The sequence below is a fragment of the Stutzerimonas sp. FeSN7 genome (assembly GCF_030263795.1).
Taxonomy (GTDB): Bacteria; Pseudomonadota; Gammaproteobacteria; order Pseudomonadales; family Pseudomonadaceae; genus Stutzerimonas; species Stutzerimonas stutzeri.
In genome coordinates this window covers 1,148,678-1,204,951 of record NZ_JARPMN010000001.1, presented here as the reverse complement: position 1 = coordinate 1,204,951, position 56,274 = coordinate 1,148,678, and the positions used below count along the sequence as shown (strand labels likewise).

The window sequence follows — 56,274 nt, the reverse complement described above, 5'->3', positions numbered from 1 at the left end:
CTCCAGCAACGCCTGCACCACCTCGGGCGGAACCGCCTCGTAGCGATACAGCGCACCGCTGCTGAATTCCACCTCCAGTATCTGCTGCTCGGGGTCGTAGCCCAGCGAGCGCAGGCTGCTCGACTGCAAGGCGACGCGCTTCATGGCCCGCTTGCGGTATCACGGTTGAAGCCCTCGGCCTGCATGCGCCAGAGCGCATCGAACTCGCCGCCGCGGCGGCGCAGCTCCTGTGGCGGGCCGTCCTCGACGATGCGACCGTCGCGCAGCACGATGATGCGGTCGAAGCTCGACAGCGTCGACAGGCGATGTGCCACGGCCACCACCGTCCGGTTGTGCACCAGGTTGTCCAGCGCGGCCTGGATCTCGGCCTCGGACTGAGTATCGAGCGCCGAAGTGGCCTCGTCGAGGATGAGAATCGGCGCATCCTTGAGGAAGGCCCGAGCGATACCCAAGCGCTGGCGCTGGCCGCCCGAGAGCATCACCCCACGCTCGCCGACCAGGGTGTCGTAACCCTGCGGCAGCTCACGGATGAAGCTGTCGCAGAATGCCCGGCGGGCGGCCTGGACCACTTCTTCGTCCGAGGCGTCAGGGCGGCCGTAGCGGATGTTCTCGCGGATGCTGCGATTGAACAGCGCGGTTTCCTGCGGCACCACGGCGATCTTCTCGCGCAGGCTGTCCTGGCTGACGCTGCGGATGTCCTGGCCGTCGAGCAGGATGCGGCCGTGCTGCACATCGTCCAGCCGCTGGATGAGATGGATCAGGGTCGATTTACCCGCCCCCGAGGAGCCCACCACGCCTACCTTCTGCCCGGCCGGGATATGCAGATCGAGCTGCTCGAACACCATGCCGCGCTCGGGATAACCGAAGCCGACCCCCTCGAAGGTGATGTCGCCTTCGGCGAGCATCAGCTGGGTATCGGTGTCCTCCAGACCGTGGGGCTGGACGATGATGCGCAGGGTGTCGTCGATGGCGCCGAGCTGCTGGGTGGCATCCACCAAAGCCAGCGCCAGGTCACGCGAGCCGTGCAGGATACGGAAGGTCAACGCGCTGACCAGCACGACGTCACCGGCGGTCACCGAACCGCCGATCCACAGCTGGATCGCCCAGATCAGCATGCCGCCGGCCATCACAGACAGGCAGATGTCATGCATCACACGGGCCTTTTCCAGGTACATCCAGCTGCGTCGCTGGGCACGGGCCTCGTAACCGATCTCATGGGCCAGGCGTTCGGCCTCGCGATCCCGGGCGGAAAAGGCCTTGATCGTCCAGACATTCGACACCGCGTCCACCAGCTCGCCGCCGACCCGCGCCGATTGCGCCGCGAAACGCTGATGCTTGCTGCGTCCGCGGATACCGAAGCCGGTGATCAGCGCCGCGACGATGGCGACGAAGACGATCAGCGCCACCGCCATCTGCCAGCCGACGGTGAACAGCACCACCACGGCGCCGAGGAAGTCGACGATCGGCGGCACGATCTTCCACGCCAGCCCGCCATAGATCGAACCGGCCGCGGCCCCGAGGGCGGAGATGCGATTGCCCAGCGAGCCGGCGAAATGCTCGGTGAAATAGCGCATCGGGTGGCCGGTCAGGTGCTTGAACAGGTCGACGCGGATGTCCACCACGCTGGCCACCACGGTACGGCAACCAAGCCAGCCGCCTAGGCGCCAGAACACGTTCTCGGTGACGATCAGGCCGATGAACAGCCCCAACGGCCACCAGACGTTGGCCGAACCGCGATCCGAGGTGCCCTGCGCCATCGCATCGACCAGCAGCTTCATGCCGTACTGCACGGCCACCGCGCAGCTCGCCGCGCCGACGATCAGTGCCAGCAGGCCGCCGAAATGCCAGGGCCGCGCGCAGATGTAATGCCAGAGAAACGCCACCGGACGACTGGGCAACGGCAGCTCGTCGGCCTTTGCTTGGGGCACGGCGGCCGCCTGGTTCATGTCATCACTGCGGCGAGTTGCGGGGCCGGATTCGACTGGCTGAAGCGCGCCTGTTGCAGGCGCAGCTCATCGGCCAGCCCCTGGTGTACGCAGCGCCGGCCGCTTTCGTCGGCAAAACCGAGCAGGCCAACCGGACAGTGTCGCTCGTCCGCCCAGCCCGGATAGTCCAGCACCGGATACAGGCAGATGCCCTCCACCGGCACACCGGCCTGCATCGCCAGGCCCGCCTGCTCGCTGACATAGCGCAGCCAGTCGCCGCGCAGGTCGCCCTCGGCGCCGGTCTCGGCAATCAGCAGGGGGCGCTGGTAGCGCTGATGGATCTCGCGCAGGATGCCCTTGAACGGTCGGTAATCCGGGCTGTCCCGCTCGATGGTGCGGCCATCGCCGTGGTACCACTGGTTATCCGAGTAGTAGTTGACGCCGATGATGTCGAGGTACTCCGGCGCACCGCCGAGCCCCGGCCATTGTTCGCCGCAGAGCATGTCCCAGGCCTCGAACTGCGCCTGGCGAAAGCGCTCGGCGTCGCGCTGCGGGCCTGGCCGGTCGTTGCCAGCAACCACATGAATGGCCGGATCGACCTGGACGAAGCGCGCCCGTGGCTCGACAGCGCGGATTGCCTGCATCGCCGCGATGGTGGCGCGCACCAGCTGGTGCTTGAGTTCGAAGCCACGGCCGCGAGCCATGGGATTGAAATAGGCCTCGTCGCCACCGGCCCAGGCCCAGAAGGAAATCTCGTTGAGCGGCGCATAGAACGGCACCTCGTTAGTCTCGTCCTTGATCAGCTGCGCTGCCGCCGCGGCGTAGCGGGCAAAGCGCTCGACGAACTGCGGGCGCCAGATGTCAATGTCGTCCGGCCAGCCGTAATGGCACAGATCCCAGATTACCTGGGTGCCCTGGCGCTGCGCCGCCTGCAGCATGGGCAGGAAGCTGGACCAGTCGTACTGCCCCGGCTGGCGCTCGATCAGGTGCCAGCGCAGACCGTCGCGCACGCTGTGCAGGCCATAACGATGCAGCTCGGCATAGTCGTGTGCGGCCCAGCGGTCATGGCCGGTCGCAGCGATCAGGTCGAGCCGGCGGCCGTCGCTGCGGCGATGGTTCGAGCACTCGAAACCACCGAGAAAGAAACTCTTGAATACAGAGGGGTGGTGCATCGTTTACCTCTTGGATGACGCCAGCGACCGCAGCGTTAACCGCGCGGCCCGTGCCCGAGCGCACGCGCCTCGGGCTCTTGCATAACGACCGTTGCGCTTCAACCAAGTTGCTCGGCGACCGCCTGCGGCTGGCTGGCGTGCTCGGCTTCCTCGATGCGCTTGTACAGCGCCAGCGCCTGCCCGACTACCTGATCCATGTTGTAGTACTTGTAGGTGCCGAGGCGGCCGACAAAGGTCACGCCGGGCGTCTGGTCCGCCAGCTGCTGATAGCGCTTGTACAGCTCGGCGTTCTCCGGCCGCGGGATCGGGTAGTAGGGATCGCCCTCGGCGGAGGGGTACTCGTAGGTGATGCTGGTCTTCGGGTGGACCTGCCCGGTGAGGTGCTTGTACTCGCTGATGCGCGTGTAGGGCACATCCTCGCTGGGGTAGTTGACCGTCCCCACGGCCTGGAACTGTTCCTGGTCGAGTTGCTTGTGCTCGAACTTCAGCGAGCGGTACGGCAGCTTGCCGAAGCGGTAGTCGAAGTATTCGTCGATCGGGCCGCAGAAGATCAGGTGGTCGTACTGCACCTCGTCGCGGATCTCGCGGTAGTCGGTGTTGAGCATGACCTTGATGTTGGGGTGCGCCAGCATCTTCTCGAACATCTTGGTATAGCCATGCTTGGGCATCTGCTGGAAGGTGTCGGTGAAGTAGCGGTCGTCGGTGTTGGTGCGCGTGGGGATGCGCGAGGTCACCGACTTGTCCAGCTGCGACGGGTCCAGCCCCCACTGCTTACGGGTGTAGCCGCGGAAGAACTTCTGGTACAGCTCACGGCCAATGCCGTTGATCACCACGTCCTCGCTGGTCTGAATGTTCTCCACCGGCTCGGCGCGGCTGGCGAGAAAGTCGGCCGCTTCCTGTTCGGTGGTCATGTTCAGGCCATAGAGCCTGTTCAGCGTGGTCATGTTGATCGGGATCGGCACTTCCTGGCCATCCACCTGCGCCAGCACGCGATGTTCGTAGGGGTGCCACTCGGTGAACTGCGAGAGGTAATCGACGATGCGCTGGGCGTTGGTGTGGAAGATGTGCGGGCCGTAGCGGTGGATCAGCACGCCGGACTCGTCGTGGTAGTCGTAGGCATTGCCGGCGATATGCGGGCGCCGGTCGACCACCAGCACGCGCTTGTTCAGCCCCGAGGCAAGGCGCTCGGCGAGCACGCTGCCGGCAAAGCCGGCGCCGACGATGAGGTAGTCGAAGCCGCGTCTGCGCGCCTGTGGCTGGTCGCCCGCGCCTGCGCCGAGACGTTCCGGGTTGCTGTCCTGCGGGCTCATATCGCGCATTGCATCTTCTCCTTCATCAGGCTCCAGGTGTGATCCCAGGACATGTCGCCCAGGATCTCGTCGGCCTTGGCCAAGAGACCGTCGCGGTCTTCGGCATCGGCCAGGGCGGCTTCGGTGGCGGCGACGAACGCCTCGGCGCTGTTGGCGATGCGCACGATCCCGGTGTCACCGTAGGTGCGCACCACATCGGTGATCGGCGTGGACACCACCGGGCAACCGCCGGCGAGGTATTCGGGGGTTTTGGTCGGGCTGATGAAACGGGTCGACTCGTTCAGTGCGAACGGCATGATCGCCACGTCCCAGCCGGACAGGTATTGCGGCAGCTCGTCGTAGGTCTTGCCGCCCAGGTAGTGGATGTTGTCGCGCTGCGGCAGCTCGGCCGGGTCGATCTTCACCACCGGGCCGACCAGCACGATCTGCCAGTCCGGCCGCATGCGCGCGACCTGCTCGACCAGGGCGATGTCCAGACGCTCGTCGATCACGCCGTAGAAGCCCAGGCGCGGATGCGGGATCTCTGCCTGATCGTCCGGATCGTGCTGCGGGCGGCGCGCGGCGGCGAAGTGCTCGACATCGACGCTGCTGGGGAACGGGTGAGCGTTGTCGTGGCGCTGGCGCTTGGCTTCATAGAGGCTGTAGCCGCCGGTGAACACCAGATTGGCCCGGCACATCAGTTCCACCTCGCGCTCCACCAGTTCCGGCGGCGCGCCGCGGAACGCCGAGAGCTCGTCCATGCAGTCGTAGACGATCAGGCCGGGCGCCAGGTGATCGGAGAACGCCAGGCTCATCGGCGTGTAGTACCAGAGCAGCAGGTCGCTGACGCCGAGTTTTTCCAGGTAGCCATCGAGCAACTGGCGCTGCACGCGGGTCGCATCCTCCCCCTCGCAGCCGGCCGGCAGGCGCGGGATCAGCACCTGCACGCCATTCTCCTCGGGACGCACTTCAAGCCAGGGCTCGGCATCCTCGGTGGGGATCGGTTCCTCATGGAAGAGCACGTTGTAGTCGCGGGCAAAACGCGACATCAGGTGTTGCGGGCGCTGGTAGACGAAGCTCCAGCGCAGATGCGACAGACACAGCAGGGTCGGAACCTGATCGTCGAAGACCACTTCGGCCGGTACCTGTTGCGCGTTGCGGGATTTGCCGATGTCGTATTGGAACGGGCCGGCCCAGCTCATCTAGCACCTCGTTTTCGGTGGCGGCGGCCAGGCCTCCCATGCCCGTTCAACCGTCACTTGAAAAGCCAGCGCTGCCCTGCGTAAGGCGTATCGATTCGAGGCGACAGCGAGGCTCGCAAAACCCTGCAACCCGCGCCGCCTGCCGGGTAGTGGACGGCAATCAGCGGTACGGGTTCCCGCCAATCATCAGATTGCACAGGCCGTCGACCGGCTGGCGGGTGAATTGAACTCGCTCGGACGTTGCCCCGTCCCTATCAGCAGGACGCCTGATTTAAACCGGCATCGGAACCCCTCGCGCGCAGCTCGCCGTCGCCGTCCCGTTCCGCTTCGCCGAACCCAAATTACGGAGACTCATGCAGCGCCAGCCATGGCCAGCCGCAGTGTCCCGAGCGTGTCGAAAGACTGCGAACTTCGGAGGTAGACAGATGATTCTGGTGACAGGAGGGGCCGGTTACATCGGCTCACACGCGGTGCTCGAACTGCTGCAGGCCGGGCATGAGGTGCTGGTACTGGACAACCTGTGCAACAGCTCGCAGCTGGCTCTGGACCGTGTGGAGCAACTGGCCGGCCGGCCACTGCACTTCGTCAAGGGCGACGTGCGCAATCGCTCGCTGCTCAAGGCGCTCTTCGCTGCCTACCCGATCACTGCGGTGATGCACTTCGCCGGCCTGAAGGCGGTTGGCGAGAGCGTGCGCGAGCCGCTGCGCTACTACGAAACCAATGTCGGCGGCAGCATCGCGCTGTGCCAGGCCATGGCCGAAGCCGGAGTGTTCAAGCTGGTGTTCAGCTCCTCGGCCACCGTCTATGGCGAGTCGCCGGTGATGCCCATCACCGAGGATCGTCCCACTGGCGTGCCGACCAACCCCTACGGCCAGTCCAAACTGATGGCCGAGAACGTGCTTAAGGGCCTGGCCGACTCCGACCCGCGCTGGTCCATCGCGCTGCTGCGCTACTTCAACCCTATCGGCGCCCATGAGTCGGGGCTGATCGGCGAAGACCCCAACGGCGTGCCGAACAACCTGCTGCCGTACATGCTGCAGGTGGCGGTGGGTCGGCGAAAGCAGCTCAGCGTCTACGGCGACGACTATCCGACGCCAGATGGCACCGGCATCCGCGATTACATCCATGTGGTGGACCTGGTCAAAGGCCATTTGAAGGCGCTGGAGCGTCTTAATCTCGTGCACGGCGCGCAGGTGTGGAACCTCGGCGCCGGCAAGGGCCATTCGGTGCGCGAAATGATCACAGCTTTCGAGGAAGTCACCGGGCGCCCGTTGCCCCACGTGATCAAGCCACGCCGTGCCGGCGACATCGCCCAGTGCTGGTCCGACCCGAGCAAGGCCGAGCGCGAGCTTGGCTGGCGCGCCGAAAAGGACCTGATCACCATGCTCGCCGACGCCTGGCGCTGGCAGAGCCGCAATCCGCGCGGCTACGCCGAGGAACGCAAGGCGCCGGCGGCACTGGCCAGCTGAACCGCCTCGGCGCAGCGGCAGCCGGCTAGAGGCCGCAGACGCTGCCGTCGCTGCGCGGATCGGCAGCGCCTTCGAGTACGCCAGTGGGGTGGCGCAGCAATGCTCCGGCATGGCCCATGGTGTCGCTGAAGGCCTCGTCCAGCACCTCGACCACGTGCCCGGCCGCGCGCAGTTGCTCGATCAGCTCCGGCGCGAAGCGATTTTCCAGCTTCAGGCTGGTGCTGACGTCGCCCCAGGTGCGGCCCAGCAGCCAGCGCGGCGCCGTGACCGCCGCCTGCAGATCGCTGCCCAGACGGTATCGGCTGAACACCGCGGCCTGGGTCTGCGGCTGGCCTTCGCCGCCCATGGTGCCGTAGCTCAGCACCCTTCCATCGTCGAACAGCGCCAGCGCCGGATTGAGGGTGTGGAAGGGCTTGCGGCCCGGTTCCAGCGCCTGCAGCGCCTTGGGATCGAGGGAGAAGCTGATGCCGCGGTTCTGCCAGGCCACGCCCGTGGAGGGCAGCACGACGCCGGAACCGAATTCCCAGTACACGCTCTGGATGAAGCTCACCGCGCGACCTTGCTGGTCGATGCAACCCATCCAGATGGTATCGCCCGGGGCAGCGGGGCGAGGCCATTCCAAGGCTTTGTCTCGATCGACCGCTGCCACCAGGGCATCCAGGCTCGCAGGCGAGAGGAATTCCTGAGGATCGGCCGGCAGCCTGCGCGGGTCGGTGACCACGCGATCGCGGATCATGAATGCCTGCTTGGTCGACTCCACCAGCCCATGCACATGGGCGAAGCCTTCGGCCTCGGCCACCTTGAGGCGTTCGAACACGCCAAGGATCAGCAGCGAGGCCAGCCCCTGGGTCGGCGGCGGCATGTTGTACAGCGTCGCGTCACCCAGACGTACCTGCAGCGGGGTAACCAGCTGCGCTCGGTAGGCCTGCAGATCGGCCAGACGCAACGGGCTGCCAAACCGCTCCAGTTCGGCGGCCATGCTGGCCGCCAGCTCGCCCCGGTAGAAGTCATCCAGGCCCCTTTCTGCCAACTGCTCCAGGGTGCTGGCGAGGGCAGCCTGCTTCATCAGGCTACCTTCGCTCGGCACCTGCCCGTCGTCGGTCAGGTAGACGTCGGCGAAGCCGGGTACATCCTTGAGTTCGTCGAACTTCACCCGCGTGAGGTGCGCCTGGCTGCGGCTGACCACGATGCCGCCGCGTGCCTGGCCGATGGCCTCGCCCAGCAGGTCGCGCAACGGCAACGGGTTCCCCCAGCCGGCGGCCACCTCCAGAGCCTTGGCCCAACCGCCGATGGTGCCGGCCACGGTCAGCGCCGCCTTGGGCCCACGGCTGGGAATCTGCTCGCAGCCGGCATAGAAGTCGCGGCTGGCCAGGGCCGCGCTGCTACCGCAAGCATCGATGGCCACAGGCGCCTTGCCCGGTTCATGGATCAGCCAGAAGCCGTCGCCGCCGATGGCGTTCATGTGCGGATAGACCACGGCGATGCTGGCAGCCGCGGCGACCATGGCTTCGACGGCATTGCCACCGGCCTTGAGCACATCGCGGCCGGCCTGGGCGGCCAGGTGATGGGGCGCGACGAAGATGCCGCGGGTGGCGTGGGTACTTTTCAGCATGAGCGATCCTTAGAGCGAGAAAGCGCCGAACAGCATGCGGACAGCCGTCAGGGCGAGGAACAGGGCGAACAGGCGGCGCAGCAGGCTCGCGTTGATGGCATGGGCGATACGGGCCCCCCAGGGCGCGGTGAGCATGGTCACCGGGACGATCAGCGCCAGCCCGAGCAGGTTGACGTAACCCAGGGTGGCCGGCGGCAAGTGGCTCGCGCCCAGACCGTTGACCAGATAGGCGAACGCGCCGGGCAGGCTGATCACCACCCCCAGGGCCGCGCCGGTGCCGACTGCGATATGCATGGGCGTGCGACAGGCATTGAGGATCGGCACGCTGAGGGTGCCGCCACCGATGCCCATCAGCGTCGACAGGCTGCCGATGAGCACTCCCAGCACCCCGGTGCCCGCCGCGCCGGGCAGGCCGTCGCGCAGGCTGAGGTTGCGCTCGAAAGCCATGTTCAGTGCCACCAGCAGGGCGATCACGGCGAAGATCGCCGCCAGCAACTGGCCACTGAGGTAGCCGCTGAGCAGCGCACCGATGAGCACGCCGATCAGGGTGCCGGGGATCAATGGCTTGAGCAGCTCCGGCTTGAGGCCGCCACGCCGGTAATGGGCGCGTGCCGAGATGATCGACGTCGGCACGATGGCCGCCAGCGAGGTCCCGACGGCCACGTGCATGCGCACCTCGGGATCGAGGCCGAGCAGGGTGAACAGGTGATACAGCACCGGCACGATGACGATGCCGCCACCGACCCCAAGCAGGCCGGCGAGGATGCCGGCTACCGCCCCCGTCAACAGCAGGGCGCTGACCAGCCCGGCCAGCCACAGCGGGCTGTAGGTAGAAAAGAATTCCATGATCGATTCTCCAGGCATTACCAGCCGACGGCCTTGGGCAACCAGGTGGCAAGAGTCGGGAAGCAAAACACCAGGGCCACGGCCAGGATCTGCAGCCCGACGAAAGGCAGGGCACCGGCATAGATGTCCCGGGTACTGATGCCCGGCGGCGCCACCCCCTTGAGGAAGAATAGCGACCAGCCGAAGGGGGGCGTGAGGAACGACATCTGCAGGTTCAGCGCCACCAGGATCGCCAGCCAGACCATATCGGTGCCATAGCCCATGAACACCGGCAGGAACATCGGCAAGGCGATGTAGGAGATCTCGATCCACTCCAGGAAGAAGCCGAGCACGAACAACAGCACCATGAGGAACAGGATCGCTCCCAGTTCACCGCCGGGCAGCAGGTCGAACAGGTCATGCACCAGCGCCTCGCCACCCAGGCCGCGGAAGGCCAGGGAGAAGGGCTGCGAGCAGAGCAGGATGAGGAAGATCATCGCGCTGATGCTCAGGGTGCCGTGCAGGGTCTGCTTGAGGGTGTCGCGGTTCAGCCGGCCGGCGCAGCCGGCAATCACCAGGGCGCCCAGGGCACCGATGGATGCAGCCTCGGTGGGTGCGGCCAGCCCGCCGATGATCGAGCCGAGCACGCAGACCACCAGCAGCAGCGGCGGCAATACCGACTTGGCGATGTTCTGCCGCAACTGTTTGCGGCTGATCAGCGCGCGCTCTTCGGCAGGGATCGCCGGGACCCACTGCGGGCGCAGCCAGCCGAGCAGCAGCATGTAGGCGACATAGACTCCGGCCAGCATCAGGCTGGGGATGAACGCCGCGGCGAAGATCGAACCCACCGACTCGCCGAGGATGTCGGCCAGCAGGATCAGCACCAGGCTCGGCGGAATGATCTGCCCGAGGGTGCCAGAAGCGCAGATGGTGCCGCAGGCCACGCTCGGCTTGTAGCCCCGCCGCAGCAACACCGGCAGGGTCAGCAGGCCGATGGTGACCACGGTGGCGCCGACGATCCCGGTGGAGGCGCCGAGCAGCACGCCCACCAGCACGATGGCCAGGCCCATGCCGCCATTCAGGCCGCCCATGGCCTGGCCGACCGTTTCCAGCATGTCTTCGGCAACCCTGGATTTCTCCAGCATCACGCCCATGAAGGTGAACAGCGGTATCGCCAGCAGCGTGTAGTTGCTGACCACGCCGAACATGCGGGCCGGCAACAGGCTGAAGAGCATCGGGCCGAAGCCGATCAGGCCGGCGACAAAACCGGATACGGCCAGGGATATGGCCACCGGCACGCCGACCATCATCATCGAGAAAAAGGCGAACACCATCAGGATCGCCAGCCATTCATTGGGACTCACGGCAAGGCTTCCTCGGGCATGGGTTGGGGAGCGAGCAGGCCCCGCAGGGCGCGCAGGGTATCGGCGATGCCTTGCAGGCCGAACAGGGCGAACCCCAGCGGCAGGAAAGCCTTGACCAGATAGCGATGCGGCAAGCCCCCCGGATCCGGCGAGCCTTCGCTGATCTGGTAGGACTGCATCATGTAGCGCCAGCAGACCCAGGCCAGGAACAGGCCGATCAGGCAAGTGGCCAGGGCACTGAACAGATCCACCGCGGCGCGGGTGCGCGGTTGGAACTTCTCGTAGATGAAATCCACCCGCACGTCGGCGCGATGCTTCAGCACGTAGGCGATGCCAAGCATGGCGATGGGTGAAATCAGGAACCACTCCAGCTCCTGCAGCGCCACCGGGCTCACGGAAAAGCCATAGCGGATCAGCACGTTGGCCGAAACCAGCAGGACCAGCACCAGCACGCATCCGCGTGCCAGGCCGCCCAGGGTCTCGACCAACTGCTCCAGGCGGTTGATCACGGCAAACATCACCTCAGGCCCCCAGATCCAGGAAACCTTTCTCGCCGGTCGCCGACCAGGAGCTGTATTTCTTGCGGAAGGCCATGAAGTGGTCATGCACCTTGCGCGTCGTCGGATCGGCCGCAGCCATGCTGGCCAGGGTGTCTTGGGTCACTTCGCGCAGGCGGGTGACGATATCGCCCGGCAAGGGCTTGGCGATCACCCCCTCGTTGCTCACCAGGTCTTCCAGCGCATCGGCGTTGACCGCATCGGACCAGGCCAGGCTCTCGGCATTACAGGCCTGGGCGCAGATGCGCACGATCGCCTGCAGGTCGGCCGGCAGGCTCTCCCAGGCCTTCTTGTTGATGATCAGCTCAGTGACGTTGGTCGGCTCGTGCCAGCCCGTGGTGTAGTAGTTCTTGGCCGCCTTGTGCAGGCCCATGCGGCGATCCTGGTAAGGGCCGACGAATTCGGCGGCATCAATCACCCCGCGCTCCAGGGCCGGGAAGATCTCCCCGCCGGGCAACAGCCGCACGGCGACGCCCAGCTCGCTGTAGACCTTGCCGGCCAGGCCGGGGATGCGCATCTTCAGGCCCTTGAGGCTGTCGACGCCGTCCAGCGGCTGACGGAACCAGCCGGTCATCTGGGTGCCGGTGTTGCCCATCGGCATCGGCACCAGGCCATGGGGCTCGTAGAGCTCCTCCCACAGCTTCAGGGCGTCGCCGTTATACAACCAGGCATTCATGCCCTGGGTGTTCATGCCGAAGGGCACGGCGGTGAAATACTGCGCGGCGGGGATCTTGCCAGCCCAGAAATAGGCGTTGGCGGCATTCATCTCGACCAGCCCGCTGGACACGGCGTCGAAGCCCTCCAGCGCCGGAATCAGCTCGCCAGCAGCGAAGTGCTGGATTTTCAGCCGGCCATTGGACATGGCCTCGACCCGCTTGCAGAAATCTGTCGGGCTACCCGGCCCCTGGACATAGAACGGCGAGCCCGGGGCATAGGCGTTGGTCATTTTCCAATTGAAGGTCTTGTCGCTGGCGGCGGTCGCGATCGCCGGGGCGCCCAGGGCCAGGCCGGCGCCGGCGGCTACGGCTCCAGCACCGAGGAATTTACGACGGTTGAGGCTCATGACGGATCTCCTGTTGCACAGTCCGTGATTCCAATCGGCGGGGTGCCTATCGGATGTAAAGTCGTGCGCAAGCCCTGAAGCAACAGCCGTGCCAGCCCCAATATCTTTATAAATTATTGATTTTTAATGATTTATCTTGGATTCCAAAAAATCGACCGCTCACTGGGTTGCACAAAAAATACGCATCCGCGGCATCGGCTTCGTGACGAAACGGCGGAACGACCTGCCGAATCGATACATTCGTCAGCTTGGTGAAACCACTTCGATTCGATCGGACATTAGCGAGCCGTCACGGCTAGCGAATGTCAGCTACGCACCATGAAGAGGCGCCAGGCCCCGTTATAAGGCGTCGTCGGTCTCATAACCGAGCACCACCGCGGCGGTGCTTCACCCGCGTTAGCAGGGCCTTGCAATCCACCGTGAGAATTTCCGGGTGGTTGAAGATGTGCTCGCGGACGAAAGCGTCGAAGGTCTCGTAACTGTCCGTGAGGGTATGGATATGCAGGCTTTTCAGGTCGCTCATGATGTACAGGCTGACCACCTCCACGGTACCCGCCAGCCGCTCGGCCACCGCCTCGATGGCCGCGGGCGCGACGGTCAGGTCGATGAAGGTGGAGATCCCCTTGCCGAGCTTTTCCGGGTTGACCACGGCGGTGAATTTCTCGATCACCCCGCTTTCCACCAGTGCCTGCACGCGGGTACGGGCATGCGCGCGGGAAATGTTCAACTGGCGGGCGATATCGGCGAAGGACGTACGCGAGTCCTTGATCAGAATGTTGAGCAGTGCATTGTCCAGCTTGTTCATGGCAGGGTTTCCGTGGCGCAGAGGAGGCATGGGATGCGTGTTGCATGCCAGCCGCGCCGGGCGCCCTGCCTGCGTCCCGGGAATTAGCCTTGCATCTCCCGCGTCAGCCATTCGGCCAACTGCTCGGCCCGGCGGTCCATGCGTCGCGTTGGCACCCACAGCGCCAGCTTCGCCTCGGTTTCGACGAAGCCCCAGGGCGCCAGCAGGCGTCCGGCGGCCAGGTCGTCGGCCACCAGCTGCTGCGGGGCGATGGCCACGCCGAGGCCGGCCAGCGCCGCCTCCAGCAGGAAATAGAGGTGTTCGAAGCTCTGCCCCAGCCGGAGCTGCGCCGGTTCCAGGCCGTTGCCGCGCGCCCAGCGCGGCCAGGCCTGCGGGCGCGAGGCGGTATGCAGCAGCGCTTCGCCGAGCAGCGCCACGGGCGGGGCGTCACGCAGGGCGGCGCAGCGCGGATGATGCGGGCTGAGCACCGGGCCGATGCGTTCGGCGGCCAGCTCGAACACCCGCATGTCCGCCGGCCAGGGCGGCTCGGCGTACCACAGCGTGGCGTCCAGCCCGGGCCGGCGCGGGTCCAGCTCGCCCTCGCTGGCCGACAGCTGCAGGCGCAGCTCCGGCAGCTCGCGGTTGAGCCGGTCCAGCCGCGGGATGAACCAGCGCGCCAGCAGGCTGCCGGGACAGCCGAGCACGAACGGCGCCTCGGCGGTCTGCCGCTGCAGCTCGGCGCAGGTGCTGCGCAGGCGCTCGAAGGCATCGCTGGCGGCATCGCGCAGGCGCAGGCCGGCATCGGTGAGTTTTACGCCGCGTCCTTCCTTGGCCAGCAGGGCCAGGCCAAGCTGCTCTTCCAGTTGTCGAACCTGTCGACTGATGGCGCCGTGGGTGACGTGCAGCTCGCTGGCCGCCTGCTTCAGGCTGCCGAGCCGGGCCACGGCCTCGAAGGCGCGCAAGGCGTTGAGTGGCGGGAGGCTGGCTTGCATAGTTGAGTTTTCCTGACGAGTTGCAGCGATCTTATCGCTTTTTTTCCCCGCCGCATCCGGTTAGGGTGCATGCAATCGCGTAGGAGCGGGCCATGCCCGCGAACCGGTAGCCCGGTCATTGGCGTGGTTTCATTCGCGGCCAAGGGCCGCTCCTACAAAAGAACTCCAGGAGATCGCTCATGACTTCATACCGCAACGGCCCCGACGCCCGCGGCCTGTTCGGCTCGTTCGGCGGCCAGTACGTCGCCGAAACCCTGATGCCGCTGATCCACGAGCTGGCCGCCGAATACGAGAAGGCCAAGCAGGACCCCGAGTTCGCCAAGGAACTCGCCTACTTCCAGCGCGACTACGTCGGCCGCCCCTCGCCGCTGTACTTCGCCGAACGCCTGACCGAGTTCTGCGGCGGCGCGAAGATCTACCTCAAGCGCGAGGAGCTGAACCACACCGGCGCGCACAAGATCAACAACTGCATCGGCCAGATCCTCCTGGCCCGGCGCATGGGCAAGCAGCGTATCATCGCCGAGACCGGCGCCGGCATGCACGGCGTGGCCACTGCCACCGTGGCCGCGCGCTTCGGCATGCAGTGCGTGATCTACATGGGCACCACCGACATCGACCGCCAGCAGGCCAACGTCTTCCGCATGAAGCTCCTGGGCGCCGAAGTGATTCCGGTCACCGCCGGCACCGGCACCCTGAAGGACGCGATGAACGAAGCCCTGCGCGACTGGGTCACCAACGTCCACAACACCTTCTACCTGATCGGCACCGTCGCCGGGCCGCACCCCTACCCCGCCATGGTCCGCGACTTCCAGGCCGTGATCGGCAAGGAAACCCGCGAGCAGATGATGGAAAAGGAAGGTCGCCTGCCCGACTCGCTGGTGGCCTGTATCGGTGGCGGCTCCAATGCCATGGGCCTGTTCCATCCGTTCCTGGATGACGCCAGTGTGAAGATCATCGGCGTCGAGGCGGCCGGCCACGGTATCGAGACCGGCCAGCACGCGGCGAGCCTGAACGGCGGCGTACCCGGCGTACTGCACGGCAACCGCACCTTCCTCCTGCAGAACGAGGATGGCCAGATCATCGACGCCCACTCGATCTCCGCCGGCCTGGACTACCCCGGCATCGGCCCGGAACACGCCTGGCTGCACGACATCGGCCGCGTCGAGTACACCTCGATCACCGACAAGGAAGCGCTCAAGGCTTTCCATACCTGCTGCCGCCTGGAAGGCATCATCCCGGCGCTGGAGTCCTCCCACGCGCTGGCTGAAGTATTCAAGCGCGCGCCTGGTCTGCCGAAGGATCACCTGATGGTGGTCAACCTCTCCGGCCGCGGCGACAAGGACATGCAGACCGTCATGCACCACTACGACGAACAGGAAGAACATATATGAGCCGCCTGCAGACGCGCTTCGACGAGCTGAAACAACAGAACCGCGCCGCACTGGTGACCTTCATCACCGCCGGCGATCCGGACTACGCCACCTCGCTGCAGATCCTCAAGGGCCTGCCGGCCGCGGGTGCTGACGTCATCGAACTGGGCATGCCCTTCACCGACCCGATGGCCGACGGCCCGGCGATCCAGCTGGCCAACATCCGCGCCCTGGCCGCCAAGCAGGACCTGGCCAAGACGCTGCAGATGGTTCGTGAATTCCGCCAGGACGACCAGACCACCCCGATCGTGCTGATGGGCTACTTCAACCCCATCCACAAGATGGGCGTGGAGCGCTTCATCGCCGAGGCGGTGGAAGCCGGCGTCGACGGCCTGATCGTGGTGGACCTGCCGCCGGAGCACAACGAAGACCTCTGCGACCCGGCCCAGGCCGCGGGCATCGACTTCATCCGCCTGACCACCCCGACCACCGATGACAAGCGCCTTCCGGTGGTACTCAACGGCAGCTCCGGCTTCGTCTATTACGTCTCGGTGGCCGGCGTGACCGGTGCCGGTTCGGCGACGCTCGAGCATGTTGAGGAAGCCGTGGCGCGCCTCAAGCGCCATACCGAGCTGCCGGTTTGCGTCGGCTTCGGCATCCGCACGCCGGAACAGGCCGCCGCCATCGCCCGGCTGACCGAAGGGGTGGTAGTGGGCTCGGCGCTGATCGATCAGATCGCCAATGCCAAGGGCAACGCACAGGCCGTCGAAGGCGTGCTGGAACTGTGCCGCCAGATCAGTACCGGCGTGCGCAGCGCCCGCGCCTGACTACACCGTCGCCCTGCAAAGCACCGCCGCCCGGTCGATCCGGGCGGCGGTTTTTTTTGCCCGTGTTCTTGGGCAAGGTCGACTCGGCTGCCGTGCACAGCGCTTTACCCTTCTGAAAAAAATCAGCCCCGCCTGCGCTGCCTTCGATGCACCTGAACGGTGCGCAAGGGGCGTGGGATTTCCGCGCTCTGCGTCCCTTTGCCAGACATGGCGCAGGCCGGCTTACGCACCACAGCGAAGCAGCGGTTGCCTCGAGAAAAGGCACCCACCGCTGTTGCCGAAACGGCATCGGCATGCTCGATATTCTCTGCTTTTGAGTACAAGCGACGCGCCGGATACTGCGCTCGCCGGTCGCCATTCCGCGGTCGGCAGAGCAGGATCGAGCCATGAACGAATCCCTTTGCGCCCGCCATCTCGAAGCCGCCGCGCTGCCGCTGATCGACATCGCCGGGCTGTTTTCTCCCGATCTCGACGAGCGCGCCGCCGTGGCCAAACGCATCGGTGCGGCCTGTCGCGAGGTCGGTTTCTTCTGTATCGCCAACCACGGCGTCGACGCGGCGCTGCAGCAGGCGGTGTTCGAGCAGGCGCGGGCCTTCTTTGCCCTGCCGGAACCCGGCAAGCGCGCGCTGGACAAGGTGTTCTCGAAGGCCAATCGCGGCTATGAGCCGTTGCGCGGGCAGGTGCTGGAAGCCGGTGCGCCGGCCGATCTCAAGGAAGGCTTCTACATCGGCGAGGAGCTGGCCGAGGACGACCCGCGGGTACTGGCCGGGCGTTTCAACCATGGTGCCAACCAGTGGCCGATCGAGCTCGCGGAGTTTCGCCCGACGATGGAGCGCTATCGCGACGCGATGAATGCGCTGGCGAATCGGCTGATGAGGGCCATCGCGCTGTCGCTGCAACTGCCGGAGGAACATTTCGCCGGCTTCTGCCGCGACTCCATGAGCACCCTGCGCCTGCTGCATTACCCGCCGCAGCCGGCCAATGCCGCGCCCGGCGAGAAGGGCTGTGGCGCGCATACCGATTTCGGCGGGCTGACGCTGCTTCTGCAGGACGAGAACCCCGGCCTGCAGGTCTGGGATCGCCACAGCAAGAGCTGGATTCACGCAGTGCCCGTGCCCGGCACCTATGTGGTCAATCTGGGCGACATGATCGCCCGCTGGACCAACGACCAGTACCGTTCGACGCTGCACCGGGTGGTCAACATGTCCGGACGCGAGCGCTACAGCGTGCCGTTCTTCTTCAGCGGCAACCCGGACCATGTGGTCGAGTGCCTGCCGACCTGCCTCGCGCCCGGCGAGGCGCCGCGCTACCCCGCGGTGACGGTGGAAGAGCACCACCGCGAGATGTACCGGAGGACCTATGGCTGACGTCGTCCTCATCCACGGGGCCTGGGCCGGTAGCTGGGTCTGGGATTCGCTGCAGGATGGCCTGCGCGATGCCGGCCACAGACCGCATGCGGTCGATCTGCCGGGCAACGGCAGCGACGCCACGCCGCTCGCCGAGGTCTCGCTGCAGCGCTACGTCGAACATGTCGGCGCGCTGATCGAGACGCTGCCCGGCCCGATCCATCTGGTCGCGCATTCCGGCGGCGGCATCACCGCCACTGCCGTGGCCGAACGTTATGCCGAGCGCATCGCCGGGGTCACCTATGTCGCCGGCATGATGCTGCCCAGCGGCATGGGCTTTGGCGAACTCTGTGCCGAGCTCGCCCGCGACTTTCCCGAGGTCAGCGGCATCGGCCCCTATCTCGAGGCCGCGCCCGGCGGCAGCCGCGTACCGGGCGATGCCGCCTGCGCCCTGTTCTTTCACGATGCACCGGCAGTGGCCGCGATCACTGCCGCGCGCCGCCTGACGGTGCAGCCCGACGGCGGCCGCGATATCGCCGCACAGTGGACGGCCGCGCGTTTCGGTCGTCTGCCGCGGCTGTATATCGAAGCCACGCAGGACCGCTCCGTGCTGCCACGGGTGCAGCAGCGCATGCAGCAACTGGTGCCGGGTGCCGAGCGCGTGCGCCTCGATTGTGGCCATGCGCCGCAACTGGCCATGCCCGACGCGCTGCTCGCCGCCCTGCTGGATTTCTTCGCGCGCCAACCACATCCCGTGCGCCGACCCGTTTATTGCATCGCGCTAAACACGCCGAACCTTCAAGGAGCTTCACCATGTTCAAGAAAACCCTGCTCGCCAGCGCCCTGCTCGCGCTGTTCAGCCAAACCGCCCTGGCCGCCGACAAGGTGCGCTGGCTCAACGACTGGTTGCCAGCGGGCGACAAGGCGGCGATCTACCTAGGTGTCGAACAGGGCCTGTTCGCAGCAGAAGGCATCGAAGTGGAAATCGCCAGTGCCCGTGGCGGCAGCGATGTGGTGACCAAGCTGGCCACCAACAGTGCCGACTTCGGCTCTGCCGGCCTGGCTTCGCTGCTGCAGGCCAAGGCCCAGGGCGAGGTGCCGGTGGTAGCAGTCGCGCCGATCTACAACAAACAGCCGGACGCCTTCTTCACCACCGAAGGCTCGGGCATCGAGAGCTTCAAGGACATCGTCGGCAAGACGGTCGCCACGCCGACCTTCTCCGCCTCCAACGTGGTCTGGCCGCTGCTGCTGGAGCGCAACGGCATCGACCCGGCCAGCGTCAAGCTGCTCAAGCTCGACCCCGGCGCGCTGGCGCCGATGCTCGCCACCGGCAAGGTCGACGCCACCATCAACTGGCTGACCGTCGCGCCCGGCTTCGTCCGTGCCCTCGGCGAAGCGGACAAGACGCTGAAGACTATCCCTTGGTCGGAATACGGCTTCGAAGGCTACGGCCTGTCGCTGGTGGCGTCGCAGCGCTTCGTGCAGAGCCATCCCGAGGTCGCGAAGAAGTTCGTCAAGGCCTACCGGCAGGCGCAGAAGAACGCCATCGCCGACCCGGCTGCAGCGGCCGCCGCGCTGAAGAAAATGGTCGCCGAGGTCGATGAGCAGCAGGCCGAGGAGCAGTTCGCCGCCTCGGTACCGCTGATGCAGAACGAGATCAGCGATGCCGAAGGCCCGGGCTTCGACGCCAAGCGTCTGGCCACCACCTGGGAATGGGTCGCCAAGGCGCAGGGCATGCAGATTGATGCCCTCGACCCGGCCAGCGCCATCGACACCAGCCTGAGCGAGTGAAGCCATGAACGCTGCCGTCCTGCCCGCCACGCCGCGCCCCAACATCAGCTTCGATCGGGTCAGCCAGGTCTTCACCTCCTCCGATGGCAGCGAGGTGGTGGCGCTGGACAACGCCAGTTTCGACATCGGCCGCCACGAGTTCATCGCCGTGCTCGGCCCCTCGGGCTGCGGCAAGTCCACGCTGCTGCGCATCCTCGCCGGGCTGGTGCGACCGACCCACGGCCAGGTCAGCATCTACGGCAGCCCGGTGGACGGCCCGCGCGACGAGATCGGCATCGTCTTCCAGAAGCCGACGCTGCTGCCGTGGCTGAACATCCGCGACAACCTGACCTTTCCCATGCGCCACAAGTACGGCCGCGTCACCTCCCAGGAGATCACCCGCGGCGAGGAGCTGCTGGAACTGGTGGGGCTGAAGGAATTCGGCAACAAGCGCCCGGACGAACTCTCCGGCGGCATGCAGCAGCGCGCGGCGATTGCCCGGGCGTTGCTGCACGACCCGGAAATCCTGCTGATGGACGAGCCCTTCTCGGCACTCGACGCCCTGACCCGCGACGAGCTGAGCCTGGAGCTGCTGAATATCTGGACCCAGCGCCCGAAGACGGTGCTGTTCATCACCCACTCGATTCCCGAAGCGCTGCTGCTGGCCGACCGCATCCTGGTGATGTCGGCACGCCCCGGCCGCGTTCAGGAAATCATCGACGTCGACCTGCCGCGTCCGCGGTCCATGCAGACCCTCACGGAGCCCCGTTTCAATGAGCTCGCCAACCATATCCGCCGCAAGGTCTTCTCGCGCCATGCCGAACATTAAGCCCAGGACACATCGCCTGAAGACGCAGGCCGATCGCCTCGCGCCCTGGCTCGCCTTCGTCGTCCTGCTGCTGGTCTGGGAGGCGGCCTGCCGCCTGCTCACGCTACCGAGCTTCGTGCTGCCCTCGCCCAGCGCCATTCTCGCGGCGACGCAGAAGGTCGGCCTCGGTGCCTGGGCCGAGCACATCTTCGCCACCCTGCGGGTGACGCTGATGGGCTACGGCCTGTCGATCCTGATCGGCATCCCGCTGGCCATCGCCCTGGCGTCCTCGCGACTGATGTCGCGCACGCTCTATCCCCTGTTGGTGATCGTGCAGTCCACACCCATCGTCGCGGTAGCGCCGATCATCGTGGTGGTGATGGGCGCCGGCGACCTGCCGCGGGTGTTCATCACCTTCCTGATCGCCTTCTTCCCCATCGTGGTGTCCTGCGTCACCGGCCTCCTGGCGACGCCGGAAGAGCTGGTGGAACTGTCGCGCTCGCTGGGCGCGTCGAAGGCCCGCGAGTACCGCAACATCCGCCTGCCCTATGCGATTCCACACCTGTTCTCGGCGCTGCGCATCTCCATCACCCTGGCGGTGATTGGCGCGGTGGTCGCCGAGTTCGTCGCGGCGGAAAAAGGCCTGGGCTACTTCATCAACTTCTCCACCTCGATGTTCCAGGTGCCGCAAGCCTTCGCCGCGTTGATGATGTTGGTGGTAATCAGCCTGCTGCTGTTCCACCTGATCGGGCTGCTGCAGAAGATCTGCTTTCCCTGGAGCCTGCCCAAGGCGGGGCACTGAAGCCCACCACCTCTTCATCTCAGTCTGGATAACGCCATGCCTCTCGACGATCTCGCCCTGCTGCGCAAAAGCTTCGACGTCGCCCGCCGCGCGCTGGAAAACGGCACCCATCCGTTCGGCGCCATCCTGGTCGGGCCGGACGGTGAGGTGCTGCTGGAACAGGGCAACGCCTATATGCCCGACCACGACATGACTGGCCATGCCGAGCGGGTGCTGATGACCCGAGCCTCGACCCGCTATACGCCGGAATTCCTCTCGCGCTGCACCATGTACACGTCCGCCGAACCCTGCGCCATGTGCGCGGGTGCCGCCTACTGGGTCGGTCTTGGGCGCGTGGTCTACGGCCTTTCCGAGCGCAGCCTGAAGGACCTCACCGGCAACCATCCGGAAAACCCGACGCTGGATTTGCCGTGCCGCATCGTCTTCGACGCCGGCCAGCGCAAAGTCGAGGTGCTCGGCCCGCTGCTGGAGGACGAGGCGGCCGCCCTGCACGAAGGCATCTGGTAGGCAGCGCCAGAATCAGGCAAGCGCCCGGCAGGATCGCCATAACGCCGGCACCGTCCTCCATCGCAGTATTCGAACCACGGCGTCACCGACGTCGCCCGAATCCACCTGCGGAGGACAACCCCCATGTCGAACATCACCGGCAAAATCGTACTCATCACCGGCGCCAGCAGCGGCATCGGTGAAGCCACGGCCCGCCTGCTGGCGGCCCAGGGCGCAACCGTCGTGCTGGGCGCGCGGCGTCTCGAACGGCTGGAAAAGCTGGTCGCCGAGATCGGCGAACGCGGTGGCGTTGCCGCCTGCCGCGCGCTGGACGTAACCAGCCGCGAGGACACCCAGGCCTTCGTCGACTTCGCCGAACAGCGCTTCGGCCGCGTCGACGTGATCATCAACAACGCCGGGGTGATGCCGCTTTCGCCGCTGGATGCGCTGAAGGTCGACGAGTGGAACCGCATGATCGACGTGAACATCCGTGGCGTGCTGCACGGCATCGCCGCCGGCCTGCCGCTGATGCAGCGCCAGCGCGCCGGCCAGTTCGTCAACATCGCCTCCATCGGCGCCTACGCGGTGAGCCCGACCGCGGCGGTGTACTGCGCCACTAAGTACGCGGTGCGCGCCATCTCCGAGGGCCTGCGTCAGGAGGTCGGCGGCGATATTCGCGTGACCCTGGTTTCGCCCGGCGTCACCGAATCGGAACTGGCCGAGAGCATTTCCGATGACACCGCCCGCTCGGCCATGGACGACTTCCGCCGCATCGCCATTCCGGCCGACGCCATCGCCCGCGCCATCGCCTATGCCATCGACCAGCCGGCCGATGTCGACGTCAGCGAGCTGGTGGTGCGTCCCACCGCCAGCCCCTACTGAGGACGCCGCCATGAGCCTTCATACCAGCAACACCCTGGCCGCGGCATACCTGGCCGTGTTCGGCTCGCTTACCCTCGCCTCGCTGGACGCCGCCGGCAACGAGCGCCACGAGCGTGGCATGGCGGTCATCGAGCACCTGTCCGGCGGGGCCGGGCAACCGGTGCTCGAGGCGCTGCGCGAGGACTATCCGTTTCTCGCCGAGGGCATCACCGGCTATGCGCTGGGCGATGTCTGGGGACGCAGCGAACTGGATGACCGGACCCGCCAGCTGGCCGCGGTCGCCGCCTTCGCCGCCCAGGGCAATCTGCCCTACATGAAGATCCACGCCGGCTACGCGCTGCGCCTGGGCGTGAGCCGTGAGGAGCTGAAGGAGGTGGTCTACCTGACCACCGTGACGGCCGGCTTTCCCCGCGCCATCGATGCCGCCCAGGCATTGCGCGAGGTGCCGGACCCGGCGTCGCGCTGAATTAAGCGGTGCTGCGCAGCCGGGCCAGATCCTTCACCGGCGAGGCGCCGAACAGCCGGCTGTACTCACGGCTGAACTGCGAGGGGCTTTCGTAGCCGACCCGGTAGCCGGCGCTGGACACATCGAGCCCCTCGGCGATCAGCAGCCGCCGCGCCTCCTGCAGGCGCAGCTGCTTCTGGTACTGCAGCGGGCTCATCGAGGTGAGCGCCTTGAAACGGTGATGCAGCGTCGAGCTGCTGAGGTTGACCCGCTGCGCCAGTTCCTCGATGCGCAGCGGCTCGACGTAATTGCGGTTCAGCCATTCGATCGCGCGGGTGACGCGATGGCCCTGGCTGTCGCGCACCGCGATCTCGTGCAGGTGCCGCCCCTGGCGACCGCAGAGCAGGCGGTAGAAGATCTCGCGCATGGCCAGCGGTGCCAGCACCGGGATGTCCTGCGGGCTGGCCAAGAGCCGCACCAGGCGCAGCGTGGCGTCGAGCAACGGCGCATCGATGCGGTCCAGATAGACCCCGCGTGCAGCCCCTTCCACGGGCTGGCTCAACGGCGCGCTTTCAGCCACCAGGGTAGCGACCATCGCCGGGTCGATATCCAGGCGGATACAGAGGTACGGCTCGCCGGACGAGGCCTCCAGCACGCGACCGGCCACCGGCACGGTGACCGAGACCACCAGGTAATGCAGCGCATCGTAGGTGTACAGCTCATCGCCCAGGCGCACCTCCTTGCTGCCCTGCACGATGATGCACAACGCCGGCTTGTGCAGCCCGTGCACCAGTTCGCTCGGCGCGCTGCAGCGGATCAGGAAGAGATCGTCGATGGCGGTGGGATGCATGCCGTCGTCGCGCACGAGGCCATCGATCAGCCGCGCCAGGGCGGCACGCTGGGCAATCGTTTCCTCGGCGGAATGAAGGTCCAGTTGGTTCATTTGCAGGAGACCCTGGGGAGGCAGAGAGGCGTTCAGCTTAGCAGGCCGATCACGTCGCGGTCGTTACGCCCCATGCCGGTGCAGCGACTCGTCCACCTCGCGGAGTGAGGCACCAAAGCGATGCAACGGCTACCATCGTCCTGTGAACGCCGGGCAACACAACGCCCGCAGTCACGCCGCACCTCATTTCCTGACTGCCTGGCCAGCTTTTTGCTACAGCCCTGGCCATGAAAAACCCAGCGGATGCCTCCATGCCCGAATCCCAGACCGCGCGCCTCCAGCTCTGCGGCATCACCAAACAGTACCCAGGCTGCCTGGCCAACGACCGTATCGACCTGTCGATCCAGCCGGGCGAAATCCACGCCCTGCTCGGCGAGAACGGCGCCGGCAAGAGCACCCTGATGAAGATCATCTACGGCGTCACCCAGCCGGACGCCGGCGCGATCCACTGGCAGGGCGAACGGGTGACCATGCGCGACCCGGCCCAGGCCCGCGAACGCGGCATCGGCATGGTGTTCCAGCACTTCTCGCTGTTCGAGACGCTCTCGGTGGCGGAGAACATCGCCTTGGCGCTGGGCGCCAAGGCCGGTACGCCGAAGCAGCTGGAGCCGAAGATCCGCGAGGTCTCGCAGCGCTACGGCATGCCGCTGGAGCCGCAACGGCTGGTGCACAGCCTGTCCATCGGCGAGCGCCAGCGGGTAGAGATCGTCCGTTGCCTGATGCAGGACATCCGCCTGCTGATCCTCGACGAACCGACCTCGGTGCTCACCCCGCAGGAGGCCGACGAACTCTTCGTCACCCTGCGCCGGCTGGCGGCCGAGGGCTGCAGCATCCTGTTCATCAGCCACAAGCTCAATGAAGTGCGCGCGCTGTGCCAGAGCGCCACGGTGCTGCGCGGCGGCCGCGTGTCCGGCGAGTGCGTGCCGGCCGAATGCTCGGACCTGGAACTGGCACGGCTGATGGTCGGCGATGCCGAGGGGCTGGAAGCCGAATACCCGAAGAGCGAGGGCCGCGCGCCGTTCCTGCGGGTGGAGCGGCTGTCCTGGCACAACGCCGATCCGTTCGGCGTGTCCCTCGAAGAGGTGGACCTGGAAGTACGCGCCGGCGAGATCGTCGGCATCGCGGGAGTCGCCGGCAACGGCCAGGACGAACTGCTCGCCCTGCTCAGTGGCGAACAGCGCCTGCCTGCCGCCCAGGCTAGGCATATCCGCTTTCTCGGTGACGACGTCGCCCACCTGAGCCCCGATGCCCGCCGTCGCCACGGTATGGCCTTCGTGCCGGCCGAGCGCCTCGGTCATGGCGCGGTGCCGAGCATGAGCCTGGCCGACAACGGCCTGCTCACCGCCTTCCAGCAGACCGGCATGGTCGAGCAGGGCATGATCCGACGCGGCAAGGTGCGCGCCTTCGCCGAGCAGGTCATCCAGCGTTTCGCCGTGAAGACACCGGACGCACAGACCCCGGCGGCAAGTCTGTCCGGTGGCAACCTGCAGAAATTCATCCTCGGGCGCGAGATCCTGCAGCAGCCGAAACTCCTGATCGCCGCGCACCCGACCTGGGGCGTGGATGTCGGCGCGGCGGCGGCGATCCACCGCGCGCTGATCGAACTGCGCGATGCCGGCGCGGCGATTCTGGTGATCTCCGAAGACTTGGAGGAGCTGTTCCAGATCAGCGACCGCATCGCCGCCCTGAGCGACGGCCGGCTGTCGCCACAGCGCGCCACCGCCAGCACCTGTCCGGTCGAAGTCGGCCGCTGGATGGCCGGCCAGTTCGACACCAGCGACGCCCCCGTTTCCACCTCTGCCGCCTGACGAGAACCCATCATGCTGTTATCCCTGCAACCCCGTGGCGAGGCTTCACGGGCCATGCTCTGGTGCTCCCCGCTGCTGGCCGCGCTGCTGACGCTGCTGAGCGGCGCGCTGCTGTTCGCCCTGCTCGGCCATCCACCGCTGGAAACCCTCAAGGTGCTGCTGGTCGACCCGCTCGGCGATCTCTACGGCGTCTCCGAACTGCTGGTCAAGGCGCTGCCGATCCTGCTCTGCGCGCTGGGTCTGGCGGTGGTCTACAACGCACGCATCTGGAACATCGGCGCCGAAGGCCAGCTGCTCATCGGTGCCCTGGCCGGCAGCGCGCTGGCCGTCAACATCATCGACTGGGACTCGCGCTGGGCGCTGGTGCTGACGCTGCTGCTCGGCACGCTCGGCGGCGCCGCCTGGGCCGGGCTCTGCGCCTGGCTGAAGACGGCGTTCAACGCCAACGAAATCCTCACCAGCATCATGCTCAACTACATCGCGCTGAACCTGCTGCTGTTCGCCGTGCACGGCCCGCTGAAAGACCCGGAAGGCTTCAACTTCCCCGAGTCGGCGATGTTCGGCGACGCCACCCGGCTGCCCGAGCTGATCGAAGGCCTGCGGGTGCATGCCGGTTTCTACTTCGCCCTGCTGGCGCTGGTGGTGGTCTGGGTGCTGCTGCAGAAGAGTTTTCTCGGCTTCCAGATCAAGGTGCTCGGCCTGGACAGGCGCGCCGCCGGCTTTGTCGGTTTCCGCGACAAGAAGCTGGTGTGGATCGCCCTGCTGATCAGCGGCGGCCTGGCCGGGCTGGCCGGTGTCGCCGAAGTCACCGGGCCGATCGGCCAGCTGGTGCCACAGGTGTCGCCGGGCTACGGCTACGCGGCGATCACCGTGGCCTTCCTAGGTCGCCTAAACCCCATCGGTATCGTCTTCGCCAGCCTGCTGATGGCGCTGCTCTACCTCGGTGGCGAGAACGCGCAGATGGCGGCCAACCTGCCGCAGTCCATCACCCAGCTGTTCCAGGGCATGGTGCTGTTCTTCCTGCTCGCCTGCGACGTACTGATCCTCTACCGCCCGCGCCTGAAACTGTGGGCACGCAAGCCCCAGCTCGTCAGCGCCAAAGAGGAGCCGGCCACATGATCGTCCGCGCTGCGCTACTTCCCTTTTCACCCGCTGCCTGCCGCTTGAAGTTCGAGGCCTGACCGATGGACATGGATCTGCTGACCAATATCTTCTACGCCATGATCCGCACCGGTACGCCGCTGCTGCTGGTCGCCCTCGGCGAGCTGGTGTGCGAGAAAACCGGCGTACTCAACCTCGGCCAGGAAGGCATGATGCTGTTCGGCGCGGTGATCGGCTTCATCGTCGCCTTCGCCAGCGGCAATCTCTGGCTCGGCGTGCTGTTCGCATGCCTGGCCGGTGTGCTGCTCTCGCTGCTGTTCGCCATGGTGGCGCTGGGCTTCAACGCCAATCAGGTCGCCACCGGCCTGGCGCTGACCATCTTCGGCGTCGGCCTGTCGTCCTTCGTCGGTGCCAGCTGGGTCGGCAAGCCACTGGCCGGCTTCGAGCCGATCGCCATTCCGCTGCTCAGCGAGATTCCCGTGATCGGCCGCATGCTGTTCGCTCAGGATCTGCTGGTGTACCTGTCCTTCGCACTGTTCGCCCTGGTGGCCTGGGTGCTGCTGAAAAGCCGCATCGGCCTGATCATCCAGGCCGTCGGCGAAAACCCCAACGCCGCCAGCGCCATGGGCCTGCCGGTACTGCGCGTGCGCACCCTGGCGGTGATGTTCGGCGGCGCCATGGCCGGGCTTGCCGGCGGCTACATGTCGCTGGCGTACACGCCGATGTGGGCGGAAAACATGACCGCCGGCCGCGGCTGGATCGCCCTGGCCCTGGTGGTGTTCGCCAGCTGGCGGGTGAGCCGCGTCCTGCTCGGCGCCTACCTGTTCGGCCTGGCCAGCATCCTCCACCTGGTGGCCCAGGGTCTCGGCCTGGCGATCCCCGGCAACCTGCTGGCGATGCTGCCGTATGTGGCGACCATTCTGGTGCTGGTGCTGCTGTCGCGGGATGCGATCCGTACGCGGTTGTACGCGCCGGTGTCGTTGGGGCAGCCTTGGCAGCCGGGGCATTGAGGTTTTTTCGGGCCGGGCTGCGCGGAACCAGGGCGGTTGGCGAGTTGCTTGGGCGCTTGGTTTCGCCCTGCTGGGCGAGTTCCTTTTGGCAATCGCCCGGATGGCCGGCCCCGCCAAAAGGAACCCAAAAAAGCTTCTTCGCATTTCATGGGGACAGGCTGCTTGACACCGGACTGGCAAGTTTGGGTGTTGCTGCCATTTGGTTTGGGCTTGCGCCTTGGTGATCAGGGCACTTACCGAGTGTGCTGACACTTCTGGTTTCGGCCCCCCGGCCGAGTCACTTTCTTGTTGCTTGCCCAACAAGAAAGTAACCAAAGAAAAAGGGCACCCGACATCCGGGTCTGCCCGCTACGCGGCCAGACTTCCCTCCTTCCGGTGCCGCTCCGGGGGCCGTCACGATGGGACGTCCCTGTCCCATCGCTCCTCGCTCGGCGTCCATGCCTCGCGTCCCCCTGCGCGACACCTCCACTCGGCCTCCTGACGGGGAATGGAGTCCGAGTTGCCTGGAAGATCGTTGATGTTTGCTTTGCCTTGGCTTTTTCTTTCTGCACGAACTATCAGGCGACACCCAACGCCCCTTCAGGAGGGTGAGCGGAATCGTTGCGTAGGGGGTTGAGCGGCATGGACGCCGCGAGAGACGCGAAGGGACAGGGACGTCCCTTCGCGGCGTGCCCCTGGAGCGGCGATGGAGAGAACGGACCCGGAGCGAAGCGCAGGGCCGGATGCAGGGGCAAGCGTTTTTGCTTACTTTTTTCGCGACTGAAAAAAGTGAGTCGCCCAGCAGGGCGAAACCAATCTCTCAAGCAACTCGTTAATCGCCAATGAAAGCAAAACTTTCATTCAACACACCCAAACTTGCCAGTCCGGTGTCAATCCTTGCTTCCCCAAGAAAGCGCGATGAACCAAAAGTCTTGCCCCGGCCATCCGGACTGGGCGCCCCCGGTTCGCTACGCGAGACTTCCCTCATTCCATTGCTGCTCCGAGGGTCGCCGCGCAAGGGGACGCGAGGCAGGACGCCGAGCGAGAAACGAAGGCCGGCACCGACACCCAGCGCTCAGCCCGCTTCTCAATCCAGGGTGTACTCAAAGGTACTCACCACCCGCAACCGCTTCCCGATGGTCCGGCCACTGTCCATATCGCTGCCATCGTCATCGATCACCCGAATCACCCCCTGGTTGGCATTCTTCAACCGCCCCAGCGTGGCGCCGGCATCCTCGGCGAAGCGCGTCGCCTGCTCACGGGCGTTGCCGGTGGCGGCCTCGAGCAGCTGCGGCTTGAGCTCGTTGAACCCACGCAGCTGATAACGCGGCCCGGCAAAGCCATTGACCTCGGTATCCAGCTGCACGCCGGCCTGGATCAGCGGATCGACTGCATTGGCTGCCTTGGCCACGGCATCGACGCGCTCGGACTTGACCAGCACCTGCCCCTGGCCGTTGAAGCGCAGCGCCACATCGCGCGACGCCCATTCGCGGGCCAGCAGGTCCTGCACCTGCAACGGCCGCACTTCCAGCTCCTCGTCGCTGAAGCCCTGCTCGCGGAGGAAGTCCAGCACCCGCTGGCGGTCCTCGCTGAGCCCCTGTTGCACCTCGGCGAACCGATCGCCACCACGGCGAAAGCCCAGCGTCCACACCGCGAAGTCGCTCTTCACGTCCATCTCCGCCAGTCCCTTGACCGTCACCGTGCGGTCGGCCATGCGAAAACGCTCCACGCCCTGCCCCACCGACCAGCCGGCGAAGGCCACCGCCGCGGCGATCAACGCCGCCGGCAGAAACCCGATTCGTGCTGTAGCCACACGCTTCTCCCTGTAGAAAACAACCGGACGCCCATGCTACTCCAGCGCCGCGCGAACGCCAGCGACCGACTGCTCAAGCCCGCCCCAGGCGCTGCAGCGCCTCCAGGCGAAAGGCGATGTTCTGCTCCAGCTCGCTCAGCTCGTGCGTCAGGCGCTCGCGCTGCTGCGCATCGCTGCAGGCCTCGAGCTGCTCGCGCAAGGCGGCGCGCCGGGCCAGCAGTTCCACCTCGCGCGGCGGCACGCCGGCACTCTTCAGCACGCTGAACGGCAACCGCAACCCCTGCGGGGTATGCAGCCAGCCCTCGTCGATCTGCAACGGCTCGCCCTTGTCGCGCACGCCGCGCTGCCATTTGGCGATGTCGCGGGCGATGCGCCGCTCGATGTCCTGATCGCTCATGTTCGCTTGCCTCTCTTGTCCCAGCCCGACCATGAAAACCCGCCGGCCGGCGTTTGTCTGCTACCGGCCAGCGCCAGGAGACGGCTTCTGCCGGGCGGCTCGGCCTGTATGATGCTGCCGTGCTGCTGCGAACTTTCGCCGCACCTTTCTATTCTCTTGCTTGACGTCACCGCCATCGACCCGAGGAGCCGCCCGCCTTGCCCAGCCTGAACCTGCAGATTCTCATCGCGGCCTGCCTGGGTGTGGCCATCGGCTGGCTGACCGGTACGCTGCCGGCCGATGCGCCCGTGCGCGAAGGCGTGCTCTACGCCAGCACCCTGCTTGGCAGCATCTTCATCGGCCTGCTGAAAATGGTGCTGATTCCGCTGATCTTCACCTCCATCGTCGTCGGTGTGGCCAACCTGCAGGCGCATCACCAGGTGCATCGGGTGTGGGGCGGCGCGCTGGTCTACTTCACCCTCACCACCAGTGCGGCGATGCTGGTGGCGCTGGTCGCGGCGAACCTGTTCAAGCCGGGCGCGGGGCTGTCGCTGGACCTGTTCGCCGAGGCGATGAACGACTTCGAGGCGCGCCAGCTGACGCTGCCCGAGTTCTTCCTGCACTTCTTCGCCAACCTGTTCCAGAATCCCTTCGCCGCGCTGGCCAACGGCAGCATCCTGGCCGTCGTGGTGTTCGCCATGTTCATCGGCATCGCCCTGGTGGCCGGCGGCGACCGCTACCGCAATATCCTCGTGGTGCTGCAGGAATTTCTCGAGCTGATGATGCGCATCATCGGCTGGATCATGCGCCTGGCGCCGCTGGGCATCCTCGCCCTGCTGATCAAGCTGGTGGCCGAGCAGGATGTGGCGCTGCTCAGTGCGGTGGGCGGCTTTATCGTGCTGGTGTTCGCCACCACGCTGTTCCACGGCATCGTGGTGCTGCCAGGCATTCTCTTTCTCACGACCGGCAGGTCGCCGCTGTGGTTCTTCCGCGGCACCCGCGAGGCGCTGATCACGGCGTTCGCCACCAGCTCCAGCGCGGCGACGCTGCCGATCTCCCTGCGCTGCGCAGAGGACAACCTCAAGGTGCGCCCGGGCATCGCCGGCTTCGTGCTGCCGCTGGGCGCGACCATGAACATGGACGGCACCGCACTCTACGAAGCGGCAGCAGCGCTGTTCGTCGCCAACCTGATGGGCATCGAGCTGAGCCTGGCGCAGCAGGCGGTGGTGTTCTTCACGGCGATGATCGCGTCCACAGGCGCGCCGGGGATTCCCAGCGCCGGCATGGTGACCATGGTGATGGTGTTGCAGGCGGTCGGCCTGCCGGCCGAGGCCGTGGCGATCCTGCTGCCGATCGACCGCCTGCTGGATACCGTGCGCACGGCGGTCAACGTCGAGGGCGACATCATTGGCAGTGTGGTGGTGCAGCGTTTCGCCGACCGCGACTAGCCGGCTGTTGAAAAACTACCTGCGTTGCCATCGCCTACGTTTTTCAAGAACCTGCCGAAGAAGAACCCCGGCGCAGCATCAGCTCGACGACTCCTTGCGGGTCTTGGCGATCAGCTCCGGGTCGATACCCCAGCATTCATCCAGATACCAGTCCTCACCGAACATTTCCGCCGGATGCTGGGTGCGGCCCGCGCCGTTGCCACAGGCCATCGAAGTTGCCGGGCAATAGCGGTCGCAACCCCAGCACACACGTTCGGGGTGGGATGGTTCGAGGGGAAATTTCTTGGCCATTGCGCGTGCCTTTCGGGCGTTGTTGCAGTGGCCACAGGCTAAGCCTCCTCGCCGCCGCCAGACTTGATCATGCTCAAGAACGACCGGTATCGGCGCACAACAACTGTATGCCCATACAGATAGTGATTGCCTGAAGCGCCGTTTGTGCACATGCTTCGCGCCATCGACCGCTGCCGTCACAGCCTCCATGCAACTCTATCTCTGCGAAAAGCCTTCCCAGGCCCGCGACATCGCCAAGGTGCTCGGCGCCAACCGGCGTGGCGACGGTTGCCTGCAGGGCGCCGGGGTGACGGTGACCTGGTGCATCGGCCATCTGCTGGAAACTGCCCCGCCGGACGCCTATGACCCGCGCTACAAGCGCTGGGTGCTGGCCGACCTGCCGATCGTGCCGGAGCGCTGGAAGATGCTGGTCAAGCCGAAGACCGCGAGCCAGTTCAAGGCGGTCAAGCGCCTGCTCGGCGAATGCAGCGAGCTGGTGATCGCCACCGACGCCGACCGCGAAGGCGAGATGATCGCCCGCGAGCTGGTCGAGCACTGCCGCTACCGCGGGCCCATCCGCCGGCTGTGGCTGTCGGCGCTGGACGATGCCTCGATCCGCAAGGCGCTGGCTGCGCTCAAGCCCGGCGCCGAGACTTTCAACCTCTACCACGCCGCCCTCGGCCGCTCGCGTGCTGACTGGCTGATCGGCATGAACATGAGCCGGCTGTTCACCCTGCTCGGCCGCCAGTCCGGCTACCGCGGCGTGCTGCCGGTGGGCCGCGTGCAGACGCCGACGCTGCGTCTGGTGGTGGACCGCGACCGCAGCATCGCCGATTTCATCCCGGTGCCGTTCTGGGCCATCGACGTGCAGCTGCTCGCCGATGGCGCCGCGTTCACCGCGCAGTGGCAGGCGCCGGACGACCTTTGCGATGACCAGGGCCGCTGCCTCGATCAGGCTCGTGCGCAGCAGGCTGCGGACGCCATGCGCAACGCCGCCAGCGCTCGCCTGCTGAAGCTCAAGACCGAGCGGCAGCGCGAGGCGGCACCCTTGCCGTTCGATCTCGGCACGCTGCAGGAAGTCTGCTCGAAGAAGCTCGGCCTCGGCGCCCAGGAAACCCTCGACATCGCCCAGGCGCTGTACGAAACCCACAAGCTGATCACCTACCCGCGCAGCGATTGCGGCTACCTGCCGCTGAGCCAGCACGGCGAAGCGCGGGCCATCGTCGCTGCGTTGACTCAAGCCGACCCGACGCTCGCGGCGCTTGAGCCGCATCTGGACCTGTCGCGCCGCTCGCGGGCCTGGAACGACGCCAAGGTCGGCGCCCACCACGGCATCATCCCAACCGCCGCCGCGCGTGGTCTGGAACGCCTGGCCGGGCGCCCGCGTGCGGTGTATGAGCTGATCCGCGCGCGCTACCTGGCGCAGTTCCTGCCCAACCATGAGTACGACCGCACCCAGGCCGACTTCGACTGCGCCGGCCAGGCGCTGCGCGCGGTGGGCAAGCGCGTCGTCGAACCGGGCTGGAAACGCGCCATGCCCGAAGCACTGGCGCCGGCACGGGGCAACCGCGAGGAACATGCGCCGCAAAGCCTGCCAGCCCTGCAACAGGGCGGGGATTACGCGGTGGGCGAGATCACACTCAAGGACCAGCAGACACAACCGCCGAAGCCCTTCACCGAAGGCGACCTGATCAAGGCAATGAAGAACGTCGCCAAGCTGGTGGACGACCCGCGGCTGAAGCAGAAACTCAAGGACACCACCGGCATCGGCACCGAGGCGACCCGCGCCGGGATCATCCAGGGCCTGCTCGACCGCGGCTATCTGGTTCGCCAGGGCAAGGCGCTGGCGGCGACACCGGCGGCGTTCAGCCTGATAGACGCCGTGCCGCGGCCGATCGCCGACCCGGGTACCACGGCGATCTGGGAACAGGCGCTGGACATGGTGCAGAGCGGCGAAATGCCGTTGGAGGAATTCGTCGCCAAGCAATCGGCATGGATGAGCAAGCTGGTCGAACGCTGCGCCGGGCTGCGCATGACGATCAGCGGTCCACCGGTGGCCGCCGGCCGCAACGGCAAACCGTGGAAGAAGAAACGCAGCGCCACGCCACGCAGAGGGAGCGGCGCTCGGACGAGAAAACCGCGCGCGGCCGATTGAGCGGGCCGAGTAGAAACCCACTTGCACCCGTTGGGCGGGCATCAGCCCCTAATAGCCGGCGCTATGCGATCTGCAGCACTTCGTAGCGCTGCAGCTGGCCATGGACGCGCAGTTCCACCTCGTCCCCCACCTCGCGGCCGAGCAGCCCCTGGCCCAGCGGCGAACGCGCCGTGATGACCAGGATCTCCCGCCCGTCATGCTGCAGCTTCAACCCCGCCGCATCCGGACCGAGAAAGAACCAGCGCTCGGCGCCGTCGTGATCCAGGCAGAGCAGCGCACCGACCCGCACCCTGCCATCGGAGCTGACGCCTGCCTGCAGGTTGCGATAGGCGGCGAGCGCTGTCTCGATCTCATGCAGGCGGCGGCGCTGGCCGTCGGCAAGATAGGCCGCCTCCAGACCGCGGGTGTCGTACTTGTTCTCGGCCTTGCTCTCGGCATGGGTGGCAGCCTCGTGGGTCGCGGCCAGTACGGCCTTGGCCACCTCGCGGTCGGCTTCGAGGGTGGCGATGATCTGCTGCTGAAGGGCGCTCTTGTTCATGGGCGAGGCTTATAGCCCGCCGACGCGCCGAAGGGAATGGCACCGTCGCCCTCAGGAACCGCGCCGGGCTCGATCACTTCGTCGGCGAGCCAGGGATTGCGGCCCTCGGCGATCCATTCCAGCGACTCGCGCCAGAAGCCATTGCGATGCCGGTCGTGGAACAGACCGAAATGGCCGATGCGCTCGAAGCCCATCGCGCGAGGATTGAGCTGCACCAGCTGGCGCGGGCTGTTGCGGAAATAGCCGAGCCCGCGGCGCATGGCCGCCGGGGTCGCGAATTCATCGTCGCTGGTGCTTACCGCCAGAATTGGCGCTCGAACCGCACCGAAACGGCTGAACAGCAGCGGATGTTCTTCACGGGGATAGCTGTCTTCCAGTCGCGCACCGCGCTGGGACCACTCCAGCGCGACACCGGCCGGCAGGTCTTCCAGCCAGCCAAGACGGCGACCGGGAAAGTAGCCGACCAGGCGGGTCATCGCCGGCATCAACAGGTGCCACTTGGCGTACATCTGCAGGCGCCGCTCGGCGGCGTAGTCGCGCCAGTAGGCATACTGCCCGGCGACGTTGAGGTAACGGTCCACCTCACCGGCGGCCTCGGCGAAGCCCGGCATGAAGCCGCCGGCGCTGTGCCCCACGGCCACCAGCAGCCCGTGCGGCTCGCGCTCACGCATGAAGCGCACCGCAGCATCGAAGTCGTACTCGCCCCAGTCGCGCCAGCGCATCTTCATGCTGCGCAGGCGCTGCGGCCTCGACCCGCCGATGCCGCGAAAGTCGTAGGTCAGTGCGGCAAAACCGTGCTCGGTAAGAAAGTTCGCGTAGCGTGCGTAATAGCGCGACAGCACACCGGTGGCGCAACTGATGATCACCGCGCCGCGCTCGGCACCGGCAGGCCGCCAGAGCTGTGCCGCGAGGGTGAAACCGTCCGTGCAGTGCAGGGCAACGGATTCAGGCATGGCAAGGACCTTTCGAATTGTTGTGCAGCCACCTTGCCCGGCGCCGCGGATTTTTGCCATAACCTGCCGGCACCTTGCACCGGGCTGGCAGTCTGTTATTACGGCCGCAGCCCCCATGTGACGGCACGGCCGCCCGCCTCGCACGGGCACTCGCGATGACTGTTCCCATGATTTTTGCTGCCCCGACGCCGGCGCCGATGTGCCGTGGCGTCCTGGCGGATCGGAGAAGAAGTACATGACCGGCGAACAGCTGATCGTCTTTGGTGTGCTGGCGGCGACGCTGGTGCTGTTTGTCTGGAATCGCTGGCGCTACGACCTGGTCGCCCTCGCGGCATTGCTGGCCTGCGCGCTGACCGGCGTGGTGCCGGCCGAGGAGGTATTCGCCGGCCTGGGGCATCCGGCGGTGATTTCGGTGGCCGCGGTACTGGTGCTCAGCCGCGGTCTGCTCAATGCCGGCGTGGTGGACAGTGTGGCGCGCCGGCTGATGCAGGTCGGCGAGCGGCCCTGGGCGCAGGTGGCGGCGCTCACCGGGATCGTCGCGCTGAGCTCGGGCTTCATGAACAACGTCGGCGCGCTGGCGCTGTTCATGCCGGTGGCGATCTGGATGTCGCGTCAGAGCGGCCGTTCGCCATCCTACCTGCTGATGCCGCTGGCGTTCGGCTCGCTGCTCGGCGGCACCCTGACGCTGATCGGCACGCCGCCCAACCTGATCATCGCCGGCTATCGCGCCGAAGCCGGCGAGGCGCCGTTCGGCATGTTCGCCTTTTTGCCGGTGGGCGCGGCGGTGACGGTGGCCGGCGTGCTGTTCATCGCCCTGCTCGGCTGGCGACTGGTGCCCCGGCGCCAGGAGCAGGAAGGCAACGGTGATCTGTTCGAGATCAGCGCCTACCTCACCGAAGTTCGCGTGCCGGAAGGCTGCAAGTACGCGGGCCGCACGCTGCACGCGCTGATCGGCGCGGTGGAGGATGAAGCCGATGTGCAGGTCATCGCGCTGATTCGCGGCGACGAGCGCCAGCGCATGCCGTCGACCTACGAGGTGCTGCGCGAAGGCGACATCCTGCTGGTGGAGGCCGACTCCGACAGTCTGAAGGCGCTGCTGGATGTCACCGGCGTCGAGCTGGCGGCCGATGTCGAGGAGCAGGAGAACAAGGCCCGCGACGAGCAGGAGGCCGCCGAGCAGGCCGTCGAGCAAGAGAAGGCCGAGAAGAACCACAAGAGCCGGCACGGCGAACTGACCCTGGCCGAGGCCATCGTCTCGCCGGGTTCCATGCTGGTGGGCACCAGCGCCAGCGGCCTCGACCTGCGCGAGCGCCACGGCGTCAACGTGCTGGCCGTGGCTCGCCAGGGCCAGCGCTTGCGCCAGCGCCTCGGCGAGATTCGCTTCGCCGCCGGCGACATCCTTCTGCTGCAGGCCCGTGAGGATGCCCTGCAGTCGAGCCTGAACAGCCTGGGCTGCCTGCCGCTGGCGTCGCGCGGACTGAGCATCACCACCCCGCGCAACGTGATGCTGGCCAGCGCCATCTTCGCCATCACCCTGGCCAGCATCGCCTTCGGCCTGCTGCCGGCCGCCACCGCACTGGTTACCGGCGCGCTGGTGATGATCCTGGTCGGGCTAATTCCGCTGGGGCGCATCTACGAGAGCATCGACATGCCGGTGATCGTGCTGGTGGCAGCGATGCTGCCGGTGGGCCAGGCGCTGGAAACCACGGGAGGCTCGCAACTGATCGCCGATGCCCTGCTGGAGCTGGGGCAGTCGTTGCCGGCGGCTGCGACCCTGGCGCTGCTGATGGTGGCAGTGATGCTGATCTCCAACGTGGTCAACAATGCCGCTGCTGCGGTGCTCGCGGCGCCGGTGGCGATCAGCCTGGCTCGCGGCATGGACGCCTCGGTCGACCCCTTCCTGATCGCGGTGGCGATCGGTGCCTCCTGCGCCTTCCTGACCCCCATCGGCCACCAGTCCAACACCCTGGTGATGGCGCCCGGCGGCTACCGTTTCGGCGACTACTGGCGGCTGGGACTGCCATTGTCGATTCTGGTGGTGCTTTGCGCGGTGCCGGCGATTCTCTGGATCTGGCCACTCTGAACCGCAATGACGGCACCGGACGGTGCCGTTGCAGCTCGCCGGTCAGCCGGCCTTGAAGCGGCTGACGTTGCCCAGCAGGGTGCCGGCCAGTTCGCTCAGGCGGCTGGCGGTGTGGTGGTTGCTGCCCACCGCCTCGCCGTTTTCCTCGGCCATGCGGGCGATGGTGGTCACCTTCTGGGCGATCTCGGCGGATGCCGCGCTCTGCTCGCGCAACGCGTTGGAAATCTCCGCCACGGTGAACAGCACCTGATTGGCCGCCTCGCGGATGCCGCCCATGGCTTCGCCGGCGCGCTGGGCCCGGGCGACGCCCTCGTTGACCTTGGCCACGCCCTGCTCCATGCCCTGCACCGCCCCTTCGGTGCCTTCCTGGATGGCCGCGACCATCTGTGCGATCTCCTTGGTGGAGTTGGCGGTGCGTTCGGCCAGCTTGCGCACCTCATCGGCCACCACGGCGAAACCTCGGCCCTGGTCGCCGGCACGGGCAGCTTCGATCGCCGCATTGAGCGCCAGCAGGTTGGTCTGCGCGGCGATGTCGCCGATCACCCCGACGATCGCGGAAATCTGCCCGGAGCGCTCGCCCAGCTCGGCGACCGTACGCGCCGAATCACTCACCGAGACGGCGATCTGGCTGATCTCCTCGACCACTGCGGCGACGATCTCGCCGCCCTGGCGCGACAGCTCGCCGGAACGATGGGCCAGCGCGTCGGCCTCGCCGGCATTGCGCGCGATACTCTCGATGCCGACCGTCATCTGCTCCACCGCCGCGGCCATGCTCGATGCCGCATCGCTCTGGCACTGGGATGCCACATGAATCTGCCCCGAGGCGGTCGCCAGGCTACGCGCGGAATCGGCCACATGGTCGGAGTTGCTCTTGATGCTGCCGATCAGCGCGCGCATGGCGCCGGCCATGTCGTTGAAACTGCCGGCCACGTAACGCAGCTCGTCGCGTGCCGCCAGCTCGATTGTGGCGGTGAGATCGCCGGCGGCGAGGCGTTCGCTGCCCTCGCGCAGGCTGCGGATGCTGGTCATTACCGACAGGTAGGCGCCCACCGACAGGTAGCCGATCACCGCCAGCACCACCAGCAGCACGGCGAGGTTGCCGTGCAGCATCTGCCGGGCGTCATCGATGCGCTGTTGCAGCAGCTGATCCAGGTTCGGCAGCAGCACGTCGTACATCTGCGTGTAGGCAATGCCGATCGCCTCGGTGGTCATGTCGAAGAACTGCGCGGATGAGGTGCTGGTGAAATCGCCGCGCAGCACCATGCCCTGCACCACCCGGTCGACCGCCTCGCCACGCTCGCGCAGCGTCGCCATTGCCCGCTGGAGCTGTACTTGCAGCTCCGGACGCTGAGCGATGACCTTCTCCATGCTGCGTTCCATCTCCACCGTGGCCGAGCGGATTTCCTCGGTGATGACGATCAGCGCGGTACGCTGCTCGTCGCTGATCGCGCCCTTGGCCAGCATCGCCGAGGCGCTGCCGCGCAGGCGGCCGAGCCGCTCGATCAGAAACGGCAGGCGGCTGACCGCCGTGGTCATCAGGTAGTAGGTCTGCGGCTCCGGATCGAAGGTCAGGCCGTAGGCGTCCGACAGCAGCGTCTGGAAGTTCAGCAACTGGCCGATCAGCGCGGTGTGCGCCTGGTAGCTCTGTGCCTGCGACCAGCCCTTTACGTCCCGCTTGATCTCGTCCCAGCCGCGACCGATGTCCTGCCATTCGCGCATGCTGCGCTTGTCGTCGGCCAGCACACGGTTCAGCTCCGCCGTCGCGCCATCGACATTGGCCTGCAGCGCGCTTCGGCGATCGGCCATGCCCAGGTTACCGCCCAGCAGCATCGCAGACACGCCGCGGTGCTGCTGGGTCAGTTCCACCAGTTTGGATAACGGTCGCGCCAGAGCGGAAGCCACCAGTTCGTTCTCGGCGCGCTCGATGGTGCGGTTGAGCTGGCTGGCGATGGTCCACATCAGGCTGGCAAAGGCGAGGAACACCAAGAGCCCGATCAGGGCGAACTTGCTCGGATAATTGAGCCGGTTCATCAGCAGTTCGGCGGGGGAAAACACGAGTTTCATGGGGTTGTCCTGGTCGATACGAGATGCCTCTCGAAGCCGGCCGAGTCGCCCGCTCGAGGCAGGGCTAACTGGATGATCGGAACGAGATGAGACTTGGCGCGCAAAATACGGAGGCGACCTCTCGGTCACCCTGACCAAAGTCAAGATCGAGGGTTAAAAAACCGGCGTCAGCCAACCGTCCATCCAATTATCCGATTCCGCGCCTCGGACCCGCACGCCGCCCTCCCCAGGGTCGAACTCCGGCGCGCCGATGCAATCCCACCACCCTGTGATCTCCTTCTTTGGCAGTCGGGCTTTACCTGAGCCCGCAAGCGTGAATAATGCCGCCCCTTTCGACGTGACGAGGTATCCATGACGGCGCCAGCCACCGCAGCGACTCCGCCCCTTTCCGCCCGAGCCGTGCTGCTGATCGAACTGGCCCTGGCCATGGGCGGTTTTGCCATCGGCACCGGCGAGTTCGCCATCATGGGCCTGATGCCCAATGTGGCCGAGGGCCTTGGCATCAGCGAACCCCAGGTGGGCAACGTGATCAGTACCTACGCGCTGGGCGTGGTGGTGGGTGCGCCGCTGCTGGCGATCCTCGGCTCGCGGCTGTACCGCCTGCACCTGCTGCTGTTGCTGATGGGCTTCTTCGCCTTGGGCAACTTCGCCAGTGCCCTGGCGCCCGACTACCCGACCCTGATGATCGCCCGCTTCGTCACCGGCCTGCCCCACGGTGCCTATTTCGGTGTGGCAATGCTGGTGGCCGCCTCCATGGTGCCGCCGGACAAGCGCGCCCAGGCGGTGGCGCGGGTGCTGATGGGCCTGACTGTGGCGATCCTGATCGGCAACCCGCTGGCCACCTGGCTCGGGCAGTGGCTGAGCTGGCGCTACGCGTTCGCCCTGGTCGGTGCCATCGCCCTGCTGACGGTGCTGCTGGTGGCGCTGTTCCTGCCGCTCAACCGCGACGAGCCGCGAAACAGCCCGCTGCACGAGATCCGCGTCTTCAATCGGCCGCAGGTCTGGCTGGCCCTGGCGATCAGCTCCATCGGCTTCGCCGGCATGTTCTGCGTGTTCAGCTACATGGCGCCGACCCTGCTGGAAGTCACCGGCGTCAATGCCGGCTGGATTCCCTTCGCCCTGGCCGCCTTCGGCCTCGGCGGCATCGTCGGCAACGTGTTCGGCGGCTGGCTGTTCGATCGCCTGCGTTTCCAGGCGGTCGCCTGGCTCCTGCTGTGGAGCGCCTTGGTGCTGCTGGTGTTTCCGCTGGCCGCGCACTCGGTGTGGACGATCTTTCCGGCGGTATTCGCCGTGGGCACCATGGTCTCGCTGTCACCGGCCCTGCAGACCCATCTGATGGACGTCGCGGCGGATGCCCAGACCCTGGCGGCAGCCTCCAACCATGCCGCCTTCAACATCGCCAACGCCTTGGGACCCTGGCTCGGCGGTCTGGCGATCACCGCCGGACTCGGCTGGACCTCCACCGGTTATATCGGCGCCGCGACGGCCGTAGGCGGCCTGCTGGTGTTCGCCTGGGCCTGGAAGGTGCAACGCAGCGAGCAGGAGGCCGACGCCCGCAGCGCCGCCTGCTGTTCCTGATGCCGAATTTCGCCTGGCGAGCGGCCTCCAGCCTGGCGCGCAACATGCAGTAATCAGTGCTGCGACGACCCATCTTGCAGATCGTCCGGCAAGCGGGTCCCATCTATGGCTTTCTGATCGTCGAGGTGAACGCCCTTGCAGCGTTTCTTCCTGTTCCGCAGCAAGGCCCGCCGGCTCTGCCTGCTGCTGGTTGCCATGATCGCCGTTGGCCTGCCGGTCGGCTGTTCGGTGCTCGCGCAGAAGGAACGCGAACTGGTATTTCGCATCGAGCCGGGCAACGCGTCCTGGTTCAGCGGCCTGCCCCGCGGCGTCGAAGAACTGCAGTTGACGCACTCGACCTTCGGCAACCAGCAGAACATCCACGCCTGGTGGTGGCCGGCGGCCGATGCCGATGCTCCCGCGCTGCTCTACCTGCACGGTGTGCGCTGGAACCTCACCGGCCATCTGTTCCGTCTCGAGCAGCTGCGCAACCTGGGGTTCTCGGTGCTGGCCATCGACTACCGCGGCTTCGGCCAGAGCCTGGGCGAGCTGCCGTCCGAACGCAGCGTCTACGCCGACGCACGGGTCGGCTGGGAACGTCTGAAGGCGCTGCAACCGGACCCGGACAAACGCTTCATCTACGGCCACTCCCTTGGCGGCGCGGTGGCCGTGGACCTCGCTGCCGAGCTTGGCGAACAGGCCGAGCGCGGCGACAGCCCGCCGCAAGCGCGGGCGCTGATCATCGAATCGACCTTCACCTCGCTGGCCGACGTGGCGACGGTGGTTTCCGACACCACGCTGCCGGTGCGCTGGCTGCTGTCGCAGAAATTCGACTCGATCGACAAGATCGACCGCATCGGCATGCCGCTGCTGGTGGTGCACGGCACCGATGACCGCTACGTGCCGGCACGCTTCAGCGAACAGCTCTACCAAGCCGCACGCCCGCCCAAGGAGCTGCTGCTGGTGGAGGGCGCCACGCACAACAACAGCCTGCGCATGGCACCCAGCGCCTACGCCAGGGCACTGCAGGCGTTACTCAAGTCCGCCAGTCAGCCGTCGGTGGAGATCTCCAGCCGCGATTAGATTCGGCAGCAATACGCTGCTGACTATCGACAAGTGATGTAGAGTTCGCACACATTTACGTGAGATCTCTACAGTGATTCATTGGCTCTGTTTGATATTGGCTTTGCCGACATCGAATGCCGCCGAACGCATGCGCGCCTGGCGAGCACTGAAGGCAGCCGGCGCTGCGGCATTGCGCGACGGCGTCTACCTACTACCGGATCAGCCAGCCTGTCGCGAAAGCATGTCCCGTGTCGAGCGCGACATCCTCGGCGGCGAAGGTTATGCCTGCGTTCTGCCGGTGTGCGATCCCCAGGGCGAGCGCTTCGTCTCGCTGTTTTCCAGAGCGTCGGAGTACGCCAGCCTGCGTGCCGAGGCCGACGCTCAGCTCATCCAGGTCACGCCGGAGACCGCGCTGTCGCTGACGCGCCAGGCGCGCAAGTTGCGCAAGGCCTACGCCCAACTCACGGAGATCGACTTTTTCCCGGATGCGGCGCAGCAGCAGGCCGACGCCAAACTGCGCGAGCTGGAACTGGCCATCAGCCGGGCGCTTTCACGCGACGAGCCGAGCAGCCAGGAACAGGCGCTGGAACGGCTGTCGTTGCACGAGTTCAAGGGACGCACATGGGCCACCCGCTGCCGACCCTGGGTCGACCGCCTGGCCAGCGCCTGGTTGATCAGGCGCTTTATCGACCCCGCGGCGCGCATCCTCTGGTTACCGACGCCCGAAGCCTGCCCGAGCGAGGCACTGGGCTTTGATTTCGATGGCGCGCGCTTCAGCCATGTCGGCGACCGCGTCACGTTCGAAACCATCCAGGCCAGCTTCTCCCTGGCGGCGCCCGGGCTCGACCGAGTGGCCGCTGTTGTGCACTACCTGGACATCGGCGGCACCCAGCCTGCCGAAGCCGCGGGCGTGGAGCGAGTGCTGGCCGGCCTGCGAGCCAGCCTGGAAAGCGACGACGAATTACTGGACGCCGCCTGCGCCATCTTCGATGGATTGCTGGCGGCCTTTGCCGTGGAAACGCAGACCGATGAATGACAACAGCATGCAACCCGACTCGGCAAAACCGCGTAGCGAGCCCGTGAGTTTCAGGCAGGCGCTGCTGTTCTGGCTCAAGCTCGGCTTCATCAGTTTCGGCGGCCCGGCCGGGCAGATCGCGATCATGCATCAGGAGTTGGTGGAGCGGCGTCGCTGGATCTCCGAACGGCGCTTTCTCCACGCACTCAACTACTGCATGCTGCTGCCCGGCCCGGAGGCGCAGCAACTGGCGACCTATATCGGTTGGCTGCTGCACCGCAGCTGGGGCGGAATCGTCGCCGGTGCGCTGTTCGTATTGCCGTCGCTGCTGATCCTCATCCTGCTGTCCTGGATCTACCTTGTCTTCGGTGAGGTGTCGCTGGTCGCCGGGATCTTCTACGGCATCAAACCGGCCGTGACCGCCATCGTGCTGCATGCAGCCCACCGCATCGGCTCGCGCGCACTGAAGAACGGCTGGCTGTGGGCTATCGCCGGCGCCTCGTTCGTGGCGATCTTCGCGCTCAACGTGCCCTTCCCGCTCATCGTGCTGGGGGCTGCCCTGGTCGGCTACCTGGGCGGACGCTTCGCCCCCGGCCAGTTCAACCTTGGCGGTGGCCATGCGGCGGCGGACAAATCCTATGGCCCGGCGGTGATCGATGACGACACCCCACCACCTGCCCATGCGCGCTTTCGTTGGCCTCGCCTGATCGCGCTGCTCGGCATCGGCGCCGTGCTCTGGATACTGCCGATGGCTCTGCTGATGGCGCTGTTCGGCTGGGGCGGCACACTCACCCAGATGAGCTGGTTCTTCACCAAGGCCGCGCTGCTGACCTTCGGTGGCGCCTATGCGGTGCTGCCCTATGTCTACCAGGGTGCAGTCGGGCACTACGCCTGGCTGACCCCGACTCAGATGATCGATGGCTTGGCGCTGGGCGAAACCACGCCCGGCCCGCTGATCATGGTGGTGGCCTTCGTCGGCTTCGTCGGCGCCTACGTGCAGCCGGTCTTCGCTGCCGACCAGGCATTTGCCGCCGGCGCCCTCGCAGCGTGTCTGGTCACCTGGTTCACCTTTCTGCCGTCGTTCCTGTTCATTCTGGCCGGAGGCCCCGTGGTGGAGTCGACTCACGGCCAGCTCAAGTTCACCGCCCCACTCACCGCAATCACGGCCGCGGTGGTCGGCGTGATCGTCAACCTGGCGCTGTTCTTCGGCTACCACGTGCTCTGGCCAGAGGGCTTCGCCGGCAGATTCGACTGGCCCTCGGCGATGATCGCGCTAGGTGCAGCCGTGGCGCTGTTCCGCTACAAGCGTGGCGTGATCCAGGTGTTGCTGGCCTGCGCTGTGGCCGGCCTGGCGGTGCATCTGCTGAGATAAGCCATCCGGCGACTCAGCTGAATCGCTCAACGCTGCAATCCTTCGATCAAGGCACGGTGAAATTCTTCCGGCGCCTCGACTTGGGGTGAATGCCCCAGGTCCGGGAAGGCCACCAGCCTGGCCTGGGGAATCATGGCGGCGGCCTGGCGGCCCAGTTCCGGGTAGTTACCCAGGCGTTTGGCGACCTCGTCCGGCGCCCGGTTGGCGCCAGGCGCGGTGCGGTCCAGGCCGCCGATCAGCAGCAGTGTCGGTGTGCTGATGCGGGGAAACTCGTGGATCACCGGCTGGGTGAAGACCATTTCCGAAGTCTGCGCCTGGTTCCAGGCCACCCGCTCCTTGCCCTCGCCGGCGTACATGCCGGCCAACATGGCGACCCAGCGGTCGTACTCCGGCTTCCAGTTGCCGTTGTAGTAGAACTTCTGCTGGTAGGCCTTGATGCTGTCGAAATCGGTCTTCAGCTCGGCCTGGTAAAGCTGATCGATGGGTGCATAGGGCACGCCTTCGGCCTGCCAGTCCTCCAGTCCGATGGGGTTCACCAGCACCAGCTGCTCGGCCAGCTGCGGATAGCTCAGCGCCAGCCGCGCGGCCAGCATGCCGCCCATGGAATGACCGATGACGCTGACCTGGTCGATGCCCTCCTGCTGCAACAGGGCCTGGGTGTTGTGCGCCAGCTGGGCGAAGCTGAACTGGTAGCCCTCGGGCTTGCTCGAACTGCAGAAACCGACCTGATCAGGGGCGATTACGCGGTAGCCGGCCTCGTTGAGCACCTCGATGGTGCGCTCCCAGGTCGCGCCACAGAAATTCTTGCCATGCAGCAGGAGCGCCGTGCGGCCGTTCGCCTGGCCGGTCGGCGCAACGTCCATGTAGGCCATCTGCATCGGCTTGCCCTGGGACTCGAAACGATAGTGCTTGAGCGGATGCGGATAGCTGAATCCTTCCAGCTGCGGGCCATAGCTGGTCCGGCTTTCGGCCAGTACTGGCAGGCTCAGGGTTAGGCCGGCGGCAAGCGCCAGAGCGGACACGGCAGTTTTCACGGGGCGACTCCTCTGTTCGGTGAGACAGCTCCGTACATAGGAATGCATTCGTGCTGCCGGGTTCGCGACCGGATTGCGACAGCGCATGTCCCGGCCGCGTCCGCGGCGAATTGCTTCAGAGGCGGAAGCGCCCCACCAGCCGGTTGAGCTGCGTGGCCAGCCGCGCCAGCTCGTCGCTTGCCACCGAAGTCTGCTGCGCGCCGGTGGCGCTCTGCTCGGAAATGTCGCGAATGGCTACCAGGTTGCGGTCCACCTCTCGGGCCACCTGTGCCTGTTCCTCGGCGGCACTGGCGATGACCAGGTTCATCTCGTTGATCTGCCCGACCCGCTCTGCGATCAGCCCCAGCGCCTGATCCGCCTCGTCGGCCATGGCCTGGCTGCGCGCGGCGAATTCGCTGCTTTGCTGCATATCGTGCACCGACTGCTCGGTGGCGCTCTGGATCGCGCCGATCATGCGCTCGATTTCCTGGGTTGAACTCTGGGTGCGCTGCGCCAGGTTGCGCACCTCGTCAGCCACCACCGCGAAACCTCGCCCGGCCTCACCGGCGCGCGCCGCCTCGATGGCCGCGTTGAGTGCCAGCAGGTTGGTCTGCTCCGCGATGGAACGGATCACGTCGACGACCTTGCCAATGCTCGCCGCTTCCTCGGCCAGCCGCGTCACGGTGCCGACGCTTTCCTGCAGCCGATCGCTGAGCTGGTGAATGGTCTGGCGCGTCGCCGTGACCTGTCGGCGGCCGGCATCGGCGACCGTCTCGGCATCACGCGAGGCATCGGAGGTGCGGTTGGCGTTGCCGGCCACCTCATCCACCGCCGCCGACATCTCGGTGACCGCAGTCGCGGCCATCTGCACTTCTTCGTTCTGCTGGTGGATGCCCTGGGCAGTGTGCTGGGTGACCGCATGCAGCTCTTCGGCGGCGGACGCCAGTTGCGTGGCCGAGCCCTGGATGTCCTGCAGGGTGTCGCGCAGGGTCTGCTGCATCTGCCGGATCGACTGCTGCACCTGGGTGATCTCGTCACGCCCGCGGCACTCGATGGTACGACTCAGGTCACCTGCGGCGACCGAGGCTGCCGCCTGCTTCAGCGCTTCCAGCGGCCGGCTGATGCTGCGCAGCAGGACCATGGCGAAAATCCCGCCGCCGATCAGCATGACCAGCAGCAAACCGATGTTCAGCACCCGATTGCGCTGGTAGAGCGCCAGAGCGCGCTCGTACTCGCCCTTGGCTTCGCCCAGTTGCAAGCCGATCAGCTCGCTGAAGCCCTCGGAAATCGGGTCGATCAGCGGGTACAGATCGTTGATGACGAACGCGGCCAGGCGCTTTTCGCTGTGGCGGTCGAGAATGCGTTCGAGGTCGTCCAGCGGTGCGTCGGCCTTCTGCATCAGCACTTCGATGCGGGCGGAGGCCTGCCGCTCGGCGTCAATCAGGCTGGTGTTCATGTACTCGCCCCAGAGCCGCCGGATCTCGGCCCGCGCGGTCCGCACGTCATCACGCGCCTGCTGGTAGCTGAGCATCCCGCTGCGCGTCTTGTGCGTGGCGTCGACGATCTTCACCGCATAGAGGTCGGCGATCAGCTTGAGGTCGCGCAACGGCACAACGCGGTCCAGGTAAACGGTGTTGAGGCCGGCGACGCTGCGCTGCTGCGCGTTCAGCCCGCTCAGGCCGATGACCAGACAGGCGCTCAGCATTGCCCCGATCAGGATCAACAGACGGGCTCGGATAGTCAGTTGCTGCATCATTCGTTCTTTTCCATATGGCATGCCGGCGCCGAAGGCGTGGCAAATTGGCAAGTAAGGCAACAGGTTCGACTGGTTCATGCCGACACGAGGCAGTGCCGGCCTGCGGTTCCCTTGCGGAACCCTGCAATCCTGGAGACGGGACGAGGTAGTTGTTGTTGAATCCCCGAGCGCTGGCACCGATAGCGGCGAACGGCCAGCAGCAAACCGCTATCGGCCGATCGCCTCTGCGCTTTAGGGAAAAAATTCTCGCAACGGGCGTGCCAGAGCCGTTGCAGAGACCTGACGGGGACTCGACAGCATCACCCTCCGAACGCTTCGGCATGGTCAGGACGAGCCCGGCGCATCGCCGGCATGCGACTAATGGCGCAGCGCAGACTGTGCGCTGCTGCACGTCGCGCAGATGGCCAAGTGATACCTTCGCGCCCCATCTTTCGACCCATGGGACCTGTCGTGAAAACACTCATCCAGACTGCCGTGCTGGCGCTGTCCAGCCTGATCGCCAGCCACGCCATCGCCGACGCGCAACCGTCACGCAACCTGGCCGAGGCGGTGAAGAACTTCTCCGAGTACAACAGCCGGCTGGAACAGGCCATGGCCCAGGGCCTGACGCCGGAGAGCCTCGCGCAGATCCACGAGCTGACCTACACGCTCAAGGACGCGCTGGAGAAGATCAACGAGGAGGTGGATGGCCTGACCGACACCCTCGAGGAAATCCATATCGCCTCCGAGGCGCAGAACGCCGCCGAAGTTAAGCGCTACGGCAACGAATACCTCGAGACCGCGCGCAAGGTGATCAAGTAACCCTGCGGGCTATGGCGCGACCGGAATGATGTCGAAGCCGATGCGGTTGTCGCTGATGACGCGATACTCCAGTGTCTGGCCCGCCTGCACCTGCGCCAGCTTCTCGCGGCGCAGGCTGAGCTTGCCGCACAGGGTGTCATCCAGCGGATCGGTGCCGATGCTGACGATCCGCGCGCCAGCCGGCACCTGGAAACGCACCACCTCGCCGACATGGATGCGTGCCGCCAGCTGGCGATCGATCAGCACGGCGATGTAGCAGCCGCCGCCGCGCAGGCCGAAATCCCGCGTCACCACCACTTCGCCGCCGTTTTCCAGCGGCTGCTGATAGGCCAGCACCCGCTCGGCCGGCACCGGCTCGATGTCCTCGGCATCGGGCTGCCACGACGAGCAGCCGGCCAGCGAAAGCAGTGCGGTGAAGACAAGCAACGGGCGCATGGGAACTCCTTGTGCGGAAGACGAAGCGGCGAGCCGGACGATCGAGCATGCCAGAGCGGCGGATGATTGCTAGAGTCAGACCCCAGTTTCGTATCGATGACGGCAGGCACAACGTGAACAACCCGGACGACGACCAACCCCGCTTCTGGCGCGACGACGCCCTGCCCTTCCTGGAAGCGCGCGCCGTCGCCGATGGCCGCAAGGTCTGCTATGCCGCGCACTGTCACGAGACCTTTTCCATCGGCGCGATCACTGCCGGCGCCAGCACCTACTTCAACGGTGACGCCCGCGCACGGATCAGCCGCGGCACCCTGGTGCTGATCAATCCGCAGACCGTGCATGCCTGCAACCCCATCGACGGCCAGCCCTGGTCGTACCTGATGTTCTATGTCGATGCGCACTGGCTGGGGGCGCTGCAACACGAGCTGGGGGCCAGCAGCGATGGCCGCTTCGTGCCCTATGCCGCCATTCAAAGCGTCGATCCGCGGCTGTTCGGTGCGCTGACGCAGCTTCATGCCTGCCTGACCGATCCGCAGGGCGAGACGCTGCACAAGCAGAGTCTCGCGGTCGAGTTCTTCACCCAGCTGCAACAGACGCTGGCCCCGGCGCCGCGCGGGGCGACCAGCGAGCCGCTGCGACAGCTGCGGCGCGCCGCCGACTATATCGCCGAGCATTGCACCCAGGCCCTGCGCCTGGAGGACATCTGCCAGGCCGCCGGATTGTCGCCGTCCTACCTGATCCGCGCCTTCAAGCAGCACTACGGCATGACCCCGCACGCCTATCTGCTCAACCGCCGCATCCAGCGCAGCCAGCACTGGCTGCGCCAGGGGCGCGAGCTGGCGGAGGTGGCCCTGGCCGCGGGTTTCGCCGATCAGGCGCACTTCCAGCGCACCTTCAAACGCCAGCTGGCGGCGACTCCCGGGCAGTACCGCGACCGTGTCGCCAGAGCCGCACGGCACTAGCCCAGCAGCAGATAGAGCACGCTGGCGGCCAGCAGCAATGCCATGCTCCGATTCAACCAGCGAACCCGCGCCGGTTCCTGCAGATAGCGACCAAGCAAGGCGCCGGCGCCCGCCCAGCAGGCGATGGAGGCGTAGCAGATCAGGAAGTAGAGGCCGGCGAACAGCCAGATCCGCAGCAGATCACCGTTCGCCGCGAACAGCCCCATGCCAGCCACCGACGCCAGCCAGGCCTTGGGGTTGAGCCATTGCATCAGCGCACCCTGCAAAAGCGAGGGGCCACTTGTGGCACTCTGAGGTTGCAGTCGTCCGTCATCGGCGGCCAGGCGCCAGGCCATGTAGAGCAGGAAGGCCACACCGCCCCACTGAATGCCGCGCAGCAATACCGGGGCGCGTTCCAGCAACTCGTACAGGCCGAGTCCGATCAGCAGCAACAGCAGCGTGAAACCGAGGGTGGCGCCGGCGATGTGTCGGCCGCTGGCACGCAAGCCGAACCGCGCACCGCAGTTCAGCGCTACCAGATTGACTGGCCCGGGCGTGATGGAGGACGCCAGGGCGAAGGCGGCCATCGAGAGATAGAGTTCCATGAGAAGCGGTGCCTGCCTGGATTAGGAAGGCCGCAGGCTACCCGGCGCGGGAGATCGCCTTATTGAAGGAAATTGCCCTGCCGCATTACAGGTGATGACTGCCCGGATAGGGCCGCTCTTCCTCCACCTCACCGTCGCGACCGATGACCTCCACCGACGCTGTGCGGCCATCCATGAAGGCGTCCAGGGCACTGTACATCTCGTCCTTGGTAAGGGTGCGCAGCACGGTTTCATGGGATTGCTGGTCTTCCAGCTCCCAGCCCACCGTGGTGGGTCTGACTTGATAGATGTCCATGCATATGTCCTCGCGTAGGGACGGCCCGCCACAGGCGGGTCGTTGGGGCGTTAGCTCGGCTGGTTGGAGCCGTCGATGCCCTGGATGTCCGGATCGTCCGACAGCACCTCTGGCTCGTCCGGGTTGTCCAGTCGGGTCGGCTTGTCGTCGAAATCCGGATCCTCGCCAGGGTTCTTCTCGCCGGAGTCGGTCATGGTCACATCGGGCTCCTCGCCCGCCTGCAGCTCGTCTGTTTTCACGCCTGCCTCGCTTGTCAGTGGTGGCTCGGTATCGATTGGAGGCGGCAAAAGCCGTGACGTTCGCGGCACGGCCTACCGGTGGTCCGAAGCCGGTGCAGGCCACACAACACGCCCGTCGCAGCGTCTAAAGATCGATGTCGCCAAGCCGATAGCGTCGAATGTATCGAGCATATGCCTTCCATCCTTTCTGCTCGGTCAGGAGATCCCTTGCAGCAGCCTCGTGCTCGAATCGCCTCGCAACTCGGCTTGGCGCTTGCGCTCATTCTTGCCGTGGTCATCACCGGCAGCACCGTCTTCGCGCTTCGCTCGCTGAGCGCATCCAACCTCAACACCCGGGAGCAGCATCTGGCCAGCGAAGCACGGCTGCTGGCCGATCAGTTGGCGACCTTCCACGGCACCCTGCGCGAGAACACCCAGCGCTTGAGCGGACTGTTCGAAAAGCGCTTCAGCGATGGCTTGCAGCTCGCCACCGACCACCGTATCGACGTCGGCGGCGTCATGACGCCAGCGCTCATGCATGAAGGCGCGCCACTGAACAACGATTTCAGCGTGGTCGACGACTTCCGCGAAATGACCGCCGGTGTCGCCACCGTGTTCGCGCGCACGGGCGACGACTTCGTGCGGGTCAGCACCTCGGTCACCAAGCAGGACGGCAGCCGCGCGATCGGCACCCTGTTGGACCGACAGCACCCGGCGTATCCGCTGCTACTCAGTGGAAAGCAGTACATCGGCCGCGCGTTCCTCTTCGACCGGCACTACATGACTCAGTACACGCCGGTGAAGGACCCTGCCGGCCAGGTGATCGCCGTGCTGTTCGTCGGCTTCGACTACACCGACGCACAACGGATCCAGTTCGACAACCTGGCGCGCTTTCGCATCGGCGAAACCGGCTCGCTCGCGCTGCTCGACGAAAAACGCCAATGGCTGGTCGCGCCGGCCAATCTGCGGCAGGCCGACCAGGCCGCTGCAACGGTAGCCGAGCTGATCAGCCAGAACGGCACGGGCGGCTACTGGAGCGATGCCGACCAGGAAATCTACAGCGTCGCGACCCTCTTCGAAGGCGGCCCCTGGACCGTGCTGGCGAGCATGCCGGCGGCCGAGATACAGGACGTGACCTGGAGCATCGGCGCCCGGCTGGCCATTGGCAACCTGCTGGCGATGATCCTCGCGGTTGCCGCGACCATCTGGCTGCTGCGGCACAAGCTCAAGCCGCTGGCTGCCGTGGTGCAGCAGGCGCAGGCATTGGGTGCGGGCGATCTCAGCGTCCGCCTGGACGTGCACAGCCGCGACGAGATCGGCCAGCTGGCGGACAGCTTCAACCGCATGGGTGACGCGCTGTCGGGCATGGTGTCGCGTATCCGCGGCGCCTCGGGTGAGGTCAGCCAGCGTGCGCAACTGCTGGCCGGGCTTTCCGGCGGCGCCAATGAAGGCATGGAGCAGCAGTCCGGCGAGATCACCAGCATGGCCGGTGCGGTGGAGCAATTCAGCGCCACCTCGCTGAACATCGCCGACAACATGCGCGACACCCAGCGCGTGGCGCGCGCCAATGCCGAGCAGACCCGTGTCGGCCGTGCCGCCATGGACGAGGCATCCGAGGCCCTGGCGCAGATCGCCACGGCATTGAGCGGTACCGCCCGCGTGGTGGAGAGCCTCGACAAGCGCTCGCAGGAGATCGGCAGCATCGTCGGGGTGATCACCGCCATCGCCGAACAGACCAACCTGCTCGCCCTGAACGCGGCCATCGAAGCTGCACGGGCGGGCGAACAGGGTCGCGGGTTCGCCGTGGTCGCCGACGAGGTGCGCAGCCTGGCCTCGCGCACCCGCGAAGCCACCGACCGCATCACCGGCATGATCAGCCAGATCCAGGCCGAAACCGGCAACGCCATGAGCACCATGGAGCGGGGCCAGCGGTTGATGGACGACGGCCTGCAGCGCAACGCCAAGGTGGCCGAGGTGCTCGCCCTGATCGACGACCAGAGCCGCAGTGCCGACGAGCAGTTCAGCGCCATCAGCACCGCGACCCAGGAGCAGAGCAGTACCGCCACACTGCTCAGCAGCAACCTGCAGAGCATCGCACTGACCAACCAGGAGCAGCGCGAGGTGGTCGCCAACCTGGCCGGCACCGCCGGCGAGCTGGACAAGCTGGCAGCCGAACTGCGCACCCAGGTCGAGCGCTTTCGCGCCTAGCCCTCGCCAGGCAGCGCCTGTGACGCCGCGCGGGACGGCGTCGCAGGCGGGCGCGACCATCCAACCGATTGCGCTACCCGCTGCGCTCCACCACACTGCCAGCTCACCCAACCGCAGTCGGAGATTCCATGCAGACACTCACCCCACAATCCCGCGCGGCCATTCTCGAAAACCCGGACGCTCTGGAATGCACCCTCTACCGCCCCGACGAATATGACGAGGAAGCGGAAGAGCAGGACCTAGGAGACGCACGCATCGTCATCACCGGCCCCTTCCAGGCGCCGGCCGAATGGGATGCCAAGGATCGCGACGACTACTTCGACGGCACCGCGCCGGAAGCCTTCGTCGTCGCCCGCATCGCCTGTCAGGCGGCACCCGATTCCGGGGTCTATTTCACCGCCGTGCCCGGCGACTATGCCGCGGTCACCGAAAGCCCGGGCAAGATCTCGATGTTCTATGTCTGGGACTGCCTGAACGACGCCGAAGGCCAGTACGTGCTGATCCGCGAGGAAGAAGACGAGGTCTGATCCACGAGGCGACGCCCACCTCACGGCTTCATGCCCCAGAGGTGGGCTCAGCCCACCGAAGCATCGCAGCCAACTGCTGAGCCTATCCTGCAGAGCTGCATCGCGTACCGACCGCCATCCCTGCTTTGCTGTCTACTGCACACACGCTCACCATCGACACGAGGAACCGCATGCGTTCGCTGATCAGCGCCTGGCAGTCACCGGTTTCGCGGATGAAGCTGGTCGCCGGCCTGCTGCTGTTGCTGGCCGCCCTGCTGTACATCGTCGCGACCCGTTTCGAGACCGTCCACCCGGCCTGGGGCTATGTGGCCTCCTTCGCCGAAGCCGCCATGGTCGGCGCCATCGCCGACTGGTTCGCCGTCACCGCGCTGTTCCGTCACCCGCTCGGCCTGCCGATCCCGCACACGGCAATCATCCCGCGCAGCAAGGCGCGCATCGGCCGCAACCTGTCGAGCTTCATCACCACCCATTTCCTCGCCACGCCGCTGGTGCTCGCCAAGTTGCAGGAGCTGGACCTCGCCTCGCGCCTGGCTGGCTGGCTGCGCCATCCACGCAATGCCGAAGCGGTCGGCCGCCGGCTCACCGGGGTCGCGCATTTCGGCATCGCCGCGCTGCATGACGAGCGCGTGCGCGCCTTTGTCGAAGCCAAGGTGATCGGCCGCGTGCGCAAGTTCGACCTCGCCCCGCCGCTGGCCCAGGCACTGCGCGTGCTGACCAGCCAGGGGCGCCATCAGGCGATGCTCGACGAACTGCTGCTGCGCCTCGACTCGATCATGCAGGACGAACAGACCCGCGCGCTGGTCGCCGACGCCATCAGCCGGGAAATCCGCACCCTGCGCTATCTCGGCCTGAGCCGGCCGGTGAGCGGCTGGTCGGCCAACAAGTTCGTCGACGGCCTGTCCGCGCTGATCGCCGAGATCGCTGCCGATCCCGAACACCTGATCCGCCAGCGCTTCGACGAGCACGTCGGCGAATACATCGAGCGCCTGGAACAGGACCCGCACTACGCCCTGGAGGTCGAGCGCATCCTCGCCCAACTGCTGGAACACCCGGCCACCAGCGCCTATTTCGGCAACCTCTGGCAGGAACTCACAGCCTGGCTGGAAAGCGACCTGGCCCGCGACGATTCGCGCATCGGTCGGCGTATCGTCGCGCTCTGCCGCGGCCTCGGCGACGGCCTGGCGGCGGACGAGTCCATGCGCAACTGGATCAACGAGCAACTGCTGGCGGCCACCCCCGGCCTGTTGGAACGCTACCGCGGGCAGATCGGCGCCTATATCGCTCAGCGCGTGGAGAACTGGGAAAGCCGCGAACTGGTCGAGCAGCTGGAACAGAGCGTCGGCAAGGACCTGCAGTACATCCGCATCAACGGCACCCTGGTCGGTGGCCTGGTCGGACTGGTGCTGCATGCGCTGACGCAGCTGGTGGCAGGCTGAAGGGTTCAGGCCCGACGCAGCGGCGCGCCGCTCTGGCTACCAGCCGCCAGCGGCTCATCGCAGCGCAGCGTTGCCGGGCGGCCGACCAGGTACCACAGGCGGTTGGCCAGGTAGTCGGCATCGCGCGGGTCATGGGTCACGCAGATCATCGCCATCCCGGGGTGCCGATCGAGCAGCCGCGCTATCAGGCCGCGCAGCTCGGCGGCGCGCTCGGCATCCAGCGAGGCGAAGGGTTCGTCGAGCAGCAACAGATCCGGCTCGATCGCCAGACAGCGCGCCAGTGCCGCCCTGCGCGCCATGCCCAGCGAGAGCTGATCCGGCAGGCTGTCGGCCGCGCCACCCAGCCCCACCTCGGCCAATAGCCGCTCGATGTCGGCCGGGCTGGCGCCGACCAGTGCCAGGTTCTGCCGCACCGTGCGCCAGGGCAGCAGCCGGTGTTCCTGGAACAGATAGCCGATGCGCAACCCGGCACGCTGCTGCACGCCTGGGCTCAACCGCGGCTCGAGGCCGGCGATGGCGTTGAGCAGCGTAGTCTTGCCGACACCGGAAGGCCCGAGCAGGCAGATGCGATCGCCGGCACACACCCGGCCCTCGATCACACCGAGCACCGGGTGGCCGGCGGCGGGGCCATTCAGGCGCAGCTCAAGCATGGCGCACGCCCGCTTCGCGCCAGGCGGAGGCGCGGCGTTCGAGCGGTTGCAGCAGGGCCAGCTCGATCAGCTGCACCACGGCGATGAACGCCAGGCTGTAGGCGAGGATGCTTGCCACGTCAAACACCTGGAAGGCCATGTGCAGCTGGAAGCCGATGCCGTCGGAGCGACCGAGCAGCTCCACCACCAGCACGATCTTCCAGATCAGCGCCAACCCACCGCGGGTGGCCGCCATCAGGTAGGGGAACAGCTGAGGCAGCCAGACGTGGGCGATGCGCTGCCAGCGGCCGAAGCCGTAGACCCGCGCCATCTGCTCGAGCTTGGGGTCTAGGCTGCGGGCGCCTTCGCGCACAGTCACCGCCACGTTCGGCACCTTGTTGACCACCACCGCCAGCACCGCCGCCGCTTCCACCAGGCCGAACCAGACGTAGAGCAGGATGATGGTGACCAGCGCCGGCAGGTTGAGAAACAGCACCAGCAGCGGATCGAGCAGCGCATTGGCCAGCCGCGAGCGGCCCATCCACACACCAAGCAGCGTGCCCAGCGCCATAGCCAGGGCAAACGCGATCAGCACTCGGCGCAAGGTCACCAGCAGGTGCTCGGGCAGCTCGCCGCTCTGCAGCGCTTGCCAGAAGGTATCGAGCACAGCGGCGGGCGTGGGCAGCAACGGTGTCTGCACCACCAGTGCGATGCCGGCCCAGAGCAGCAGCGCCAACGGCAGCGCCACCCAGCAGGCCCAGCGCGAGCCGCTCATGGTGCGCTCTGGAACAGCGCGGCCGGCATCAGCCGAGCCGGATCGCTGCCGGTCAGCACCAGCAGCCGCTGCAGGTCGGCGATTCGTGCGGCATC

At 66.5% G+C, this 56,274-nt stretch carries 53 protein-coding genes and 1 pseudogene (2 of these 54 only partly in view); 26 read left to right on the top strand and 28 right to left on the bottom strand.

All coding sequences use genetic code 11. The features are described 5' to 3' along the window. The 5 genes from P5703_RS05505 to P5703_RS05485 all read right to left on the bottom strand — a co-directional run. Positions 1-144, bottom strand: partial view of a KTSC domain-containing protein gene (locus P5703_RS05505; RefSeq protein ID WP_013983516.1) — the 5' portion only. It extends 72 nt beyond the left edge of the window; only the first 144 of its 216 coding nucleotides appear in the window; its start codon is at positions 142-144; its stop codon lies off the left edge, out of view. Then, positions 141-1,946 carry an ABC transporter ATP-binding protein gene (locus P5703_RS05500; RefSeq protein ID WP_125870026.1) on the bottom strand — a complete coding sequence of 602 codons (1,806 nt, stop codon included), beginning with the start codon at positions 1,944-1,946 and terminating at the stop codon, positions 141-143. Before P5703_RS05500 ends, P5703_RS05505 begins: the two co-directional genes overlap by 4 nt. Further along, on the bottom strand, positions 1,943-3,097 hold the full coding sequence (locus tag P5703_RS05495; protein WP_279641243.1) for a glycoside hydrolase family 1 protein: 1,155 nt from the start codon (positions 3,095-3,097) through the stop codon (positions 1,943-1,945). Before P5703_RS05495 ends, P5703_RS05500 begins: the two co-directional genes overlap by 4 nt. Positions 3,098-3,195: 98 nt before the next feature. After that, entirely contained in the window at positions 3,196-4,416 is a 1,221-nt protein-coding gene (gene glf / locus P5703_RS05490) for a UDP-galactopyranose mutase (RefSeq protein WP_279641242.1), read from the bottom strand. Then, a complete protein-coding gene (locus P5703_RS05485; RefSeq protein WP_151320530.1) occupies positions 4,404-5,588 on the bottom strand; it encodes a glycosyltransferase family 1 protein in 1,185 nt (394 codons plus the stop codon). The genes glf and P5703_RS05485 overlap by 13 nt, the downstream gene beginning before the upstream one ends. A 425-nt stretch (positions 5,589-6,013) precedes the next feature. On the opposite strand from P5703_RS05485, the gene galE reads away from it, so the two are divergent. Beyond that, positions 6,014-7,057: a UDP-glucose 4-epimerase GalE gene (gene galE, locus P5703_RS05480; RefSeq protein WP_285585758.1), complete on the top strand. Its 1,044-nt coding sequence runs from the start codon at positions 6,014-6,016 to the stop codon at positions 7,055-7,057. Positions 7,058-7,082: 25 nt separating this feature from the next. Here galE and P5703_RS05475 read toward each other — a convergent pair whose 3' ends face one another. The 7 genes from P5703_RS05475 to P5703_RS05445 all read right to left on the bottom strand — a co-directional run bounded on the left by P5703_RS05475 (position 7,083) and on the right by P5703_RS05445 (position 14,254). Further along, on the bottom strand, positions 7,083-8,669 hold the full coding sequence (locus P5703_RS05475; RefSeq protein WP_037044512.1) for a gamma-glutamyltransferase family protein: 1,587 nt from the start codon (positions 8,667-8,669) through the stop codon (positions 7,083-7,085). A 9-nt stretch (positions 8,670-8,678) separates the two neighbouring features. After that, positions 8,679-9,515, bottom strand: coding sequence for a sulfite exporter TauE/SafE family protein (locus tag P5703_RS05470; protein WP_037044510.1), 837 nt, complete (start codon positions 9,513-9,515; stop codon positions 8,679-8,681). Between the two features lie 17 nt (positions 9,516-9,532). Further along, on the bottom strand, positions 9,533-10,858 hold the full coding sequence (locus P5703_RS05465; RefSeq protein WP_102893221.1) for a TRAP transporter large permease: 1,326 nt from the start codon (positions 10,856-10,858) through the stop codon (positions 9,533-9,535). Further along, complete coding sequence (locus P5703_RS05460) at positions 10,855-11,376, bottom strand: TRAP transporter small permease subunit (RefSeq protein ID WP_200632113.1); 522 nt, start codon at positions 11,374-11,376, stop codon at positions 10,855-10,857. Before P5703_RS05460 ends, P5703_RS05465 begins: the two co-directional genes overlap by 4 nt. A 4-nt stretch (positions 11,377-11,380) precedes the next feature. Beyond that, complete coding sequence (locus P5703_RS05455) at positions 11,381-12,478, bottom strand: TRAP transporter substrate-binding protein (protein ID WP_102893223.1); 1,098 nt, start codon at positions 12,476-12,478, stop codon at positions 11,381-11,383. A gap of 358 nt (positions 12,479-12,836) precedes the next feature. Then, positions 12,837-13,283: an Lrp/AsnC family transcriptional regulator gene (locus P5703_RS05450; RefSeq protein ID WP_037044509.1), complete on the bottom strand. Its 447-nt coding sequence runs from the start codon at positions 13,281-13,283 to the stop codon at positions 12,837-12,839. Between the two features lie 83 nt (positions 13,284-13,366). Further along, positions 13,367-14,254 (bottom strand): LysR family transcriptional regulator, encoded by an 888-nt coding sequence (locus tag P5703_RS05445; protein ID WP_279641240.1) that lies wholly within the window; start codon positions 14,252-14,254, stop codon positions 13,367-13,369. A gap of 179 nt (positions 14,255-14,433) precedes the next feature. Here P5703_RS05445 and trpB point away from each other — a divergent pair, with 179 nt between their 5' ends. From trpB to P5703_RS05395, 10 genes and pseudogenes are all read left to right on the top strand, one after another. Continuing rightward, positions 14,434-15,645, top strand: a complete 1,212-nt coding sequence (trpB, locus tag P5703_RS05440) for a tryptophan synthase subunit beta (protein ID WP_279641239.1) — start codon at positions 14,434-14,436, stop codon at positions 15,643-15,645. Next, positions 15,642-16,451, top strand: a complete 810-nt coding sequence (gene trpA, locus P5703_RS05435) for a tryptophan synthase subunit alpha (RefSeq protein WP_256517572.1) — start codon at positions 15,642-15,644, stop codon at positions 16,449-16,451. The genes trpB and trpA overlap by 4 nt, the downstream gene beginning before the upstream one ends. A gap of 386 nt (positions 16,452-16,837) precedes the next feature. Further along, on the top strand, positions 16,838-17,818 hold the full coding sequence (locus P5703_RS05430) for an isopenicillin N synthase family dioxygenase (protein WP_125881984.1): 981 nt from the start codon (positions 16,838-16,840) through the stop codon (positions 17,816-17,818). Continuing rightward, positions 17,811-18,557, top strand: a pseudogene (locus P5703_RS05425) (alpha/beta fold hydrolase); the annotation flags it as partial. The gene P5703_RS05430 and the pseudogene P5703_RS05425, both read left to right, overlap by 8 nt. Before the next feature lie 53 nt (positions 18,558-18,610). Then, positions 18,611-19,588 carry an ABC transporter substrate-binding protein gene (locus tag P5703_RS05420; RefSeq protein WP_352230418.1) on the top strand — a complete coding sequence of 326 codons (978 nt, stop codon included), beginning with the start codon at positions 18,611-18,613 and terminating at the stop codon, positions 19,586-19,588. Between the two features lie 4 nt (positions 19,589-19,592). After that, positions 19,593-20,396 carry an ABC transporter ATP-binding protein gene (locus P5703_RS05415; protein ID WP_285585754.1) on the top strand — a complete coding sequence of 268 codons (804 nt, stop codon included), beginning with the start codon at positions 19,593-19,595 and terminating at the stop codon, positions 20,394-20,396. Next, complete coding sequence (locus P5703_RS05410; RefSeq protein WP_285585753.1) at positions 20,383-21,177, top strand: ABC transporter permease; 795 nt, start codon at positions 20,383-20,385, stop codon at positions 21,175-21,177. Before P5703_RS05415 ends, P5703_RS05410 begins: the two co-directional genes overlap by 14 nt. Before the next feature lie 36 nt (positions 21,178-21,213). After that, positions 21,214-21,684, top strand: coding sequence for a nucleoside deaminase (locus tag P5703_RS05405; protein WP_003280143.1), 471 nt, complete (start codon positions 21,214-21,216; stop codon positions 21,682-21,684). 123 nt (positions 21,685-21,807) lie between these two features. Continuing rightward, a complete protein-coding gene (locus tag P5703_RS05400; RefSeq protein ID WP_019405899.1) occupies positions 21,808-22,545 on the top strand; it encodes an SDR family oxidoreductase in 738 nt (245 codons plus the stop codon). 10 nt (positions 22,546-22,555) lie between these two features. After that, complete coding sequence (locus P5703_RS05395) at positions 22,556-23,011, top strand: carboxymuconolactone decarboxylase family protein (protein WP_011914005.1); 456 nt, start codon at positions 22,556-22,558, stop codon at positions 23,009-23,011. 1 nt (position 23,012) lies between these two features. Here the strand turns inward: P5703_RS05395 and P5703_RS05390 are convergent, their stop codons facing one another. After that, complete coding sequence (locus tag P5703_RS05390; protein ID WP_013983532.1) at positions 23,013-23,933, bottom strand: AraC family transcriptional regulator; 921 nt, start codon at positions 23,931-23,933, stop codon at positions 23,013-23,015. Between the two features lie 251 nt (positions 23,934-24,184). Here P5703_RS05390 and P5703_RS05385 point away from each other — a divergent pair, with 251 nt between their 5' ends. The 3 genes from P5703_RS05385 to P5703_RS05375 all read left to right on the top strand — a co-directional run bounded on the left by P5703_RS05385 (position 24,185) and on the right by P5703_RS05375 (position 27,852). Then, entirely contained in the window at positions 24,185-25,741 is a 1,557-nt protein-coding gene (locus tag P5703_RS05385; protein WP_285585751.1) for an ABC transporter ATP-binding protein, read from the top strand. 12 nt (positions 25,742-25,753) lie between these two features. Next, complete coding sequence (locus P5703_RS05380; RefSeq protein WP_014597323.1) at positions 25,754-26,860, top strand: ABC transporter permease; 1,107 nt, start codon at positions 25,754-25,756, stop codon at positions 26,858-26,860. Between the two features lie 65 nt (positions 26,861-26,925). Beyond that, a complete protein-coding gene (locus P5703_RS05375) occupies positions 26,926-27,852 on the top strand; it encodes an ABC transporter permease (protein WP_011914010.1) in 927 nt (308 codons plus the stop codon). 1,066 nt (positions 27,853-28,918) lie between these two features. Here P5703_RS05375 and P5703_RS05370 read toward each other — a convergent pair. Continuing rightward, positions 28,919-29,644, bottom strand: coding sequence for an SIMPL domain-containing protein (locus tag P5703_RS05370; RefSeq protein WP_013983535.1), 726 nt, complete (start codon positions 29,642-29,644; stop codon positions 28,919-28,921). Positions 29,645-29,717: 73 nt separating this feature from the next. Continuing rightward, positions 29,718-30,041 carry a hypothetical protein gene (locus tag P5703_RS05365; RefSeq protein WP_048329634.1) on the bottom strand — a complete coding sequence of 108 codons (324 nt, stop codon included), beginning with the start codon at positions 30,039-30,041 and terminating at the stop codon, positions 29,718-29,720. A gap of 197 nt (positions 30,042-30,238) precedes the next feature. On the opposite strand from P5703_RS05365, the gene P5703_RS05360 reads away from it, so the two are divergent. After that, entirely contained in the window at positions 30,239-31,468 is a 1,230-nt protein-coding gene (locus P5703_RS05360; protein ID WP_125853394.1) for a dicarboxylate/amino acid:cation symporter, read from the top strand. A gap of 78 nt (positions 31,469-31,546) precedes the next feature. On the opposite strand, the gene P5703_RS05355 is transcribed toward P5703_RS05360, so the two are convergent. Next, on the bottom strand, positions 31,547-31,759 hold the full coding sequence (locus P5703_RS05355; protein ID WP_003300856.1) for a DUF3079 domain-containing protein: 213 nt from the start codon (positions 31,757-31,759) through the stop codon (positions 31,547-31,549). Positions 31,760-31,946: 187 nt separating this feature from the next. On the opposite strand from P5703_RS05355, the gene P5703_RS05350 reads away from it, so the two are divergent. Then, positions 31,947-33,893, top strand: coding sequence for a DNA topoisomerase III (locus P5703_RS05350; RefSeq protein ID WP_045632390.1), 1,947 nt, complete (start codon positions 31,947-31,949; stop codon positions 33,891-33,893). Between the two features lie 61 nt (positions 33,894-33,954). Here the strand turns inward: P5703_RS05350 and P5703_RS05345 are convergent, their stop codons facing one another. Beyond that, positions 33,955-34,431: a GreA/GreB family elongation factor gene (locus P5703_RS05345; protein WP_014597326.1), complete on the bottom strand. Its 477-nt coding sequence runs from the start codon at positions 34,429-34,431 to the stop codon at positions 33,955-33,957. Next, the gene (locus P5703_RS05340) at positions 34,428-35,384 is read right to left on the bottom strand and encodes an alpha/beta hydrolase family protein (RefSeq protein ID WP_045632391.1); all 957 of its coding nucleotides are present in this window, start codon (positions 35,382-35,384) and stop codon (positions 34,428-34,430) included. The genes P5703_RS05345 and P5703_RS05340 overlap by 4 nt, the downstream gene beginning before the upstream one ends. 235 nt (positions 35,385-35,619) lie before the next feature. Between P5703_RS05340 and P5703_RS05335 the strand changes: the two genes are divergently transcribed. Beyond that, positions 35,620-37,467 (top strand): SLC13 family permease, encoded by a 1,848-nt coding sequence (locus tag P5703_RS05335; RefSeq protein ID WP_279641235.1) that lies wholly within the window; start codon positions 35,620-35,622, stop codon positions 37,465-37,467. 42 nt (positions 37,468-37,509) lie between these two features. On the opposite strand, the gene P5703_RS05330 is transcribed toward P5703_RS05335, so the two are convergent. Beyond that, the gene (locus P5703_RS05330) at positions 37,510-39,531 is read right to left on the bottom strand and encodes a methyl-accepting chemotaxis protein (protein WP_125919437.1); all 2,022 of its coding nucleotides are present in this window, start codon (positions 39,529-39,531) and stop codon (positions 37,510-37,512) included. Positions 39,532-39,882: 351 nt separating this feature from the next. On the opposite strand from P5703_RS05330, the gene P5703_RS05325 reads away from it, so the two are divergent. The 4 genes from P5703_RS05325 (at position 39,883) to chrA (ending at position 44,540) form a co-directional block, all read left to right on the top strand. Further along, positions 39,883-41,109, top strand: a complete 1,227-nt coding sequence (locus P5703_RS05325; protein WP_125919438.1) for an MFS transporter — start codon at positions 39,883-39,885, stop codon at positions 41,107-41,109. Positions 41,110-41,244: 135 nt separating this feature from the next. After that, positions 41,245-42,171 (top strand): alpha/beta hydrolase, encoded by a 927-nt coding sequence (locus P5703_RS05320; protein WP_125841657.1) that lies wholly within the window; start codon positions 41,245-41,247, stop codon positions 42,169-42,171. A 73-nt stretch (positions 42,172-42,244) separates the two neighbouring features. Beyond that, positions 42,245-43,189: a chromate resistance protein ChrB domain-containing protein gene (locus P5703_RS05315; RefSeq protein ID WP_260465245.1), complete on the top strand. Its 945-nt coding sequence runs from the start codon at positions 42,245-42,247 to the stop codon at positions 43,187-43,189. A gap of 7 nt (positions 43,190-43,196) precedes the next feature. Further along, positions 43,197-44,540 (top strand): chromate efflux transporter, encoded by a 1,344-nt coding sequence (gene chrA, locus P5703_RS05310; protein WP_232102361.1) that lies wholly within the window; start codon positions 43,197-43,199, stop codon positions 44,538-44,540. A 26-nt stretch (positions 44,541-44,566) separates the two neighbouring features. Here the strand turns inward: chrA and P5703_RS05305 are convergent, their stop codons facing one another. Both P5703_RS05305 and P5703_RS05300 read right to left on the bottom strand, forming a co-directional pair. Continuing rightward, entirely contained in the window at positions 44,567-45,574 is a 1,008-nt protein-coding gene (locus tag P5703_RS05305) for an alpha/beta fold hydrolase (protein WP_279641234.1), read from the bottom strand. Positions 45,575-45,689: 115 nt separating this feature from the next. Next, on the bottom strand, positions 45,690-47,309 hold the full coding sequence (locus P5703_RS05300; protein ID WP_279641233.1) for a methyl-accepting chemotaxis protein: 1,620 nt from the start codon (positions 47,307-47,309) through the stop codon (positions 45,690-45,692). A gap of 450 nt (positions 47,310-47,759) precedes the next feature. On the opposite strand from P5703_RS05300, the gene P5703_RS05295 reads away from it, so the two are divergent. Further along, positions 47,760-48,110, top strand: a complete 351-nt coding sequence (locus P5703_RS05295) for a DUF6746 family protein (RefSeq protein WP_279641232.1) — start codon at positions 47,760-47,762, stop codon at positions 48,108-48,110. Between the two features lie 9 nt (positions 48,111-48,119). Here the strand turns inward: P5703_RS05295 and P5703_RS05290 are convergent, their stop codons facing one another. Continuing rightward, entirely contained in the window at positions 48,120-48,545 is a 426-nt protein-coding gene (locus P5703_RS05290; RefSeq protein WP_048329646.1) for a hypothetical protein, read from the bottom strand. Between the two features lie 113 nt (positions 48,546-48,658). Here P5703_RS05290 and P5703_RS05285 point away from each other — a divergent pair, with 113 nt between their 5' ends. Further along, positions 48,659-49,507, top strand: a complete 849-nt coding sequence (locus P5703_RS05285) for an AraC family transcriptional regulator (protein ID WP_243364306.1) — start codon at positions 48,659-48,661, stop codon at positions 49,505-49,507. On the opposite strand, the gene P5703_RS05280 is transcribed toward P5703_RS05285, so the two are convergent. The 3 genes from P5703_RS05280 to P5703_RS05270 all read right to left on the bottom strand — a co-directional run bounded on the left by P5703_RS05280 (position 49,504) and on the right by P5703_RS05270 (position 50,625). After that, a complete protein-coding gene (locus tag P5703_RS05280) occupies positions 49,504-50,091 on the bottom strand; it encodes a LysE family translocator (RefSeq protein WP_279641231.1) in 588 nt (195 codons plus the stop codon). The two genes, P5703_RS05285 and P5703_RS05280, sit on opposite strands and share 4 nt — an antisense overlap. Before the next feature lie 85 nt (positions 50,092-50,176). Then, positions 50,177-50,386 carry a hypothetical protein gene (locus P5703_RS05275; protein WP_014597330.1) on the bottom strand — a complete coding sequence of 70 codons (210 nt, stop codon included), beginning with the start codon at positions 50,384-50,386 and terminating at the stop codon, positions 50,177-50,179. A gap of 50 nt (positions 50,387-50,436) precedes the next feature. Further along, positions 50,437-50,625, bottom strand: a complete 189-nt coding sequence (locus tag P5703_RS05270; protein WP_020306956.1) for a hypothetical protein — start codon at positions 50,623-50,625, stop codon at positions 50,437-50,439. Between the two features lie 171 nt (positions 50,626-50,796). Between P5703_RS05270 and P5703_RS05265 the strand changes: the two genes are divergently transcribed. The 3 genes from P5703_RS05265 (at position 50,797) to P5703_RS05255 (ending at position 54,775) form a co-directional block, all read left to right on the top strand. After that, positions 50,797-52,812: a methyl-accepting chemotaxis protein gene (locus tag P5703_RS05265; protein WP_425090074.1), complete on the top strand. Its 2,016-nt coding sequence runs from the start codon at positions 50,797-50,799 to the stop codon at positions 52,810-52,812. A 128-nt stretch (positions 52,813-52,940) separates the two neighbouring features. After that, the gene (locus tag P5703_RS05260) at positions 52,941-53,339 is read left to right on the top strand and encodes a hypothetical protein (RefSeq protein WP_011914030.1); all 399 of its coding nucleotides are present in this window, start codon (positions 52,941-52,943) and stop codon (positions 53,337-53,339) included. A 170-nt stretch (positions 53,340-53,509) separates the two neighbouring features. Then, positions 53,510-54,775: a DUF445 domain-containing protein gene (locus P5703_RS05255; RefSeq protein ID WP_045632398.1), complete on the top strand. Its 1,266-nt coding sequence runs from the start codon at positions 53,510-53,512 to the stop codon at positions 54,773-54,775. Between the two features lie 5 nt (positions 54,776-54,780). Here P5703_RS05255 and P5703_RS05250 read toward each other — a convergent pair whose 3' ends face one another. The 3 genes in view from P5703_RS05250 to P5703_RS05240 are tightly spaced (each overlapping or abutting the next) and all read right to left on the bottom strand, a layout consistent with a single transcriptional unit that may run on beyond the window. After that, positions 54,781-55,425: an ABC transporter ATP-binding protein gene (locus P5703_RS05250; protein WP_045632399.1), complete on the bottom strand. Its 645-nt coding sequence runs from the start codon at positions 55,423-55,425 to the stop codon at positions 54,781-54,783. Next, complete coding sequence (locus P5703_RS05245; RefSeq protein ID WP_045632400.1) at positions 55,418-56,179, bottom strand: ABC transporter permease; 762 nt, start codon at positions 56,177-56,179, stop codon at positions 55,418-55,420. The genes P5703_RS05250 and P5703_RS05245 overlap by 8 nt, the downstream gene beginning before the upstream one ends. Then, positions 56,176-56,274: the 3' portion of an ABC transporter substrate-binding protein gene (locus P5703_RS05240; protein WP_279641229.1), read on the bottom strand. Its footprint extends 909 nt past the window's final position; 99 of the gene's 1,008 nt are visible here — the last part of the coding sequence; the start codon falls outside the window, past its right edge; the stop codon is at positions 56,176-56,178. Before P5703_RS05240 ends, P5703_RS05245 begins: the two co-directional genes overlap by 4 nt.

Excerpts from the sequence above, each read along its gene's own strand:
- trpB (WP_279641239.1), top strand. The coding sequence starts at position 14,434 with ATGACTTCATACCGCAACGGCCCCGACGCCCGCGGCCTGTTCGGCTCG.
- P5703_RS05450 (WP_037044509.1), bottom strand. The coding sequence starts at position 13,283 with ATGAACAAGCTGGACAATGCACTGCTCAACATTCTGATCAAGGACTCG.
- P5703_RS05385 (WP_285585751.1), top strand. The coding sequence starts at position 24,185 with ATGCCCGAATCCCAGACCGCGCGCCTCCAGCTCTGCGGCATCACCAAA.
- P5703_RS05455 (WP_102893223.1), bottom strand. The coding sequence starts at position 12,478 with ATGAGCCTCAACCGTCGTAAATTCCTCGGTGCTGGAGCCGTAGCCGCC.
- P5703_RS05445 (WP_279641240.1), bottom strand. The coding sequence starts at position 14,254 with ATGCAAGCCAGCCTCCCGCCACTCAACGCCTTGCGCGCCTTCGAGGCC.
- P5703_RS05475 (WP_037044512.1), bottom strand. The coding sequence starts at position 8,669 with ATGCTGAAAAGTACCCACGCCACCCGCGGCATCTTCGTCGCGCCCCAT.
- P5703_RS05375 (WP_011914010.1), top strand. The coding sequence starts at position 26,926 with ATGGACATGGATCTGCTGACCAATATCTTCTACGCCATGATCCGCACC.
- P5703_RS05390 (WP_013983532.1), bottom strand. The coding sequence starts at position 23,933 with ATGAACCAACTGGACCTTCATTCCGCCGAGGAAACGATTGCCCAGCGT.
- P5703_RS05290 (WP_048329646.1), bottom strand. The coding sequence starts at position 48,545 with ATGCGCCCGTTGCTTGTCTTCACCGCACTGCTTTCGCTGGCCGGCTGC.
- P5703_RS05380 (WP_014597323.1), top strand. The coding sequence starts at position 25,754 with ATGCTGTTATCCCTGCAACCCCGTGGCGAGGCTTCACGGGCCATGCTC.
- P5703_RS05300 (WP_279641233.1), bottom strand. The coding sequence starts at position 47,309 with ATGATGCAGCAACTGACTATCCGAGCCCGTCTGTTGATCCTGATCGGG.
- P5703_RS05330 (WP_125919437.1), bottom strand. The coding sequence starts at position 39,531 with ATGAAACTCGTGTTTTCCCCCGCCGAACTGCTGATGAACCGGCTCAAT.
- P5703_RS05500 (WP_125870026.1), bottom strand. The coding sequence starts at position 1,946 with ATGAACCAGGCGGCCGCCGTGCCCCAAGCAAAGGCCGACGAGCTGCCG.
- P5703_RS05415 (WP_285585754.1), top strand. The coding sequence starts at position 19,593 with ATGAACGCTGCCGTCCTGCCCGCCACGCCGCGCCCCAACATCAGCTTC.
- P5703_RS05275 (WP_014597330.1), bottom strand. The coding sequence starts at position 50,386 with ATGGACATCTATCAAGTCAGACCCACCACGGTGGGCTGGGAGCTGGAA.
- P5703_RS05485 (WP_151320530.1), bottom strand. The coding sequence starts at position 5,588 with ATGAGCTGGGCCGGCCCGTTCCAATACGACATCGGCAAATCCCGCAAC.
- P5703_RS05420 (WP_352230418.1), top strand. The coding sequence starts at position 18,611 with ATGTTCAAGAAAACCCTGCTCGCCAGCGCCCTGCTCGCGCTGTTCAGC.
- chrA (WP_232102361.1), top strand. The coding sequence starts at position 43,197 with ATGCAACCCGACTCGGCAAAACCGCGTAGCGAGCCCGTGAGTTTCAGG.
- P5703_RS05340 (WP_045632391.1), bottom strand. The coding sequence starts at position 35,384 with ATGCCTGAATCCGTTGCCCTGCACTGCACGGACGGTTTCACCCTCGCG.
- P5703_RS05365 (WP_048329634.1), bottom strand. The coding sequence starts at position 30,041 with ATGAGCGATCAGGACATCGAGCGGCGCATCGCCCGCGACATCGCCAAA.
- P5703_RS05325 (WP_125919438.1), top strand. The coding sequence starts at position 39,883 with ATGACGGCGCCAGCCACCGCAGCGACTCCGCCCCTTTCCGCCCGAGCC.
- P5703_RS05245 (WP_045632400.1), bottom strand. The coding sequence starts at position 56,179 with ATGAGCGGCTCGCGCTGGGCCTGCTGGGTGGCGCTGCCGTTGGCGCTG.
- P5703_RS05255 (WP_045632398.1), top strand. The coding sequence starts at position 53,510 with ATGCGTTCGCTGATCAGCGCCTGGCAGTCACCGGTTTCGCGGATGAAG.
- P5703_RS05405 (WP_003280143.1), top strand. The coding sequence starts at position 21,214 with ATGCCTCTCGACGATCTCGCCCTGCTGCGCAAAAGCTTCGACGTCGCC.
- galE (WP_285585758.1), top strand. The coding sequence starts at position 6,014 with ATGATTCTGGTGACAGGAGGGGCCGGTTACATCGGCTCACACGCGGTG.
- P5703_RS05260 (WP_011914030.1), top strand. The coding sequence starts at position 52,941 with ATGCAGACACTCACCCCACAATCCCGCGCGGCCATTCTCGAAAACCCG.
- glf (WP_279641242.1), bottom strand. The coding sequence starts at position 4,416 with ATGCGCGATATGAGCCCGCAGGACAGCAACCCGGAACGTCTCGGCGCA.
- P5703_RS05470 (WP_037044510.1), bottom strand. The coding sequence starts at position 9,515 with ATGGAATTCTTTTCTACCTACAGCCCGCTGTGGCTGGCCGGGCTGGTC.
- P5703_RS05350 (WP_045632390.1), top strand. The coding sequence starts at position 31,947 with ATGCAACTCTATCTCTGCGAAAAGCCTTCCCAGGCCCGCGACATCGCC.
- P5703_RS05430 (WP_125881984.1), top strand. The coding sequence starts at position 16,838 with ATGAACGAATCCCTTTGCGCCCGCCATCTCGAAGCCGCCGCGCTGCCG.
- P5703_RS05395 (WP_011914005.1), top strand. The coding sequence starts at position 22,556 with ATGAGCCTTCATACCAGCAACACCCTGGCCGCGGCATACCTGGCCGTG.
- P5703_RS05495 (WP_279641243.1), bottom strand. The coding sequence starts at position 3,097 with ATGCACCACCCCTCTGTATTCAAGAGTTTCTTTCTCGGTGGTTTCGAG.
- P5703_RS05335 (WP_279641235.1), top strand. The coding sequence starts at position 35,620 with ATGACCGGCGAACAGCTGATCGTCTTTGGTGTGCTGGCGGCGACGCTG.
- P5703_RS05410 (WP_285585753.1), top strand. The coding sequence starts at position 20,383 with ATGCCGAACATTAAGCCCAGGACACATCGCCTGAAGACGCAGGCCGAT.
- P5703_RS05280 (WP_279641231.1), bottom strand. The coding sequence starts at position 50,091 with ATGGAACTCTATCTCTCGATGGCCGCCTTCGCCCTGGCGTCCTCCATC.
- P5703_RS05460 (WP_200632113.1), bottom strand. The coding sequence starts at position 11,376 with ATGTTTGCCGTGATCAACCGCCTGGAGCAGTTGGTCGAGACCCTGGGC.
- P5703_RS05400 (WP_019405899.1), top strand. The coding sequence starts at position 21,808 with ATGTCGAACATCACCGGCAAAATCGTACTCATCACCGGCGCCAGCAGC.
- trpA (WP_256517572.1), top strand. The coding sequence starts at position 15,642 with ATGAGCCGCCTGCAGACGCGCTTCGACGAGCTGAAACAACAGAACCGC.
- P5703_RS05345 (WP_014597326.1), bottom strand. The coding sequence starts at position 34,431 with ATGAACAAGAGCGCCCTTCAGCAGCAGATCATCGCCACCCTCGAAGCC.
- P5703_RS05355 (WP_003300856.1), bottom strand. The coding sequence starts at position 31,759 with ATGGCCAAGAAATTTCCCCTCGAACCATCCCACCCCGAACGTGTGTGC.
- P5703_RS05265 (WP_425090074.1), top strand. The coding sequence starts at position 50,797 with ATGCCTTCCATCCTTTCTGCTCGGTCAGGAGATCCCTTGCAGCAGCCT.
- P5703_RS05250 (WP_045632399.1), bottom strand. The coding sequence starts at position 55,425 with ATGCTTGAGCTGCGCCTGAATGGCCCCGCCGCCGGCCACCCGGTGCTC.